Below are 54,073 nucleotides of genomic sequence, written 5' to 3' on the forward strand. Positions count from 1 at the left end.
TTGACGGAGTGTGCCGCGGCGGAGGTCCGCCAAACACTGTTGTTCCGGCAGCAGGGCCCAGCCGATGCCCAGCCGGACCGCGGCCGCAAACTCCCCGGAGGCCGGCATGTAGTGGCGGGGCGCGGTTAAGTCCTCCCCAGTCAAGGTCCGGTAGAAGCGCTCCTGCAGGTCGTCCTTGCGGTCGAAGTCCAGCACCGGCGCAGCAGCCAGCCACGCCAGGCCGCCATCCGGCGTTCCGTCGTGCCGCCAATGGCCCAGGTACTCGCTGCTCGCCACGGCCCGGTAGCGGAGCGAGCCGAGGGCTTCCACCGAGCAGCCCTGGACCGGCTCCGGCGTGGCGGTCACCGCTGCGGTCACGCGTCCGGAGCGCAGCAACGAGGTGGAATGCTGCTCGTCTTCCCGGTGCACCTCAAAGAACACGCCCCGGTCACGCGGCATCCGGGCCAGCGCCCCGAGAAACCAGGTGGCGAGCGAATCCGCGTTGACCACCAGCGGCAGGGCCGTCCCGGTCACGCTGCCGCCGAGTTCGCGCTGCGCATCGGCCTGCAGGACCCGCACCTGCCGCGCCAACCGCAGGACCACGTCCCCGGCCGCGGTCGGCTGGACCGGTGAAGTGCGCTGCAGCAACACCTGCCCGGCAGCCTGCTCCATGGCCTTGATCCGCTGCGAAACGGCGGAGGGAGTCACCTGCAGGGCGCGGGAGGCGGCATCAAAACTGCCCTCTTGAACGACGACGGCGAAGGTCGCCAGATGCTCGAACTGGAACGGCTGCATAAGAAAATCTTACGCATCCTAAATTTCTTTAGCTGTACTGGTGACGGTGGCTCGGATAGCGTCGTCTGCTGTGACTACCGCTATTGCCCCCACCGTCTTGCTGGGCCTAGGAACCGGACTCGCCCTCATCATCGCGATCGGCGCCCAGAACGCCTTCGTGCTGCGGCAGGGGATCCGGGGCGAGCACATCGGCGTCGTCGTGCTGATCTGTGCCGTCTCCGACGCGGTGCTGATCGCCGCCGGGATCGCCGGTATCGGTGCGGTGATCGAGGCGGCGCCGGCGGTGGTGGACGTGATCCGGCTGGGCGGCGCCGCCTTCCTGCTGGCGTATGCGGTCTTCGCCGCCAAGCGGGCCATCAAACCGGGCGCGCTCACCGCCGCGGAGAATCAGCGCGGCGGCGGGCTGGCCACCGTGGCCGCCACGGCCTTGGCACTGACCTGGCTGAACCCGCACGTCTATCTGGACACGGTCCTGCTGCTCGGTTCCATCGCCAACACCCAGGGCCCGGAGCTGCGCTGGTACTTCGGCGCCGGCGCGGTGCTCGGCAGTATCGCCTGGTTCAGCGCGCTCGGGTTCGGCGCCCGACTGCTGCGCCCCTTCTTCGCCCGCCCCGGTTCCTGGCGGATCCTGGACGGGCTGATCGCGGTAGTGATGCTGGCGCTGGGGCTGCGGATGGCCTTCGGCTTCTGAGCGCTGCCGAGCGTCCAGACTGTGCAAGGATGCCGGTATGGCCAGCAAGCTCCTGTTCCTAGCGGACACGCACGTACCGAAACGTGCGCGGCGGCTCCCGCACCAGGTTTGGGATGCGGTGGCCGCGGCCGATGTGGTGTTCCACGCCGGCGATTGGGTCACCGCGGACCTGCTGGACGAGCTGGAGCAGCGCAGCCGGCGGCTGATCGGCGTGTACGGCAACAACGACGGCGACGACCTGCGCTCGCGCCTGCCGGAGATCGCCGCCGCAACCGTTGAGGGCGTTCGCTTCGCCATGATCCACGAGACCGGAGCCGCCAAAGGCAGGGAACAGCGGTGTGAGGTGCGCTTTCCCGAGGTGGACGTGCTGGTGTTCGGGCACAGCCACATCCCGTGGGACACCACCTCGCCCGGCGGCCTGCGGCTGCTCAATCCGGGGTCGCCGACCGACCGCCGCCGCCAGCCGGCCTGTACCTACCTGACGGCGACGGCCGACCGCGGCAGGCTCGTTGACGTCAAGCTGGTGCCGGTGGACAAGGCGGGCTAGTTGCCGGAAACGGCTTTGCTGACTTCGGCCGGGTTCTCGTACTGCCGGTCGGGAAGATTCCTGAGAGCCGACAGCACGTCGTCGCCTGCCCCGGAGTTTTCGGCGTTCTTCACCAGGTCGGCGGCGGAGGCGGGGTAGTCAACGCCGCCCAGCGCCTTTTGGATTTCGATGGGACTGGGGTTCTCTGCCATGGAGGTGTCCTTCCGGTCGGCTAGGGACCCCACGCTACGCGCTGAGCCGTGCGCGGGGAAGAGGCCTGCCACCGTCCGGGCGCCGCTGCCGGGCGCCGCTGCAGCCGCCGACACGGGATACCACCGGCCGCGGGACGCTACCGGAGGTGTGGGGCATCGCCGTCGTTGGTTGGCTGGACCCGGTTCACGGACAGCGCCGGAGTGGCCGCCAGCGTTTGGTAGACCACGCAGTAGCGCTCGGTCAGCCGGAGCAGGGTGTCCAGCTCGGCGTCGCCGGCGCCGCTGACCAGTTCGAAGCGCACCCGGATGCGTTGGAACCCGACCGGCGCGTCCCTGTCTACCGCCAGCGTGCCGCGGAAGTCCAGGTCGCCCTCGGCATGGACGCGGCCGGCCACCTCCAGCCCCAGTGAGGCGGCGACGGCCTGCAGCGTCACTCCGGCGCATGCCGCCAGTGCCTGCAGGAGCATGTCCCCGGAGCAGACCAGGCTGCCGTCGCCGCCGGTGGCAGGGTGCAGTCCGGCCTCAACCAGGGCATGGCCGGTAGCGACGGAACAGCTGGTTCCTTCACCAAGTTCGCCCTCGGCGTAAAGCGTGATCATCGCGGCGTCGGGCTGCCGCCGATACTTGGCCTTCAGCGGAGCCTGCACGGCCCGCAAATTCTGCGTAGTCACGAACCCATCATGCTCCCGCCGGCCGCCGGTGTATACGGGTACCGAGGGCCATGAAAACCGCATGGATCCGCGGCCAATCGCCCGTTCGCCGCCTCCCCAAAGGGCGGACTCAGGCGCCCCGGCAGCAGGGCAGCTGGGGATGGGGGTGCGGCCCCCGCGGTTTGCCGATAGGGGAGGGAAGCATGCTTAGCCTTGACCCCCGCCGATCGGCTGCAGCGACACGCCCAGAGAAGATCACGGTTTTGCAACGCTGATTACTTTCCGGTAGCGTCCTCGGAGTGCGCAGGTCAGATGACCACGCCAGGGGGTGCCGAAACACTCGGCGCGATGACCCAAATGAATATGCCCGGACGCTGCCCACGCCTTTCGCCGTCAGAATGGCAGACGTCCACATGACCTCGATCTTTACGAGTGGCTGACGGCGGCGCAGGGATGTCCGGGGACGGACTGAGCGCAAGGCGGCCTCAGCGGAGCATTGTGAACTCACAGAAAAACAAGAACTTCAGCCGTGCCCTGCGTGGCGGTCTCGCCGCCCTGGCCCTGACCGGTGCCAGCGTAGCCATGATCGGACCGGCCGCAAACGCCGCCGATGGCGCCACCTGGGATGCGCTGGCCGAGTGCGAGTCGGGCGGTAGCTGGAGCACCAACACCGGCAACGGCTTCTCGGGTGGCCTGCAGTTCACTCCGAGCACGTGGGCAGCCCACGGCGGCAGCGGCTCGGCAGAGAACGCCAGCCGCGCGGAGCAGATCGCGGTGGCGGAGAAGGTCCTGGACAACCAGGGCTGGGGTGCATGGCCGGCATGCTCGTCCAAGCTGGGACTGTCCGGCGGCGGCGGAGGATCGCAGGTGAGCAGCCAGTCTGCCGAGATCCAGCAGGCTCCGGTCCAGCAGGCGCCCGTCGCTGAAGCGCCGGTTCAGCAGCAGGCCCCCGTCCAGCAGGCCCCGGTCCAGCAGGCTCCGGCCCCCGCTGCCGCACCCGCCCTCGAGGCCCCGGCTGTGAGCGGCGAAACCTACGCCGTCCAGTCCGGCGACACCATGGCCACCATCGCCGAGTCCATGGGACTCCAGGGCGGCTGGGAAGATCTGTTTGCGGCCAACACGGACACCGTGTCGGACCCCAACCTGATCTTCGTGGACCAGGTTCTGCAGGTTCCCGCGCACTAATTAGCACGCTAACTAGCATGTTGTGAAACGCCCCGTTCTCCACCCGGAGGGCGGGGCGTTTCCGTCTGCCAACGCGGCCGGGAGCCATAGACTGGCATCAAACCGAGTGAGAGGACCGGCCGCTGTATGCCCACCACTGAGAACCGCCCCTGGCTGCAGAACTACCAGTCCGGCGTGCCCGCCGAGATTGAGATGCCAACCGAGTCGCTCTCACACATGCTGGATAGCTCGGTCCGCAGGTTCGGCAAGAATCAGGCCCTGGACTTCTTCGGGGCGTCCACCAGCTACCGGGAGCTGGGCCGCCAGGTGGACCGGGCCGCCGAAGGCCTGCGCAGGCTGGGCGTGGGCCCGGGCAGCCGCGTGGCCCTGATCCTGCCCAACTGCCCGCAGCATGTGGTGGCCTTCTATGCGGTGCTGCGGCTGGGCGCCGTCGTCGTCGAACACAATCCGCTGTACACCGAGCGCGAGCTCCGGCACCAGTTTGAGGACCATGGCGCCACGGTGGCCGTGGTCTGGAGCAACGTGGTGGCTAAGGTCCAGGCGTTTCCCGCCGACCTTGCCGTCAAGACGATCGTCTCGGTGGATCTGACCCGCGCCATGCCGCGCGCCAAGCGGCTGGCGCTTAGGCTGCCGGTCCCGGCCGCCATCAAATCCCGCAAGGCGTTGACCGCCCCGGTGAAGAACACCGTTTCCTGGGAGAAGCTGCTGAAGTCCAAGCCGCTGAAGAAGGACTTCCCCCGCCCCGAAGTCAGCGATCTGGCGGCCATCCAGTACACCTCCGGCACCACCGGCCATCCCAAGGGCGCGATGCTGACCCACCGGAATCTGCGGGCCAATGCGGAACAGGGCCGCGCGTGGATGCACGGCGTGGCCGAGGGCAAGGAGGTCATGTACGCGGTGCTGCCGATGTTCCACGCCTTCGGCATGACCCTGTATCTGACCTTCGGCGTCCTTACCGGCTCGCGGGTTGTTCTCTTCCCCAAATTCGACGTGGACCTGGTGCTCTCCGCGGCCAAGAAGACCCCGCCCACCATCTACTGCGCGGTGCCGCCCATCTATGAGCGGACCGCCAACGAGGCGCGGAAGCGCGGGGTGTCCCTGGAGTCGGTGCGGTTCGCCATCTCCGGAGCCATGAACCTGCCGCAGGCCACCGTGGACCTGTGGGAGGACACCGCCGGAGGCCTGCTGGTGGAGGGCTACGGGATGACCGAAACATCCCCGGTGGCCATGGGCAACCCGTTCGCACCCACCCGCCGGAACGGGACCATCGGCGTGCCCTTCCCCAGCACCGAGATGCGGGTGGTTGACCCGGACAGCCCGGCCCAGGACGTGGAGCCCGGGCAGCCTGGCGAACTGCTGATCCGCGGGCCGCAGGTGTTCCAGGGCTACTGGGGCAAGCCGGAGGAAACCGCCGCCGCGCTGCTGGACGGCGGCTGGGTGCGCACCGGCGATATTGTCACCGTGGACGAGCAGCACAACGCCCGGATTGTGGACCGGGTGAAGGAACTGATCATCACCGGCGGCTTCAACGTCTCGCCGTCGGAGGTCGAGGACGCGCTGCGGTCCCATCCGGACGTGGTGGATGCGGCGGTGGTGGGCATCCCGCGGCCCGAGGGAGGCGAAGAGGTGACGGCCGCCGTCGTGCTCCGGGAGGGCGGCCTCACGCTGGGCGAGGGCGAGATGCGGGACTATTGCCGCGGCCGGCTGGCGGCGTACAAGGTGCCGCGGCGGATTGTTGCCGTGCCGGAACTGCCCAAGTCCATGCTCGGGAAGGTGCTGCGCAAGCAGGTCAAGGAGCAGCTCGCCGCCCGGTAGTGCCTCTTGTTCTGCTGCGCGGTGTCGGCGCCGGCGCCGAACGGCCGCTCGGCCATCAGCCGGCCAAGTGCGTGACGCGTCACATTTCGGCACCGCTGCAGGGATGGCTTGTGAGCCGTGACATAGTAGAGCGCTGTGGCCGCGTGCTGAACCGCGCTTCCGTTGGGGGAGACTGTGGGCGCTGCCACCCAGTTTTTCGATTTGAGGAAGTGACATGAAGCGAACATTCCTGACGCTGCTGGCCGGTGTCTCCGTGCTGGGCCTGGCGGCCTGCGGCTCCGGCTCACCCAGCGGCGGCGAGGCCGGAGGCAACGAGCCCGCAGCCTCGGGCGGACTCACCCCGGTGACCGTCGGCGTGATCCCGATCGTTGACACCGCACCGCTCTGGCTCGGCGACTCGAAGGGCTTCTTCGAGGAAGAGGGCCTGGATCTGGACATCCAGAACGTTGCCGGTGGCGCTGCCGCCATCCCGGCCGTGGTCAGCGGTGGCTTCGACTTCGCCTTCGGCAACCTGGTCTCGGTCATGGTCGCCAATGACAAGGGCCTGGACATCCAGCTGGTGGCCAACGGCAACTCCACCTCGGGCGATACCTCGCACGACTTCGGCGGCGTGGTGGTCAAGGGTGATTCGGACATTAAGTCGCCCAAGGACCTGGCCGGCAAGACCGTCTCGGTCAACACCCTGTCCAACATCGGTGACACCACCATCCGCAGCGTGATCGAAGCTGACGGCGGCGACCCGGATAGCGTGAAGTTCGTGGAGGTCGGCTTCCCGGACGCGCCGGCAGCACTGGCCAACGGCCAGGTTGACGCGGCCTGGATCCTGGATCCGTTCCTGTCCCAGGCCGTGGACGACGGCGGCCGCGTGGTCTCCTACAACTTCGCCGACTTCGACAAGAAGCTGGACATCTCCGGCTACTTCGCCACCGGCGACACCGTGGCCAACGATCCGGAACTGGTCAAGAAGTTCCAGGCTGCGATGAACCGCTCGCTGGAATACGCGCAGGAGAACCCGGACGAAGTCCGCGACATCGTGGGCACCTACACCAAGATCGACGAAGCCGCCCGCGCGGAGATGGCACTGCCGGCCTTCCGCAAGGACTTCAACATGGAGGCGGCGCAGAAGCTCGCCGACGCAGCCCTGAAGTACGGCACGCTGACCAAGGCTGCGGAGCTGGACAAGTTCTTCCCGTAAGCAGCACGCCTTAAAGCAGTACGACGGCGGGGTCCCCCGTCCGTCCGATGCGCCGGACAGCGTCTCTCCCGCAGGGGAGGGGCGCTGTCTGCGTTCTGTCCGCCGGTCGGCGTTGCGCGGTTGTCAGCGCCGGGCGGTCAGCAGCGCCGGGCGGTCAGATCCGGCTGCGCTCGCCGGGGTCCTGCCACTTGCGGGCCGGCGGGGTCCAGCCGTCAATGGCCTCCAGCAGTTCCGCGGCGGAGCCGGCCACGATGACGGCATCGCGGTAGGCCTGCTTCAGGAAGCCTGCGCCGACCAGGGAGTCGATCGCCGCCAGCAGGGGGTCCCAAAAACCGTTGATGTTCAGAAAGGCCACCGGCTTCTCGTGGATGCCCAGCTGCAGCCAGGTCCAGGCCTCGAAGATTTCCTCAAGTGTGCCCACCCCGCCCGGCAGGGCTACAAAGCCGTCGGCCAGGTCGGCCATCATCTGCTTGCGTTCGTGCATGGAGTCCACCACGTGCAGGGTGCTCAGGCCGGTGTGCCCCACCTCGGTCCGGTCCAGCGAGGACGGGATCACGCCCACCACCTCGCCGCCGGCGGCCACGGCGCTGTCCGCCACGGTGCCCATCAGGCCCACCTGCCCGCCGCCGTACACAATGCCGATGCCGCGGGACGCCAGTTCGGCGGCAAAGGCCGCCGTCTCCCGCGCGTAAAGGGCGTGTGTTCCGCTGGCCGAACCGGTGAAGACTGCAAGTCGCATGCTGCCATTATCCCAGCCGCTAGACTCTCGGATTATGACCGACGTCGACGAGCAAGGCCGCCCGGAACCGCCGCTGGCCGCCAACGAACTGGACACGCTGCTGGGATTCCTGGAGTTCCACCGCGCCACCTTGGAGTGGAAATGCGCGGGTCTGGGCGCGGACGGATTGGCCGCCAAGCTGCCGCCGTCGCGGATGACGCTCGGCGGCATGCTCAAGCATCTGGCGTTCGTGGAGGACTACTGGTTCTCCCACAGGCTGCACGGACAGGAGCCACAGCCGCCGTGGGACAGCGTGGACTGGATGGCGGAGCCGGACTGGGACTGGGACTCGGCGGCCGGAGACACCCCGGAACAGCTGCGGAAACTGTGGAGCGAGAGCGTGGCGCGTTCCCGCGTCCTGACCGCTGAAGCAGTGGCAGCCGGCGGCTTGGACGGTATGGCCGTCAAGGCAGGCCGGACGGGCAGCGTTCCGAACCTGCGCTGGATCCTGGTTCACATGATCGAGGAGTATTGCCGGCATAACGGGCACGCCGACCTGCTGCGCGAGGCAGTGGACGGGCTGGTCGGGGAGTAGCCGGCATCAACCGTTGGCTGACAATGACGCGCGGCCAACGACCGGTGGACTGCAGCCGCCACCAACAGCAGGCGTCAACAGCCAGCGGAGGCCAGGGCCGCCGCCGGAGTCGATCCTATTCGGGCTCTTCGCGGGGGTACTCTTCGTCCTCGTCTTCGCTGATCGACTCCAGTTGCTCCTGCAGGTCCGCCTCGTTCGCCTCCCAGCCGACCGGAGGCACCGTCGAAGGCGGCTGCTCCGAGGCATCCTCATCTACCGGGCGGTCCTGCCAGGCGCGGTCGGCCTCGTCCGCGTCCGGGATCTCTGCGTCGTGGTTGCCGGTGCTGGTCATTGCGGCCCTCCTGGTTTCTGCTGCGGTTGAACGTGGGGGATGCGGTGCATCCGCCGGTGGTGCGCCGGCCTAGCCTCCCGCGACCGACTGGATGATAAGCAGTTCCTGTCCCGGGGCAACCAGCGTGGCCGGCCCCTGCAGCGTGCGGATGTCTTCGCCGTCCAGATAGAAGTTGACGTAGCGGCGGATGGCCCCGGTTTCATTGCGCACGCGCCGGTTGAACACCGGGTAGTCGCCGGCCAGGGCGTCCAGAATCTCCGCCACGGATCGCGGAGCGGACGCGGGCACGCTGAGCTCGCGCTGCTCGCCGGTTACCTTGGCCAGCAGGCTGGGCACGACGACGGTGACCGCCTTCTCTGCAACACCCACCATTGCGAGTCCCTCCTCTTACAGACTGGCGGCCCGGACGCAGAGGACGTCCGGCAAGCCCGAGGCAACTTGCACGAAGACTTCGCCCTCGTCGGCGCTGGCGTACACCGAACCGCCGCGGGTGCCGAAGTAGACCCCAGCCGGGTCGCCGGTGTCCACCGCGGCCGCATCACGGAGCACCACGTTGTAGTCCAGGTCCGGCAGTCCGGTGCCGAACCGCGCCCAGGTGGCACCGCCGTCGTCGGTCCGATGCACCGCGAGGTGCCCGTCCGGCGGGATCCGCTCGCCGTCGGCCTTGATCGGGACCACCCAGGCGGTCCGCGTCCTCCGCGGATGCGTGAGCATGACGAAGCCGAAGTCGCTGGGCAGTCCGTCGGCGATGGATTCCCAGTTGTCGCCGGAATCATCCGACCGGTAGACGCCGTGGTGGTTCTGCGCAAAGAGCGTGGACGGTTCCACCGCGTCCCGGGCGATCTTGTGGACGCACTGGCCCACCTCGGGGTTCGGATCGGGCATGAAGTAGGCGCTGATGCCGTGGTTGCGGGCCTGCCAGCTGTCGCCGCCGTCGTTGCTGCGGTAGACCCCGCCGGTGCTCATGGCCACGTGCACGGTGTCCGGATCGTCCGGGCTCGGCAGGATCGAATGGGCGGCCGCCCCGCCGTAGCCGGCGCCCCACTGGTCCTTGTCCGGGTGGTTCCAGAGCGCGCGGTTGAGTTCGAAGTGTTCGCCGCCGTCGGTGGACTTCCAGACCGAGATCGGTTCGCAGCCCGCCCAGACCACGCCCGGACGGTCCGCCGCGTCCGGTTGGATTTGCCAGACCCGCTCCAGCGCGGCGCCGTCGCCGTCGTTAAAGCGGATGGCGCCGTTCTCCGGCTCGGTCCAGGTCTCGCCCAAATCGTCCGAGTGGAAGACGGTGGGTCCCCAGTGTTCCGAGCGCGCCCCCACCAGCAGCCGGGTGGACCCGTTGCGCTGGTCGATCCCGATGCTGGGGATTTCGTTCATCAAAAAGTGCGGCCCGGACAGGGACCAGTTGGTCCGGTCCCGGCTGGTGGCCAGCCACAGGCCCTTCTTCGTCCCGATTGCCAAAACCGTTTCCCCAGTCGCCATGCCACCCATTCGACCACCGCGCTACCGCCGGCGCAACGGTTTTTACGATGAATGGGGACAGACGAGGCAGAATGGGGAGGCCGACGCATGCCACAGAAAGAGGACATTGAGCACGCAGCCGCCAAACCAGCCGGGGTCCCGCTTATGGCTCTGGGTCCTCATGGCAGCCGCCGTGCTGACCCAGACGTCGCTGAACCTGGCCCGGCCGGTGGTGTCCTACAAGCTGCTGGCCCTTGGCGGCGACGCGGCGGTGATCGGTGTGGTGACCGCTATTTACGCGGTGCTGCCGGTGGTGGCCGCGTTGTGGCTGGGGCGGGTGAGCGACCGGGTCGCCTCGCTCAAGGGCATGGTGGTGCTCGGCTCGGTCATGCTGTCGCTGGCCGCCGTGGGGCTGGCGCTCGCGGAGGACTTCCTGCTGATCGGCCTCTCGATGGCACTGCTCGGCATGGGGCATTTGGTCTTCACCATCGCCGGCCAGTCAGCGATCGGACGCTACGCCGCACTGAACCAGATGGACAGCGGCTTTGGCTGGTTCACTGCCGCCTTTTCGCTGGGCCAGCTGCTCGGCCCGTTGCTGGCCGGCGTGCTGCTGGGCACCGGCACGGAGGGCGTGGGGCCGGACTGGCTGGGCGCCATCAACATGGCCCTGCTGCTGGCCGCCGGCATTGCCCTGGCCGGGGCGCCGATGATGCTGATCGGCGCACACCCGGGGGTGGCGCGGCGGCGGTTCCGCCGCAAGAACAACGACGGCGGTGCGGGCGCCGCTGCCGTCCGGCCGGCGGCGGTGAAGGAACCGGTGCTGCAGATTCTGCGGCGGCCCGGGGTGGCGTGGAACATGCTGGCCTCGCTGGCGCTGCTGTCCGTGATCGACATTCTGGTGGCGTTCCTGCCGCTGGTCGGTGAGGAACTGGGGGTGGCGCCGTTCTGGGTGGGCGTGCTGCTGGCCGTCCGCGCCTGCGCGTCGATCATCTCGCGGATACTGCTGCCCTGGCTGGTGCACCGCTGGAGCCGGATCCAGCTGCTGGTGGCCAGCCTGCTGGGATCCGGCCTCACCATCGCGGTCACGCCGTTTGTGCTGGAGCCGTTCTGGCCGGCCGCTGTGGCGCTGTTCGTGGGCGGCTTCCTGCTGGGCCTGGGCCAACCGCTGACCATGACGCTGATCAGCCACGCGGTCCGGCCGGAATCCCGCGGAGCCGCGCTGGCACTGAGGCTGCTGGGCAACCGGGTGGGGCAGGTGGTCCTGCCGCTCGCCGCCGGCCTGGTCGCCGCGCCGCTGGGACCGGGCGGTGCCATCTGGTTCTCCTGCGCCGTCCTCGGCGCAGCAGCAACAGCCCGCCTAACCGTCCGCAGCGACTCCGGTGGTCGACCAAGCGAGCCCTAGCGAGCGCGTGGCGACCCGCACCCCGGTGGTCGACCAAGCGAGCGCTAGCGAGCGTGTGGAGACCCAAGTGGAGACCCGTCGCCCGGAATCACACGCGACTTAGACACCTCGCTCGTTCCTCGCTCGGCGATGCGCCGCTTAGCGATTCCGGCCGCCGGCGACGGTGGTCGACCAGGCGAGCGCCAGCCCCCGGTGGTCGCCCAGCCTCCGCCGCCCAACGTTGGTCGACCAAGCGAGCGCTAGCGAGCGCGTGGAGACCCGCGGGCAGACCCGCCGGAGACCTGCGTGCGCCGGGGAACTCCCCGCGCTGCGCGCCTTAACGTCTGCGGCCGTGCTCAGATATCCAATACCAGGCGCCTGCCCTTGCAGCGCGAGACACAGATCATCATGGTGTCCCCTGCCTCGCGCTCCTCGTCCGAGAGCAGGCTGTCCCGGTGGTCGGGCTCGCCGGAGATGACCGGGGTCTCGCAGGTGCCGCAGATGCCCTCACGGCAGGAGTTCAGCACCGGAACGCCGATGTCCATCAAGGCCTGCAGGATGGTAGTACCGACCGGGACGCTGACCTCAGTGCCGTCAGCGGTCTCGACCACGAATTCGGTGTCTGCTTCCATCTCCGTTGGCGTGGCGGCTGGATCTGCAGCAAAGCGCTCGAAGTGGTACCTGCCCGGATCCGCCCAATCTGCGGTTAGTCTTTGGAGGGCGCCCAGCAGCGGACCGGGTCCGCACGCATAGACGTGAGCGGCGGCGTCGAGCCCGGCCAACAGCGGTCCAAGCGGGAAGATGCCAGACTCGTCGTCGGCGTGGAAGTGGACACGCTCGCCGTAAGCGGCCAGTTCGTCCTGAAAGGCCATCGAGGGGCGGCTGCGGCCGAGGTAGACCAGCTTCCAGTCCGTCCCGGCGGCCTCGGCCTGCCGGACCATGGCCAGGATCGGAGTGATACCGATGCCGCCGGCGATGAACAAATAGCTGCCGGCCGGATGCAGGGCAAAGTTGTTCCGCGGGCCGCGCACCTGCAGCTTGGTGCCGGGCCGCAGTTCGTCATGGATCCAGGCCGAGCCTCCTCGTCCCGCCGGTTCGCGTAGCACCCCAAGGCGCCAAGAGTCTTCGTCCGGCTGGGAGCAGAGCGAGTACTGCCGCAGCAGCCCGTTGGGCAGCAGCACATCCACGTGCGCTCCCGCCTGCCAGGCAGGCAATGCCTCGCCGCAGGGGTGCTGAAGCTGCAGTGACACCACCGAGTCGGAGGCGGGCTCGATCCGGGTGACCTCGACGTCGAAGAAGCCGTCGTGCGGTGCGGTTTCCATGTAGATTTCTCCTTAATAATGTGCCCCGAGGGTGCCGGTGGCAGGGGGTCAGGGCGCCCCAGGGGCCGGGGTTTGTCTGGTTAGGCCGGGGAGCGCGTCGACGGCGGCGAGCACTGCCGTCGAAGCCGCCCGGCCGGCGAGCGTGACGCGCACGCCGTCGCCGTCGAAGGCACGAACGGATACGGACCGCTGTAGGCAGGCCGCCTCGAGTTCGCGGGCGCGGGTGCCGGCGGGGATCCATACGAAGTTTCCGCCGCTGCTGGGGACGAGGATGCCGCGCCTGCGCAGCTGGGCGGTCAGATAATCCCGTTCGGCCACTATGCCAGCAACCGTCCTGGCGGTGCCCTCGGATTCCGACCAAGCGACGACGGCGGCTGCCTCGGCGACCCGGCTGAGCGGGAACGGCAGGGCGGCGCGCCGGAGCATTGTGGTGACCACCTCGGATGCTGCCAGATAGCCGGCACGAAGCCCGGCCAATCCGTAGGCCTTGGAGAAGGTGCGCAAGACGGCCAGATTGGGGAAGCCTGCCAGCAGCGTCACGGCATCGTGCTCCGGGAGGCAGAATTCACGATAGGCCTCGTCCAGGATGACCAGCACGTGCGGCGGCACCCGGTGCAGGAACTGCAGCATTTCGGCGTCGGTGACGGTGGTGCCAGTGGGGTTGTTAGGACTGCACACGATCACGGCCCGGGTTGCGGGACCAATCGCGGCGGCCATGGCGTCCAGGTCATGCCGGGCCGAGGCGTCGAGCGGGACCTCGACGACTGCCGCTCCGGCGACCCCGGCGAGGATGGGGTACGCCTCGTAGCTGCGCCAGGCGTAGATGACCTCGTCGCCTGGGCCAGTGTACGTGGAGAGCAGCAGCTGAAGCAGGGCCAGTGAGCCTGCCCCGGCCAGCACCTGCCCGGGGCCCAAGCCCAACCGGGCGGCGATCACGCTGACCAGTTCGTCCCCGGCCAGGCTCGGGTATCGGTTCGCTGCCGCTCCGGCGGCGGCGATGGCTGCCTGCACCGCCGGCGAGGGCGGTACTGCGGACTCGTTGGAGGAGGCGATCCAGCGCACGGTCGACTTGCCGGCGGAACGGGAGTAGCCCGGCAGCGCGGCGATTCCCGGCCGCGGAGCCGGGGCGGTAGAGGCCTCCTGCGCCAGGGCGTGGCGGGGGCTGCTCGTGGGTACGCTCATGATGTTCCTTCCTCGGGTCATGTCCGGGCGGGGATAGGCCCGGCCACCGGAACCTGGGACACGGCGGGTCTGGCTCCTTGGTCGAGCAACTGCGGGCCGCGCCGGCGCAGTTCGGCGGTACTGGCGACGCCTAGCAGCGCCATGGTGCGCCGGAACTGGCCCACCAGCAGCTCGGCCAGGCGGACGACGCCGGGTTCGCCAGCGGCGGCCAGCGCCCACAGGTAAGGCCGCCCGACCATGGCCAGGTCTGCGCCCAGCGCGATGGCGATGGCGATGTCGGCTCCGTGCCGGATTCCGGAGTCCACCACGACTGCGAAGTCTTCGCCGACGGCCTCCCGGACCGGGGCGATCAGCTCTGCCGGGGCCACGGTCCGGTCCAGCTGGCGGCCGCCGTGGTTGGACAAGTGCACCCCGTCCACGCCCAGCTCGCGTGCCCGGACGGCGTCGGCCGGTCCCACAGGCCCCTTCAGCAGCAGTTTCCCCGGCCACGCTGCGCGCAGCTGGGCAAGATCGGCCCAGGTGACCGCGGGGTCGAACTGGGCACCGATGTTCTCGATCGTGTACCCGGCACCGGCGGGGCCACCGGAGAGGTTGGCGAATTCCAAACCGGGGGCGCGCAGCATCTTCGTCCAATAACCGGGCTTGGCCCCGATGTCCAGCAGGCTGCCGGCGGTCAGCCGGGGCGGGATGGTGAACCCGTTGCGCACGTCGCGAAGCCGATTGCCGGGGACTGCGGTGTCCACGGCCACTTCCAGGACCCGGTACCCTGCATCGGCCGCGCGGCGGACCAATTCGAAGGTCTTGGCCCGGTCCTTCCACACGTAGAGCTGAAACCAGCGGTCGACCGCCGAATCCGTGACTAGATCCTCAAGAGCGGTGGTGGCCATGGTGGAGAGGACGTAGGGCAGCCCCGCTCCGGCCGCCGCGCGGGCGACAGCGCGCTCGCCGTCCGGGCGGATCATCCGCGTGTAACCGGTCGGTGCGAAGCCCAGCGGTGCCGCAGCTTGCCGGCCGAGGACCGTGGCCGCGGTGTCCGGGCTGCTAACGTCTGCCAGCACGACCGGGGTGAACCGGCGTCGGGCGAAGGCCTCGATGTTGCCAGCCAGACTGTGCTCGGCGTCGGCCCCGCCGTCGATGTAGTCGAGCACTGACCCTGGCAGCCGGCGGGCGGCGAGCCGCCGCAGGTCCTCGACGGTGTGGCAGCGGGCGAGGGCGCGCTCGCTGTTGGAGCCCTGCGGAACCTTGAACGAGACCAGGCCCAGGGCCTCGGTCAGCTTCATGCCAGCACCTTTCTCAGGTCGCTCATGCCAGCACCTTGGACAGGAACGCCCGGGTCCGGGCCTCACGCGGGTCTTCCAGAACCTGGCGCGGCTCGCCGCTCTCGACCAGGCATCCGTCCGCCATGAAGTGCACCACGTCCCCCACCTCCTTGGCGAACCCCATCTCATGAGTCACCACGATCATGGTCATCCCCGAGGCCGCCAACTGCACCATCACCTCCAGCACTTCGCCTACTAGCTCCGGATCCAGTGCCGACGTCGGTTCATCGAAGAGCATTACCGAGGGTTTCAGCGCCAGCGCGCGGGCGATGGCCACACGCTGCTGCTGGCCGCCGGAGAGCTGGCCCGGGTAGTGGTTGCGCTTCTCCGCCAGTCCCACTCGTTCCAGCAGGGCCATGCCCTCCTCGACGGCCTCTGCCCTTGGCCGGCGCTGGACGATAGTCGGGCCCTCGATCACGTTCTCCAGCGCGGTACGGTGCGGGAACAGGTTGAACTGCTGGAACACCATGCCCACGGACGCCCGCTGGCGCGAGGTCTCGTGTTCTTTCATTTCGCGCAGCCGGTTGCCGGTCCGGCGGTACCCGATCCGTTCGCCGTGCACCCACAGTTGCCCGCCGTCGATCTTTTCCAAATGGTTGATGCAGCGCAGGAACGTGCTCTTGCCCGACCCGGAAGGGCCGAGCAGGCACGCAACCTGGCCGGCCTGCACGTCCAAACTGATGCCCTTGAGCACCTCGACGTTGCCGAAGGACTTACGCACCCCTTGGGCGCTAACGATCGGATCATTCATTTCAGGGTCTCCAGTTCGACGGCGGGGGAGGCTGCGGCGCGGTGGAGGAAGCCGAGTTCCTCCGGCTGGCGGACGTCCCCGTGGACCGGCTCCGTGAACTGGCTTACCCGCCCAGAGTCCCCGTGCCGGAGGGAACGCCATGACCACACCGCACTATTATGCGAATCCGGCCGGACTGCCACCGCAGACCGACCTGCTCAGCGACCGGGCCATCGTGACCGAGGCCTACACGGTGATTCCGCGCGGCGTGCTCCGCGACATCGTCACCAGCGCGCTGCCCGGCTGGACCGGTACACGCAGCTGGGTCCTCAACCGGCCGGTCCCGGGCGGCGCCAGCACGTTTGCGCAGTACCTGATGGAGGTGGACCCCGGCGGGGGATCGCGGCGGCCGGAAGAGCAGCCGACGGTGCAGGGTTTCATCTTCGTGGTCAGCGGCGAGCTGTCCGTGACGATCGAGGGCGAGCGTCGCCAGTTGCTTCCGGGCGGATTTGCCTACGCTCCGGCGGGTGCCGCATGGGCGGTGAAGAACGACGGCGATGCGCCCGCGCAATTCAGCTGGATCCGCAAGGCCTACCAGCCATTGGAGGGCCACAGCGCCGAGCCGGTCTTCGGCAATGAGCAGGACATCGAGCCGGTGCCGATGCCGGATACAGACAACCGATGGCGCACCACCCGGATGCTGCCGGTGGATGACCTGGCCTACGACATGCACGTCAACGTGGTCACGTTCGAGCCGGGTGGCTCGATCCCCTTCGCCGAAACGCACGTGATGGAACACGGGCTCTACATGCTTGAGGGCAAGGGGGTGTACCGGCTGAACGGCGACTGGGTGGAGGTGCAGGAAGGCGACTACCTGTCGCTCCGCGCCTTCTGCCCACAGGCCTGCTACGCCGGCGGGCCGTCCAATTTCCGTTACCTGCTGTACAAGGACGTCAACCGGCAGATCATGCTCTAGTGCCGGAAACCGCCGCGATTCGAGACAGGAGCAAACCGCGTGGCCGACAACGAAGAACGAGCCTACGATTTTGTGATCCGTGGCGCGCGGGTGATGACGCCGGACGGAACCGGCCCGCTGGAGATCGGCGTGCGAGCCGGGACGATCGCGGCGATTGCACCGTTGGGAGCGGGGCTGAGGGCCGCCAGCACGTTTGAACTGGGAGCCGACGAGGTGCTGATCCCGGGCCTGGTGGACACGCACGTCCATGTCAATGAGCCGGGGCGCACCGAGTGGGAAGGGTTTGCCTCCGCAACCCGCGCTGCGGCGGCCGGCGGCGTGACCACCATCTTGGACATGCCGCTGAACAGCATCCCGCCCACCGTGAATGTGACCGCGCTGGAGGAGAAACGGGCCGCCGCCGTCGAGCAGGCCTTCGTGGACGTCGGTTTCTGGGGCGGCGCGGTGCCGGGCAACAGCACTGACCTGCGGCCGCTCCATGACGCCGGGGTCTTCGGCTTTAAGTGCTTCCTGATCCACTCCGGGGTGGACGAGTTCCCGCCGCTGGGCCCGGCGGAGCTGGAGAAGGATGTGGCCGAGCTGGCCGCCTTCGACTCGCTCATGCTGGTGCACGCCGAGGATGCGGCGACCATCGACCGGGCGCCGCATCCTGCCGGGACCAGCTATGCGTCCTTTCTGGCCTCCCGGCCGGGCAGCGCGGAAACCGCGGCGATAGCGGAGGTGGTCGACCGGGCCCGCAGCACCGGGGCACGCGTCCACATAGTGCATTTGTCCTCCGCGGACGCGCTGGCGGAGATCGCCGAGGCCAAGGCCGCGGGGATCCGGCTGACGGTCGAGACCTGCCCGCACTATCTGACGCTGACGGCCGAGGACATCCCGGACCGGGCCACCGCCTTCAAATGCTGTCCGCCCATCCGCGGGGGAGCCAACCGTGACCTGCTCTGGGCAGGGTTGGCCGACGGGACGATCGACTGCGTGGTCTCCGACCACTCACCCAGCCCGCTGGGTCTGAAGGACCCGGAGCACGGCGACTTCGGCACCGCCTGGGGTGGAGTCGCTTCGCTGCAGCTGGGCCTGCCGCTGGTCTGGACCGAGGCACGCCAGCGCGGCGTCGCGCTGGAACGGGTGGTGGACTGGATGTCCGCCCGGCCGGCCGCCATCGCGGGCCTGGGGCGCAAGGGCCGGATCGAGCTCGGCGCCGACGCCGATTTTGCCGTTTTTGCCGACGCGGAAACCTTCGTGGTGGACGCGGCGGCACTGAAGCATAAGAACCCGGTCAGCCCCTACGACGGCAAAACCCTCACGGGCGTCATCCGCAGCACCTTCCTGCACGGCGCTCCCGTCACGGACCACGTAGTACCCCGCGGGCAACTGCTGCGGCGCAGCCCGGCTTGAGTGCTGCGCAGCTTGGACTGAGAATCACCGGCGCCGGAACCCGGCAGCGCCCGCGGCTGCCACCCAATTCCGGCCGGCGGCGGCTTCCGGCATAGCATCGGACCCGTGAGTAGTGCGGAGCAACCCTGGGCAGGCCACCCGAAAGGCAGCCGGGGCTACCGCAACATGCTGCTGGCCCTGCTGTTCGGCGGTTTCGCCACCTTCGCCCAGCTGTACTCCGTGCAGGCCGTGCTGCCCGGCATCGCCCGCAGTTTCCACGTCAGCCCGGCCGATGCCGCACTCAGCGTCTCCGCCGCCACCATCGGCCTGGCGCTCGGGGTGATTCCCTGGTCGGCGGTGGCGGACCGTGCCGGCCGCAAGCGCACCATGACCTGGGCCATCAGCGCGGCCGTGGCGCTGGGCCTGCTGCTGCCGCTGGCGCCGAGCTTCCCAGCCCTGCTGGCGCTGCGCTTCCTGGAGGGCGCCGCGCTGGGCAGGATCCCCGCCGTCGCACTGGTCTATCTGAATGAGGAGGTGCAGCGGCTGCACGCGGCCGTGGCCGCCGGCACCTACGTCGCGGGCACCACCGTCGGCGGCCTGGCCGGGCGCCTGATCGCCGGCCCGGTGGGGGAGTGGGCCGACTGGCGCGCGGGCGTGCTGGCGGTCAGCCTCGCGGCCGCGCTCGCCGCGGTGCTGTTCGTCCGACTGGCCCCGGCCCCGCGCGGATTCCGTCCGCTGCAGCGCGGGCAGGGACCCGGGCTCGGGCAGCGGATCCTGGCCAACCTGCGCTCGGTGCCCCTGCTGGCGTTGTACGCGCAGGGGTTCCTGCTGATGGGCGGCTTCGTGGCCGTCTACAACTACCTGGGCTTCCGGCTGGAAGCGCCGCCGTTCTTCCTGCCCGCGTCGCTCGCGTCGCTGCTGTTCCTGGCCTACCTGGCCGGCACGGTGAGTTCCCGGGTGGCCGGCGGACTGACGGTACGGACCGGCCGACTGCCGGTGCTGCTGGGCGGGATCGCGGTCAGCATTGCCGGGCTGGCGGCGACGCTGGTTGATTCGCTGCCGCTGATCATGCTGGGGCTGCTGCTCTTCACCGCGGGCTTCTTCGCCGCGCATTCGATCGCGTCCGGCTGGACGCCCCGGCTCGCCACGGTGGGAGCCGCGCAGGCCTCCAGCCTCTACAACCTGTTCTACTATGCGGGCTCCAGTCTGTTCGGCTGGGCCGGCGGCCTGTTCTTCGGCCGGTTCGGTTGGACCGGCGTCGCGGCCTTCACCGCGGCGCTCGCCGTCATCGCGGGGACGACGGCGGTGCTCGCCCTGCGCCGGCGCGGCACCGAATGAGGGTGCCGGCAGCCGTAATCAAAACCCTCCGGGGCCTCGTCCGTACATGGTGACGGACTCGGGGCGGCTCGAGGCCTAAGCTGGAAGGCGTGAATCCGGAGAAGACGGCTGCGCGGCAGCAGGGACAGGGCCTGAACCGGAGCATCCTTGCGCTCGCCATCCCCGCGTTCGGGGCCTTGATCGCCGAGCCGCTGTTCCTCGCGGCCGATTCTGCCATCGTGGGACACCTTGGCGTGGCGGAACTGGCCGGCATGGGGCTGGCCGCCACCGTGGTGCAGACCGTCGTCGGACTGATGATCTTCCTGGCCTACTCCACCACGCCCGCGGTGGCCCGGTTGCTGGGCGCGGGCCGGCTGGCGGAGGCCTACGGCGTCGGCCGTGACGGCATCTGGCTGGCGTTGGCCGTCGGCGTGGTGATGGCGGTGGCCGGCTGGTTCTTCGCGCCCGACCTGACCGCCGCTATGGGTGCCACCGGACCGGTGCAGGACTTCGCCGTGGACTATCTGCGCTGGTCGATGCCGGGCCTGCCCGGCATGCTGATAGTGCTGGCCGCCACCGGCGTGCTGCGCGGGCTGCAGGACACCAAGACCCCGCTGCTGGTGGCCGGCGTCGGGTTCCTGGTCAACATCGGGCTGAACTTCCTGCTGGTCTACGGCATGGGGCTGTCCGTGGCCGGTTCGGCGATGGGCACCAGCCTGGTGCAGTGGGGTATGGCCGCGGTCTACCTGGCCATCGTTTACCGCGGGGCGGTCAAATACTCCGTGCCCTTGCGGCCCACCTGGGCCGGGCTGAAGGCCACCACGCACGTGGGGTCCTGGCTGATGCTGCGGACTTTGAGCATGCGGGTGGCGCTGCTCGCCACCGTTTTTGTGGCCACCTCGCAGGGCCCGGTCAGCCTGGCCGGGCACCAGCTGGTGATGACCATGTACAGCTTCCTGGCCTTCGCGCTGGACGCCATCGCGATCGCTGCCCAGGCCCTGATCGGGAAGGAGCTGGGCGCGTCGAACAAGGCGCTGGCCCACTCGCTGACCCGGCGGATGATCCTCTGGGGCATCGGCTTCGGCGCGGTGACCGGCCTGCTGCTGGCCGCGGTTGCTCCGGTGCTCGGTTGGGTCTTCACCTCCGATCCGGCCGTGCACCAGGCCTTCACCGCGGCGATCTGGGTGCTGGCCCTGAGCCAGCCGATTTGCGGGTTCGTGTTCGTGTTGGACGGCGTGCTGATCGGCGCCGGTGACGCGCGGTATTTGGCGATCGCCGGCGTCGTGAATCTGGCCGTTTACGCGCCGCTGCTGGTGTGGGTGGACCGGGCCGGACTGGCCGGCACCGAGGGTCTGCTCTGGCTGTGGGCGGCGTTCGCGCTCGGATACACGGCGGCGCGCGCCGCGACGCTGGGCTGGCGGGTGCGCAACGATGCGTGGATGATCACCGGGGCGCATTAGGCTGGAAGCCGTGACGATCCCGAGTACTACCCAGGCCGCCGCGTACTGGCAGCCGGTCCTGATCCGTGCCCTGGTGGCCGCCGCCTTCGGCGCCATCACCATCTTCTGGCAAGAGCCCGGCCGCACCGTGATGGCGGTGGCCGGCGGACTCTTCCTGCTGCTCAGCGGCGGAGCGGTCTGGCTGCTGGCCCGCCAGCCAGCCGCCGCGGCGCACCGCCAACTGCTGCTGCTGCAGGCCGCCGTGCTGGCCGTGACCGGTGTCTTTGCCTGCGTGTTCCAGACGGTGCCGATGTTCACCGTGCTGGCCACCGCCGCGCTGCTGGTCTCCGGCGGCGCAGAGCTGATGCTCGGCTGGAGCAACCGGCCGTCCGGCGCCGATGCGCAAGGCCGAGCCGCAGCAGGCACCGGCCCCGCCGCCGCGCCTGGATCCACAGCCGGGGCCGATGGCGCCGGATCGGTGCTGGCCCGCGACTGGCTGATCACCGGCGCGGTGTCCGTGGGCTTCGGCATCGCCCTGCCGTTCTTCTCCTACCTCGGCCCGCACGCGTTGCTGGGCGTGCTGGGCGGGGCGGCGATCATCACCGCCGTCGTGCTGCTGATCGCCGCGTTGAGCCTGCGCCACGACGCGCGGCAACCCACAGCCGGCTGAGCTGCCGGGGCCGAGCCAGTGTGGCGCCGCCCCGCCGGCTGAGCGGACGCTGCCCGGGCCGAGCCAGTGTGGCGCCGGCCACCGGCACCACCCGGAGAACTTCTACGGCCGGTAGACTGGATATGGCTTTACCCCGTCAGCAGGAGGAATCATCGTGGGCAAGAACGCGTCTGGACGCCCGGACGAAAAGCGGATGTCCGTTAAGGGCCCGCTGATCTTTTCGGCGGTGCTGGCCGTGATCGCCGGTTTCCTCACCATGGTCTTCGCCACCGGCGGGTCCGGCAACCTGCTGCGCTGGGACCTCGGCGTGACCGCCGCCGGCATTGCCTTCATCGCCTCCCTGCTGGTGGTGGCGGTGCTGACCATGTCCACCAAGGAAAACCCCAGCCACCTCAGCGAAGGCTCCGGGATCCACCGGGTCTCGTCGAAGATCCCCGGCGGCGCAGGCACCGTGCCGGCCCCGGGTACGCCGCAGAGCCGGGCGCAGGTGGAAGAGCAGCAGGCAGCGGAAGACGCCAAGAATCCCGGCCAGGCCGGGAACCGTCTGTCGCATAACGACGACGACGGCGACGGCGCCGCACGCTGATCCGCTGGCGCGGGCCCGCCCGTGCCTGACAAGCTGGGAGCATGACTTCCGGCGACCCTTCCGCACAGCATCCCTTCCCCGCCGACCCCGGCGACACCGCCGCCGTGAACCCCGATCAAGCCCCGGAAGCGAAGACCACCCTGGCGGCGGAACTCTGGTACCGCTCCGACCCCGGACTCTTCGGCGATGAACTACGGAACCGGCTGACGGCCGAGTTTCCCGGCGCCACCTTTTCCGACGGCGTGGCCCTGCTGCCGCACGCGGAGCATTCCTTCGACATCAACGGCACCGCCGGCGCGCAGACCGTCCACCTGAGCACCGGCGTGGCCGTTCCGCGCTCGCAACTGTCCTCCGCCGAGGCAATGGAAACCACACCCACGGACCAAAGCTGGTCCTGGCCGGAGGCGGAGCAGGAGGTGCCCGGCTGCAGCCACCGGATCCTGGTCACGGAAGTGGTGGCCAGCGGCTTCGAAGCCAAGCCGCGGGTGGAGTCCTTCCAGCGGGTGCTGCGGCTGCTGGCCGCGGAAACCGGCCCGGACGCCATCCGCTGGCTGCACAACGCCCACTGGCGCAGTCCGGACGATCTGGAGGCGGCGCACCCGCTGGCCGGCCCGGTCAACATGCGGTTCTTCCTGGTCAGCAACGACGAGGGCGCCATGGTGGTGGACAGCCTGGGCATGTATCAACTGGGCCTGCCGGACGTGCAGGTGCACTTCCGGGACGTCGACCCGAACGTGCTGGTGGAACTGGCCTTCAACGTGGCGGCCTATCTCTACGAACACGGGCCGGTGATCCAGTCCAAGGCCCAGCTGAACGGTCCGGAGGGGATGAAGTTCACCGCCACCTGGGAGGATTCGCTGCTGCCGCCGCTGCGCACGGTGATCGATCTGGACCCGGGCACGCCGTACTCGGCCGGCAACCGGTAGGCCCTTGGGGGAGCGGGCGCTCGGCCCGCCGCCCGCCGGGTGGTCCAGTCCGTAAGGCGTTCAGCTGGCCGCGGCCGACTTCCGCGCCCGGTAGGCGGCCACGTGCGTGCGGTTGGCGCAATTGCCGGTATCGCAGAAAAGCTTCGATCTGTTCTTCGACAGGTCCACCAGGACGGCCGAGCAATCGTCGGCGGCGCAGGTGCGCAACCGGTCCAGCTGCTTCTCGCGGATCACGTCCACCAGTGCCATCGCAACCTCCACGGCAATCCGCACGTCCAGCGGCGCATCGGGGCTGGTGGCGTGCAGGTGGTAGTCCCACTGGTCGTGCTTGATCAGCTGCGGGATGGCACCGGCGTCGGCCAGGATCTTGTTCACCATGACGACGGCGCGGTCCTCCGGCGCTGACCAGGCCTCCTTGAGCACCAGGCGCAGGGAGCGGACCGCCTGAAGTTCCTCGTCGGAGTGCGTGCGCGAGCCGGTCAGGCCGAACTCGGCCACCAACGTGTCCAGCTCCGCCACGCTGGCCAGGCCGTCCGGCTCGACCTCGGCAGTGTTGACCAGCCGCGCCGCGTCCACCAGCGAATGCTGCGTGTCATGAGCAAAAACCATCTTGACTCCTGAACGTTGGCGGAATTATTGTCAGGAGTATACCGCTTATGACTCCTGACAGGCGCACGCTGCGCCGGGAGCGAACCGCACATCCCTGAAGGACCACTCATGGCTTCCACCACCGCCGCCGAGCAGCGCACCCAGACCGCCCTGCATCGCCCCGGTTCCGCCGTGGCCGGCGTCGGCATTGCTCTGGCGTCCTCGGCGGTGTTCGGGCTCTCGGGATCTTTTGCCAAGGGCTTGCTGGAAGCTGGCTGGACTCCCGGTTCCGCGGTGGCGGTGCGCATGGTGGCGGCGGCCCTGGTGCTGTCCCTGCCCGCCGCGTTCATGCTGCGCGGCCGCTGGCACCAGTTGCGGCAGAACTGGAAGACCATTGTGCTCTTCGGGTTGATCGGTGTAGCCGGCTGCCAGCTGTTCTACTTCAACGCCGTGGCCACGCTGTCCGTGGGCGTCGCGCTGCTGCTGGAGTTCCTGGCCCCGGTGCTGATTGTGCTCTGGCTCTGGCTGACCAGCCGGCGGATGCCCCGCCCGGCAACCATCGCCGGCACCGTCCTGGCCGTGGCCGGGCTGATGCTGGTCCTGGATGTCTTCGGGCCGGTGAAGCTCGATCCGGCCGGTGTCCTCTGGGGACTCGGCGCGGCGGTGTGCCTGGTGGTCTACTTCTTCATCACCGCCAAGCAGAACGACTCGCTGCCCCCGCTGGTGCTGGCCGCCGGCGGCCTGCTGGTGGGCGGTGCAGCCATCGTGGTCATGGGTGCGGCGCAGATCCTGCCGATGGCCTTCAGTACCGCCGATGTGCAGCTGGCCGGCTGGAATACCCCGTGGTGGGTTCCGCTGGCCGGGCTGGTGCTGCTCTCCACGGTGCTGTCCTATGTCACCGGCATCATGGCCGCCCGGGCCCTTGGCTCCAAGGTGGCATCCTTCGTCTCGCTGACCGAGGTGCTGTTCGCCGTCATCTGGGCCTGGCTGCTGCTGGGCGAGCTTCCCGCCGTCATCCAACTGATCGGCGGCTTCCTGATCGTGGCCGGCGTGGTACTGGTCCGCTCCGACGAGCTGCGCGGCCCCAGGCTCGCCAGACGGCACCGCCGCAAGCAAGCAGCAGCGCCGGCCAACCCGGCCAGCTGAGTCTGCCCCAACGCCTCCGCCAGGCCCGGCGCAGGGTTCCGCCCAGAAGAAGCGCCGTGTGATAATTCCCTCATGCGCAATGCCGAGGCCTCTCCCGTCGAGTCCGTTGACCGCGCCCTCTTGCTGGTGCTGCTGATGCGCTCGGCGGGGCCGGTGTCCGTCAAGGCCGCGGCGGAGCATCTGAGCGTTGCTCCCTCCACCGCTCACCGGCTGCTCTCGGCGCTGGCATTCCGCGGATTCGCCGTCCAGGACCGGGAACGGCGGTACCGGGCGGGGCCGGTGCTGTCCGAGCGTTCGGCGGAGACTTTCTCGGTCCAGATGCTGCGCGAAAATGCCCGGCCCGCCCTGCTGGCGCTGCATCAGGCCGTGGGCGAGACCGTGCAACTGATGGTGCTGCGCGGCGGCAACATCGTGTTCGTGGACGGCGTCGAGTCCCAGGCCACGCTGCGGGTGGGCATGCGGGTGGGCGACCAGATGCCCGCCTTTGTCTCGGCCGGCGGAAAAGCGATGCTGGCGCAGCTGAGCAACGTGGAGCTGGAGGAGCTCTACCGGGGCGGGCTGCCGTCCTGGCCCACGGGCCGGATCGACTCGCTGGCCACGCTGAAACGGAACATGACCAAAATCCGCCGCGCGGAATTCGGCACCAACTTCGAGGAAACGGAGCAGGGCGTGATTGGCCTGGGCGTGAGCATCAATGACGCGGCGGGTAAGCCCATTGCCGCGCTGACCACGGCCACTCCCAGCATCCGCTTCAAGCGGGACGAAATGCCCGACTATGTCTCGGCGCTGCGCGCGGCCGCGGCCGCCGTTGAAGAGCGGCTGCAAAAAGCGCCGCAGTAAGCACGTCAGTCCGCCCCGGCCGGAAAGGACGGGACGGACTGAACGACGCCTGTGCGTACTAGTGCTGGTGTGCGGCACCGGACGCCGGCGGGGCGGACCGCCCGGAGATGCTGCCGGTGATCCAGGACATCATGCCGGCCGAGTTGTCGAAGGCCGGCTGGCGCTCCGCGTTGGACCAGACGGTTTCCGGCCGGCACTGGAGCAGGACCAGGTTCTTGCCCTCCGGCAGCTCTTCATCGATGGCGAACTCGATGTCCTGCGGTGCCCGATGGATCTTCTCCAGCTGCTTGCCGAACGCCGCCAGCGCCGTGACTTCCTCATCGGCCAGGCAGAGCACCGAACGGCGCTCCTCCGGTACGTCCTGAGGAGCGTCGCCGCGGCGGTACTCGATGTGTTTGTACCCGGGCGTGCGGTCGGCGATGTCCAGCCCGATTTTCTCCACCAGGAACCGGTCCGGCGTGACTTCGCCGCCCACTACCGACAGGCCCAGGCCCCAGCTCGCTTCCAGCACGATCTTGGAGCGGTCCCCGCTGGTCGGGCTCAGCGTGAACATCACGCCGGCGGCCCGGGCACGCACCACCTTCTGCACCACCACGGCCATTTCGATCGCATGCGGATCGATCTCCTTTTCCGCCAGATAGGACAGCACGCGGCCGGCAAACACGCTGACATAGCACTTGTGGATGTGGGCCAGCACGTCCTCGGCCCCGGTGATGTCCACCCAGGTCTCGAATTCCCCGGCGAAGCTGGCGCCCACCGAGTCCTCCGCCGTGGCGCTGGAGCGCACCGCCACGGCCACGTCATCGACGCCGCAGTCGGCGCAAAGCTTGGCGTACGCCTCGCGGACCGGCGCCGCCAGCTCTTCCGGCATCGGAATCCCGGCCAGCCGTGCCGTAATCACCCGCTCGGCCTCGTCGAAATCGGCCTGGCCGGAATCGGGCCGGAGCCCGTCCAGCACCGTAGTGGCGAACTCCTTGAGCCCGGCTTCGGCCAGGTACCTGCGGTAGGCGGCCGCCGTGACGGCAAAGCCCGGCGCAACGGGTAGCCCTTGGACGGTCATTTCGGCCAGGCTCGCGGCCTTGCCGCCAACCTGCCGGACGTCGCGGCACTCGGGGTGGGTGAATTCGAGGGTAAACATGGGCCTTGCTCCTTGCAGTGGGGGTATTCAGCCGGCCGCGGGAACGCCGAGGTCCTGGGCGCCCGCATCCGTGGTGGTGCCGGCACCGTCATCGTCGAGCACGACGACGGTGCCAGCCTTTCCATCGATGCGCACCCTTTGTCCGGTCGTCAGACGGGCGGTGGCGAAGCCGGTGCCGACCACGGCCGGGATGCCGTATTCGCGGCAGACGATGGCGGCGTGGCACATCATGCCGCCGATGTCCGTGATGACTCCGGTGGCCACGGCAAACGCGGCGGCCCAGGACGGTGCCGTGATCGGCGCGACGAGGATCTCGCCGGGCTGCAGGTCGGGCAGGTCCTTTTCCGAGCGCAGCACGCGCACCGGGCCTTCGACGATCCCCAGCGACCCCGGGATGCCGTTGAGCGTTTTGGACTCGCCGTCGGAGGCACCGAGCCAGTCGTTGACGCGTTCGGTGGTCACGCCGTAGTTCATCACCGCGAATGGGTCCGTGACTTCCTGCGGTGGGACGCCGTAGGCCGGCGGGGCAGAGGCCGTCTGCAGGGCCGCCACGATGGGCTTGCGCCGCTCGATCTCGGCCTGCCAGCGGTCCTTGCCGCGGGCCGGAACACCGATCGCCCACGACTGCACGACGTCGGAGAGGACCGTGTCCAGCTCGAAGCGGTTGAGGTAGAACATGTCGTCTGCTTCGGCGAGGAAGCCGGCGTCCACCAGCACGTCGGCCAGCTCATGGCACTTCTGCCAGAACACGTTGTGCGACCAGTGCTCCACGTAGATGTTGTGCTCTTCGATGTAGGGGAACACGGTGCGGGCCAGGCCGAGCAGCTCGTCGAACTGTTTCGCCTCGTCTGCGGTGAGCAGGGCGCGGTACTCGTCGACGATCTCGTCGCGTTCGGCCTGCAGCCGCTCGATGGGGCGGGAGATGTCCTCGCCGGCGGCGATCTTCCGGGCATAGCTGGCGATGTTGCCCAGCGGGATGGCGGGATTGGAGTTCCAGGTTTCCTGGTCGTGCGTGAAGCCGTACTCGGAGAAGTAGTTGAACCAGGGGTCGCGGGTTTCGTCGAAGGAGGCGAGCCAGGTCCGCCCGTTCTCGGTGGCCTCGAGCGCGGACCGCAGATCCGCCTTCGTCCCTTCCGCGGTGACCGTTTCGACCAGGTCCAGGTCGTTGGCGAGCTGGGCCAGGCGCCGGCACTCGTCGTCGGGACGGAAGGCCAGCACGTCCACGCCGGCGACCATGCGGGAGATGCTCTGGTCGGTGATCAGCGGGAAGGCCTGCTTGCAGAACTGGAAGAAGGTGATGTACCCGCCGTAGCCGAGGTTGAGGAACTCGAAGTGGTACTGCCAGATGGCAAAGAACTCGTCGATCAGCCGGTGGTAGTTCTCGGTCAGGGCCATCGCATCGGAGCGTCCGCGGGCCTCATCGACCACGTGATCCGGGTCGTATTCGGCCAGCTTCCCGAAGGAGATGGACTGCAGGGACGCGATGGCGCCCTCCATCTTGGTCTTCCACTTCGCATACAGCTCATCCCAGTTGGCGTAGTAGTAACCGGCGCGCTTCTGGAACACGGCGGCCCGCTCCTGGATCCGCTCGGGGTCGGTGACGCCCAGCGGGGAGATGTAGACGTAGCCGTTCTTCACGCGCACGTCCAGGCCCAGCGACACCGGCAGGGCGAAGATGCGGGTACTGAACGTGCCCACGCCCAGGTAGACCGCCTCGGCGCCGATGCTGTCGAAGGGGTGGCAGCCGCGGGACCAGTGCATGGTGTCGGCGAACCAGAACTGGGCGTCCTCGTGCGCCTGGGTCTCCTGGGAGGGGACCAGGTAGTACGGGTACATCGACTCCCAGCCTTCGGCGCCCTCGGGTGCTTTGGCCTCGTGGAAGAACGGGAAACGGTTGCTGTCAGTGCTCATGGTCGGGCTCCTTGCGTCAGTGAAAGGGAGGGAACAAGCAGTTGGTACAGTTCGGCGACGTCGGCGACGGCCAGATCCGGCCGTTCCTCGCCGGTCAGGGTGTCGAGTTTCTCGGCGGTGGTGGCTCCGGAGAGCACCAGGGCACTGTTGGCGCCCATCTGCCGGGCCAACTGGATTTCCACCGTGGCGTCGCCCACCACCGTGACCTCGGCCGCGGGTACGTCCAGCCGGCGCAGCAGGGTCTCGCCCAGCGCCACGGAGGGTTTGCCGAGCACCTGAGGGGTGGCCCCGGCGGCCCAGCCGATGGCGTTGGCGACAGCGGCCGAGATGCACACCGATTTGCCGATTCCGCCGTGGAACCACGGCACATCCACGGTGGTGTACAGCGGGGCACCGGCGTCCACGGCCAGGCTGGCGGCATTGATCTGCGCGGTGCTGTAACTGTCCATCGCGCCCACCACCACGACGTCGGCCGGTTCCGGATCGCCCGGCTCGGCCAGTTCCACCCCGAGGCGGCTCAGCGGATCCGTCAGGCCTGCCGCGCCGAGGGCCAGCACCCGAGCACCGGGGTGGTGGTGCGCGATGTACTCCGCAGCGGCGCTGCCGGCGGTGGCAAACTCGTCATCCCGAACGCCGATGCCCTGGGCCCGCAGGTGGGCCGCGTACTCGGCGGGCGTTTTCTCCGAGGCATTGGTGCAGACGACGACGGCGTGGCCCGCGGCGTGCAGCGCCGCCAGCAGGTCAGCGGCGTGCGGCATGGCCTCGCCGCCCGCTCCGCCGGCGCGCTTGGTGCGCATCAGGCAGCCGTCCACGTCCAGCACCCAGCCACGGGAATTCTGTATGGCGTCGTTCATCGCGTTGACAGTGCTCACCGGGCGGCCTCCTGGGCGGTGGGGCGTTCGAGGGAAAATTTGGTGGTGCCGTCGCTGACCGACACCGAATGCAGCGTCGGCCGGTCCTCTGCCAGCGAGAGCAGTTTCTTCAGGGAGGAGACCGGCGAGGCGGCCTTCGCGGCGTACATGCCATCGACCTGTTCGGCCGGCATCACCGCGCGCAGCAGCAGTTCTTCGTCGCTGATGGTGGTGCCGAAGCGCTGGCGCAGATCCTTGATGGTGACGTCGCCGCCGTCGTTCACTGGTTGTTGGCCGCGCTTGGTGGCCATGGCGCGGTCCATCAGCTCCGGGTCCACCGGGCCGGGAAGCGGGCCAAAGTCGCCGCGCAGCAGGTCGATCACCTCGTCCGAGATCTGCTTGTAGCGCTCGCCGGAGATCACGTTCAGGGTGGCCTGGGCCACGATGTACTGCGCGAACGGCGTCATCACGATCGGCCAGCCCAGGTCCTCGCGGACCTGCACCGACTCTTCGATCACCGCGTCGAACAGTTCCGGGCGGCGGATCTCAGTCAGCTGGCGCCGGGTGGTGGACTGCACGCCGCCGGGGATGGTGTGCCGGTAGTAGGCCTCGTCGTATTCGTTGGGCGTGCCGACCGGCAGCTTCTTGATTTTTGCCTGCCGCTGCAGGTAGGCCGAGGCACGTGCCATCGCCTCCAGGTCAACGTCAACGCTGTGGCCGCGGGCGCGGAGGTTGCGCACTAGCTGCTGGGCTTCGGGGTGCGACGCCCCGTTGGCCAGCGGCGGCAGCGCGCAGTGGATGGTGTGGATGCCCAGATCGGCCGCATCCAGCACGGTCAGCGGCGAAAGGCCGGTGGTGGAATGCGAGTGGATCTCGTCGAACTTCTTCTGCCGCAGGCTGGACTGCATCAGCGGCACCAGCGTCTTGACCCGGTCCGGGGTCAGCAGGCCGGCGGGGTCCTTCAGGTACAGGCCGTCGATGGCCGGGCAGTCTTCCAGCTCGGCGGCCTTGGCCACGAAGTAGTCGTCGGTATGCACGGGGCTGGTGGTGTAGCAGATGCCGCCGATGACTTCCTCGAAGCCCACCCGCTTGGCCATTTCGGCGGTGCGCTTGGCCCCTTCCATGTCATGCATCGGGTCGATGACCCAGAGCCTGCTGACGCCGTTGCGGGCCAACAGGCTGAACGCCAGTTCGAACACGGCGTCGGGCGTGCGGTGGAAGGTGATGAAGCGCTTGCCGGTGGTCAAAAACCCCAGCCGCGTGTTGGGCGTCCGGTCCCGGGCGGCGCGCAGCCGCTCCCACGGATCCTCGCGGTGGTAGCGCACGGCGGTGGCCATCAGGGTGCTGGACACCAGCTCCAGTGCGCGGTAGCCCACCTGGTCCAGATCCGGCGTGACGCCTTCGACCATGCGGGTGGTGACGCCGGTGGCGCCCCAGATGCTCTGGTTGCCGTCCCGCAGCGATACGTCCACCAGGTTGATGTCCGCCATCAGTGCACCTCCTGTGCCATGAGGTTGTCGAGGTAGCCGTTGAGCCAGTGTGTGGTGACCGAGTTGGTCTGGTAATCCGCGTGGGCCAGGATGCGCCGCAGCAGCGGCAGCGACGTGGTCACGCCGGCGATCTCGAAAGCCGCCAGCGCGCCTTCCATCCGCTTGATGGCTGCCGTGCGGTCCGGGGCCCAGGCGATCTGCTTGCCCATCAGCGCGTCGTAGAACGGCGGGAAGCGGTAGCCCTCATAGATGTGGGTATCCAGCCGCAGGCCGCCGGCCGCCGAGGGCCGCCAGCGGGTCACGGTTCCCGGCGAGGGGCGCAGATCCTGCTCCGGGTCCTGGGCGGTGATCCGGCATTCGATGGCGTGGCCGGTCAGGGAGATGTCCGCCTGCGTAAAGGACAGCGGCTCGCCGAGCGTGACCAGCAGTTGCTCACGCACCAGATCCACGCCGGTGACGGCTTCGGTGACGGGGTGCTCCACCTGCAGGCGGGGATTCACTTCCAGGAACGCCAACTCGTCCCGGTCGACGTCGTAGAGGAACTCCACCGTGCCCAGGCCCACGTAGTCCAGCGCCTCCGCGATCTTCAGGGCGCTGGCGTGCAGCAGCGCCCGGGTGGAGTCGGGCAACGCCGCGCAGGGCGCCTCCTCCACCACTTTTTGGTAGCGGTACTGCACCGAACATTCGCGCTCGCCCAGGTGCACCCGGTGCCCGTGGCGGTCGCCGATGATCTGGACCTCCACATGCTTGGCGTCGGTGACAAAGCGCTCCAGGAAGACGGTGCCGTCGCCGAAGGACGACTCCGCCTCCGCGGAGGCAACCTGCCAGGCCTCGGCCAGCTCGGCAGCGGACTTCACAAGCTTCATCCCGCGTCCGCCGCCGCCGTGCGCCGCCTTGATCAGCACCGGATAGCCGATGCTTTCGGCGAGTTCCTGGACCTGTTCCGCCGTTTGCGCGGTGCCGCCGGCCGAGACGGGAACACCTACGGATTCGGCCAGATGACGGGCGGTCAGTTTGTCGCCGAGAGCGCGCAGTGCCTCCGGCGACGGTCCCACAAAAACCAGCCCGTTTTCGGCGCACAGTTCGGCGAAGGCCGGCCGTTCGGACAGGAAGCCGTAGCCCGGATGGACCGCGGTGCAGCCGGTGGAAACCGCGGCCTGCACCACGGCGGCCATGTTCAGGTAGCTGTCGCCTGGACGCGGTCCGCCCAGTACCAGCACGCGTCCGGCCCGCTTGGTTGCCAGAGTGTCCTTGTCCGCGGTGGAAATGCCGAGCACGGTCTCAAAGCCGAGCCGGTCGCAGGCTTCGATGATGCGGACCGCGATTTCGCCTCGGTTGGCGACGAAGACGCGGTGGTTCATGACGCGGCTCGGATGGCGAACAGCGGCTGCTCGAACTCGACCAGCTCGCCGTCTTGGACGAACACCGCGGCGATTTCACCTTCGGCGCCGGCGGCTACCGAGTTCATCAGCTTCATGACCTCCACGATGCACAGCACCGAATCCGCCGCGACAGTGTCACCGACCCTGACGAAGGCGGGTTCGCCGGGCTTGGGGGCACCGTAGAACGTGCCGAGCATGGGTGCCGTGACCAGGGTGTGGCCAGCCGGCAGGTTGTCCGGGCTGATCCCGTGGCGCTGGCCGTTTGATCCGGCGGCCGAAGCCGGTGCGACCGGAGCCGGTGCGTGCGGAGCCGGGGCCGGAGCGGCAGCTGCCGCTGGCGCTCCGGCGGGGGCTGCAGGAGCCGGGCTGATGGCCGCCGCTGCCTGGCCGTTTATCTGGCCCGCGGGCTCCGGAAAGTATCCGCCGCGCCGCACATGGACGCGCAGGCTGCCCTGCTCGTAGAGGAACTCCGTGAATTCGGTTTTGTCGAGCTGCTCGATGATCGCAGCGAGTTCTTCCAGGTCAACGTCCATGAATCCCGTGTGTCCTTTGTCCTTGCTCGCGGGATTTGAGCGTCCCGTGATGTGTGGTGGATCACTTTCCAGCCTAGGCGCGATGCTGTTTGGCGCAATGGCTTGAAGAGGGATTCCGTCCTGCGCAACTTCGACGTGGACGGCTGCACCGAGGGCTGGGCGATCAAGGCTTCGCCGGCGGCCGAAGAAGCTAGGTTGCCGACCTGTCAGCCGATGTTTCCATCACGATGGTCCCCGCGGCGCCGTCCACGGAGAGGATGTCGCCGGTCTTGATGCGGGTGGTCGCGTCGGGGACTCCCACGACGGCGGGTATGCCGTATTCGCGGGCGACGACGGCTCCGTGGGATATGGGTCCGCCCATTTCCATCACCAGTGCCCCGGCGGTCATGAACAGGGGTGTCCATCCCGGGTCGGTCGACGGGGCAACGAGGATCTCGCCGGGTTCCAGCTGAGCGCTGGCCGGGTCAAGGACGACCCTGGCTTTGCCTGTCACGGTGCCGGCGGAGGCCGGCGCCCCTGCCAGGGTGCCGGGGCGCAGCTGCCCGTCCGCCGGCGATGCGGCGCGGGTTTGCGCAGCCATCGCGGCTTCGGCGTCGGTGCCGTCGGACAGCAGCAGCCGGGGGATGTGCCTGCGCCGCATTTCACGCTGATAGTTTCGGCGCCGTTCGGCGACCGGTCCGCGCAGGTCCGCGCCGCGCAGGCCCACGCGGGCTTCGGCGAAGTCGAGGAAGAAGATATCGTCGGGTGCCGTGATGCGGCCGGCGTCGGCTAGTTCCTCGCCCACCAGTCGAAGCTGCCGGCGGAGGGCGGCGAAGGTGGCGATGAGTCGGAACTTGGGGGACTCGCGCATGCCGGCGGTTGCTCGTGCGCGTCGCAGGCCGTGGGCCACGATTCTTCCGCGCAGCCTGGACTTGCCGCGGGCCCGTGCGGCCAGCTCGGCCGCCTTGGCTTCGGCCGTTTCCGCGGCCCGCTTGAAGACACGGTCCGGCGCGAGCTCCGGGTCCGTGAGTTTCAAATAGTTGGCCAGCACGTTGATGATGTGGGCCGGGTCCTCGGACCATCGGGGGACGCCGAGGTCGATCTCGGCCACGGAGCGGTGACCATAAGTGGCGAGGAACGCGCGCAGCTCTCGCTGGCAGACGGCGGGCAGCGCGCCCTCCAGGTAGCGGCGTGCCAATAACTGGGGGTCTTCCTCGGTGAGTGTGCGCACCGACTGAGGGTCGTCGCGGATCACTCTGGCGGTGCGCCAGAGGTCCAGATCCATCTCCGTGGTGACATTGTGCGGTAGGCCGCGCAGGACCGTCTGCAGGTCGCCGGGCTGCACCAGCCGGCCCAGCGCCAAACGGGCCAGACCCAGCCAGATGTATCCGGCCGCGGGCGAGGGCAATTCGCGGATCAGGACGGAGGTGATGTCCTTGGCCAGGACGCGCTCCACGAAGTCCAGGCGCCGGGCACTGGAGGCTGGCTCCGGCAGCTCCAGCATCCGTTCGAATTCGCGGCGCGACGCCCCGGCCCGTTCCATCGCTGCGGTGGGGTTGGCCATCGCACGCAGGACGTGCGGAAGCATGCGCAGTTGGGGAAAGGCGCGGAAGGTTGTTTTCAGCGACGCCAGCCGGGACTCCTTGATCAGTGAGAACCGGGGGTCGGCCGCCACGTGCCGCAACACGTCCACGGACCTGGCATCAGCCGCTTTCATCAGGCGCAATATGCCGCTGCGGCCGCCCTTGCTGCGCAAGAGCGGGGTGACGTCGAGATAAATGCGCATCCCGACTTGGGCAAACCGGTAGACAGCCTCGCCGTCGCTTGTCCACGCGGTCCTGTTGCCGCCGGCCATGAGATCGACGGATGCCATCCCCATTGGCGTCACTGGCCGGGTCAGGCCTTGCAGCAGGCTGGCGCACAGGTAGACGCGGGCACCGTCGTCGCGGCCGTAGGGCTCGGGCAGCGGATACAGCGTGGTGATCGGGCGGGATTGCACCACCCAGATCTCGCCGTCCGCTTCAATGGCCCACTCCAGATCCTGCGGCCCGCCATAGAGTTTCTCCGCGCGGGCGCCGAGCCTGGCCAGAGCGTGGACTTGCTCGTCGGTCAGGGATGCCTGCCGCAGACCGTCCGGCAGCTGCAGACGCCGGGTGCCGCCGCCGGGGGTGGCCCGGATTTCGATGCGTTTGTCCCCCAGCCTGCGCTCGAGGATGTCACCGGTAGCGGCATCGACCCTGTACTGGTCCGGGTTCACGGCCCCGCTGACCAGTGCCTCGCCGAGGCCGGGCGCAGCGTTGACCACGGTCTCTTGGCGCCGGCCGGTCAGCGGGTTGGCCGTGAACAACACCCCGGACACGGCGGCATCGACCATTTTCTGGACGACGACGGCGATGCCCACAGCGTGCTGGGCAATCCCGTGGTCCGTGCGGTAGGCCACGGCCCGTTCCGTCCACAAGGAAGCCCAGCACCGGCGCACGGCGGTCAGGAGCGCATCCGGGCCGATGACATTGAGATAGGTGTCCAGCTGGCCGGCGAAGCTGGCTTCGGGGAGGTCCTCTGCTGTGGAGGAGGACCGCACAGCAACCGGAGTGTCCTCGCCCAGCCGGGCGTAGGCGGCAAGAACGGCTTCGGCGATGCCGTCGGGCAGGGGAGTGGCTTCGAGGCTGGTGCGCATCCGCTCCGCGAGCCCGGCCAGGTCCGGTTCTTCCTCCGCGGCCGCGGCCGGTCCGGCGTCCGCGCCCGGCCCGGCCGAAGATGCCCGCAGGGCGTCGAGCACCGGGTCCAGCCCTGCGGCGGCCGCTGCCTGCCGGTAGGCCGCCGTGCTGACACAGAAGCCGTCCGGGACGGGGAATCCAGCCGCCAGGAGCACACCGAGGTTGGCAGCCTTGCCCCCGACATCCGGCAACATGCCCGCATCCGCGTGGGCCAGATCGACGACGACGCCCCCTGGAGGTGGTGCCGGCTGCTCAGCGCTATCCATCATTGCCCCCATCACCGGACGGGCGGAGATTGTTCCTGCGACTCTAAGGCCAGCCCCGGCAAGATTCAACAGACGGTGCAGGACCTTTGACTAGGGGCGACGTCGAGGCTGCTGGGAGTCTTTGCACGGCCGCCGGAAGCGGAAGTGCTCAGCTGTGCTCCAGCACCCGATGGACCCGCCGCACCGTGTCGTCGATGTCCTCCGGCCGCACCACCACGCCCAGATCAATGACGTCGCCCAGCACGGCGCCCTGGATGATTCGCTTCAGCGGGATCTCCAACCGCTTGCCGGTTGGATTGCGCGGAATGCTGGGCACGAACACGATGTAGTCCGGGACGTGCCGGGGCGAGAGCTCGGCCCGCAGCGTGTTGCGGATGGTCGCCTCCAGCTGGGCATGGTCGGCGTTCGCGGCCGCCTCCACCAGCAGCACCAGCTTGCCCATGCCGCTGCCGCCTTCGAAGTGCAGGACCATGCTGTCCGCCACGTTCGGCAGCCCGTCGAGCACGGCGTAGAACTCGGCCGTGCCCAGGCGTACTCCGCCGCGGTTCAGCGTGGCATCGGAGCGTCCGGTGATGATCCAGCTGTTGCGTTCGGTCTGGATCAGCCAGTCGCCGTGCCGCCAGACCCCTTCGTAGGCTCCGAAGTAGCTGTTGCGGTAGCGTTCAAAATTCTCGTCGCCCCAGAAGAACACGGGCATGGAGGGCATTGGCTGGGTGGCCACCAGTTCCCCGGCGGCGCCGCGGATCGGCCGGCCCTCGGGATCCCACGACTCCACTGACACCCCGAGCGGCCGGCAGGACATTTCACCTGCGTAGACGGCCGTGAGCGGGCTGGCGCCGATGAAGGCAGCGCAGATGTCGGTCCCCCCGGAGGTCGGAGCCAGCAGCAGGTCCGGATTGACCGACGTGTAAACCCAGCCCGCCACATCGGCGGCCAGCGGAGAGCCGGAGCACTGGATCTCCCTGAGCCTGCTGAGGTCCCATTTCTTGGCCGGATCAAGGCCGGCGTGCGCGCAGGCGGCCAGATAGGCAGCCCCGGTGCCCAGATATGTGGCCTCGGTGTGGGCGAGGATGGCCCACTGCGACCAATCGCCGTCTAGCCCGGGCCAGTTGGGGTCTCCGTCCTCCAGCACTAAGGCGGCTCCCATCAGGAGGGTGGAAACACTCAACGTCCAGACCATCCAGCCGGTCGTGGTGAACCAGAAGGCAGTGTCGGCCTCGCTCATGTCAAAGTGCAGCCCCATCGCCTTGTAATGCTCCAGGAGCAGGCCGCCGTGGGAATGAACAATGGCTTTGGGCTTGCCCGTGGTGCCGGAAGAGAACAGCACGGTGAGCGGGTGGTCGAACGGGACCGGCTCACAGTGGACCTCACCGGCGTCGCGCGTGAAGTCGGCGTAGAGTTCGGCGCCGGCAGGTGCCTCGGCGTCGTCATTCAGGTAGGGTAGCAGGACCGTTGCCGTGCCGGGCAAAAATTCGCGGATCCTGGCCAGGTCATCCGCGCGGGAGAGTTCCCGCTTGCCCCAGCGGTAGCCGTCGATGGCCAGGATTAGCGCGGGCTCCAGTTGGGTGATCCGGTCCAGTACGGACTTCGGACCCATTTCCGGCGGCACCGAGCACCAGATGGCGCCCAGCGCCGTCGTCGCCAAATAGGCGGCCAAGGTCTGCGGGATGTTGGGCAGGTAGCCGGCCACCCGGTCGCCGGGTTTGATCCCGTGGCGGAGGAGGCCCTGCTGGATCCTGCCGATTTCCTCCAGCAGCCGGCCCCCGGTCCAGTCGATGCTGCCGTTGGTCTGGCTTCGGGACTTGACCATGATGTGGTCCGCGCGCCGGCGGAGCGACCGGACGATGTGCTCGGTGTAGTTCAGGGTGGCTCCGGGGAACCAGCGGGCTCCCGGCATGGTGCGCTCGGCGAGGACGGCGGTGTAGGGGGAGTGGGAGATGACGTCGAAGTGGTCCCAGACCTCGCCCCAGAAATCTTCCAGATGGTCGACCGACCACTGCCAGGCTTCCTCGTAGTCGGCAAACGTGCGCCCGTACTTCTGCTCGATACCCAGCAGGAAGCGTCCCATCCGGGAGGACGGCCACTGCTCCTTCCCGGGGGCCGGCAGCAGCAGGGAGCCTTGTTCAACGGGGGGCATGGAATGTCCTTACGTGACTGGAACTAATGAGGGCACGGAAGCCCGTCCTGTGACTCTAATCACTCGGGGCAGCGGCTGGCCACGGCCTGGCCCGACATTCCGCCAAGAGGAATTGGGGTTCCGGGTGCCCCAGTGAACGGCAAATTGATGTGCTGCGCGCGGCCGTCCATTCCGCCTACAGGAATGTCCCGCCAAACCGTTTGTGGCGTGGCCGGCTCTGACTACAGTCGTTCCAGTCGTGTGAGACAGCTCACCATTGATGATCAAGAGGGTGTTGTGAAAAAACTGCTCGGAACAATGGCCGCATCCGGCCTGGCCGTGGCCCTGCTCGCGGGATGTGGAGGCGGCAGCGTCTCAGGAGCTTCTGAGACGACCGCCGGTGCCGATACCGATCTGCGGAAGGTTTCGGTCGGCGCCATTCCGATCGCGCCGTCGGCCGCCCTGCAGTTGGGCATTGACAAGGGGTTGTTTGCCAAGCACGGCATCGAGATTGAGATGCAGTCCGGTCAGGGCGGGGCATCCATGCTGCCGGCCGTCTCGACGGGAACCATGAACGTGGCCATCGGCAACCCTGTCTCCACGATGCTGGCCCAGTCGAAGGGGCTGGACCTGAAGATCATCTCCGGGTACTCCCATTCGTTGGCCACCGGGGACGACATCACCGGCGTCGTGGCGCTCAAGGATTCCGTCATCGAGACGGTCGCAGATCTCGAAGGCAAGAAGGTTTCGGTCAATACCGTTGCAGGCCAGGGCGACATCACCATTATGGAAGCGATGGCCAAGGCCGGTGCGGACCCCGCCTCGGTGGAGTTCACCGAGATCGCCTTCCCCGATGCGCCGGCGCAACTGGAGAAGGGGAACGCCGACGCCGTCTGGCTGGCCCAGCCGTTCCTGAGCCAGGCCCTTGAGGCGGGACACCACCTGGTCACCTACAACTACCAGGAGACCATCCCGGGCCAGCCCACCCTCGTCGCGTTCGCGAGCGGCAAGTGGGCCGAGGAGAACCCTGAACTGGTGACCGACTTCAAGGCAGCGCTCGCCGAGGTTGCCGACTACGCAGAATCCCATCAGGACGAAATCCGCGCCCTACTGCCGACCTTCCTCAAGATGGATCCGGAACTCGCCGACGGGCTGCTCCTCGAGTCGCATTCCGGCGAGATCGACCGCGACTCGCTGGAGAAGATCAGCGAACTCATGGTCAAGTACAAAGTCGTCGAGAAGCCGGTCGATCTGGACCAGGTCATCCTGGACTAAACCGCGCCGCAAATCCCCGACGGCGGGGCGCACCGAAGAGGTGTGCCCCGCCGTCGTCGTTGTTGCTACCGGGGGGAGCCGTCCGCTTCGGCACTCAGGCGTGACGGCGTCAGCGGACGATTTTGAAGTTGAACGCCGGCGTTCCGAGCGCACTGTAGAGGCGGAGCCAGACGGGCATGAGCATTTCGGTTCCGCGGGCGGTGGTGATGTCGCCGAGGTCGATGACGTCCTGGTGGCCGAAGTCCTTGAGGATCTCGGTGACGGTGGTCTTGGCAGCGGGGTCGTTGCCGGAAACGAAGACCGTGCCGGACTCGGGGAGCCGGGCCGGATAGGCCTGGAGCTCGGCGGTGAGCGTGTTGAGAGCCTTCACGACGCGCGCGGTGGGAAAGGCCCGCTGGATCTGCTCGCCGAGGGAATCGGTGTCCTTGACCAAGAGGGTCGGGGGCATCCCGTTGCTGAAGTCCAAGGGGTTGGCGATGTCCAGCAGGACCTTGCCGTCCAGGTTTTCGGCTCCGGCCTGGGCCAGGGCGTCCAGGGAGGCGCTGCCGTTGGTTGCGTTGACGATCAGTTCGGCGCCGGCCGCGGCGTCGGCGAATCTTGCCACCTCGATGCCCGGATTGTCGGCGGCCCAGGCGGCCAAGGGCGGGGTGCCCATGGCATCGGCCGCGGTCCGGGACAGCGTAGTTTCGGGATCGCGGGTTCCGATGGTGACCGTGTGGCCGAGTTCGGCAAGGCGCGCTGCGATGGTTTGGCCGACCCTGCCGGTTCCGAAGACTGCTGCTTTCATGATGTTCTCCTGTTGAGTTTCCGACTTCCCGATCGAAGCGCCCCCTTCACCAACTGTGCTCCTCCCACGGGAGACGGGCCAGCGCGGACTGGGAAGTCGCGGAGTTTTACCCGCACGGGCCGTGGGCGCACCCCGTCACCCCCGCCACGAGAGCTTGCTCACATATCTATGGCGTGTGGCACAGGCAAGGGCGGCGTAGGTCATATAGTTGATGGCTCAACGAACCTACCGGACGTTCAGTTACAAAGGTGGGCCGCTCGCAGCGGCCGCGCCGGCAACAAGTTAGGCCCCGCTATGGATATCAAAGCCCGCATCGAGGCGGCTCCCATGAAGCGCACGCAGGTTGGCGTCATCGCCATCTGCATGGCGCTCTACATGATCGACGGTTTCGACGTCCTGGTGATGGCGTTCAGCGCCAACGCTGTGATGGAGGACTGGGGCCTGAGCGCCAGCCAGCTGGGCGTGCTGCTGAGTTCCGCGCTGGTCGGCATGGCGATCGGATCCATCTTCGTGTCTAGTGTGGCGGACGTGATTGGCCGGCAGAAGACGCTGGTGATCGGCGCGTCCATCGTCGCGGTGGGCATGCTGGTCTCCGCCTTCGCGCCCGGCTACGGCGTGCTGGTGGTGCTGCGCTTCATCACCGGCCTGGCCGTTGGCACCCTGCAGGCGACCGCCAACGTCCTGGCGTCCGAGTTCTCCAACGCCAAGCGGCGCTCCACTGCACTGGCGCTGGTCAGCATCGGCCAGCCGATCGGCGGTGTGCTCGGCGGCATGGCCACCGGCGTCCTGATCACCGCGTTCGGCTGGCGCTCCGCCTTCCTCTTCGGTGCCGCCATCACCGTGGTCATGATCCCGTTCATCTGGAAGGCCGTCCCCGAGTCGGTCGACTTCCTGCTGGTGCGCCGCCCGGAGAATGCCCTGCAGCGCATCAACAAGGTGCTGCGCCGGATTGACCAGCCGGTGGTCGCTGATCTGCCCGCGCTGCCCGAGGCCCCGGCCAAGAAGAAGTCCCGCTTTGCGGACGTGCTGACCGGCGTCAACGCCCGCCGCACCATCCTGATCTCGCTGGCGTACTTCATCCTGATGGCCAGCTTCTACTTCGCCAACTCCTGGACTCCCAAGCTGGTCACCGCCAGCGGCTTCAGCCAGCAGGATGGCATCACCGCCGGCGTGCTCTTCAGCGTCGGCGCGATCATCGGCGCCGTTGTGCTGGGTGCCTTCGGTGCCCGCTTCCCGATGCGCAAGGTCCTCGCCGTGTTCTTTGTGATCGGCGGCCTGACCTTCGGCGCGTTCTCGCTCTCCACCGGATCGCTGGCCGGCGCACTGTTCGCCGCCGCGCTGGTCGGCTTCGGCTCCAACGCCCCGATCGCCGGCATGCTGGCCATCAGCCCCACCTACTACACCTCCGAGGTGCGCGGCACCGCGCTGGGCCTAGTTATCGGCATGGGCCGTGTCGGCGCGATCGCCTCGCCGATCATCGCCGGCGCGCTGATGGACGGTGGCTGGCAGCCCACCGACCTGTACTTCCTGTTCATCATCCCGATGCTGATCGGCGCCGTGGTGATCTCGATGCTGGGCAAGCCGGTGCTGGCATCGGTCGCTCCGAAGGCCGAGGCGGCCCGCGAGCAGGAGTCGGCCGGCAAGCTCTAGTCACCGCCAGTCCCCTCAAGCACCCCACAACGACGGCGGGGCTCGGCATAGTGCCGAGCCCCGCCGTCGTGGTTCCACACTCCTGCGGCCCGCTGCCACGCCCCGGGCCTCCTCCCGACGAGCCGAAGCATTCCGCTCGGAAGAAGCACCTCCGTGTATGTTCCCTCACCTGCATACGAGATGTTTGGTGCCGGCCAACCCTTGCCAACCCTGACCCGTTTCGGGATGATGCCTAGGCGCGGTGCTTTTGCGCCTAAGCCGAAAGGGACGCCGATGCTGCTGGCATTTGGCTGGGGCCTGCTAGCTGGCTCCTCATACTTTCTGGGCGGATTGCTTGCCCTGCGGTGGCGGATCAACAGTGTGCTGCTCGGTGTCCTGACGGGTCTCGGCGCCGGCGCCCTGTTATCGGCAGTCTCCTACAAACTGATCGACGAGGCCGGCCGGCTGGCCGGCGGGAGCGGTTTCGTCGGAGCTGGGCTGATCGGCGGGGCTGTGGCAACGTCCTGGGTTGTGACCGGGGCCCAACGGGGCGTGCCGCTGTCCGCACCCCCTCTGCACGAGCCCCGTTTTCTCGTGATCGGGCTGTCCGTGGTCGCCGAATCCATCGTCATTGCCGGTGGACTGGTCAGCGGTTACGGCCTCAGTGCCGCCGTGCTTGCCGCGGTCTTCCTCTGCGGCGTTCCCGAGGCCATGGCCGACACCGGACCGTTGCGCAAATACGGCCTGACCTCCCGCCATGTGATGTCCGCCTGGCTGGCGATGACGTTGCTGTGCGGAGTATCCGTGGCAGCGTTTACGTTGTTCCTCGGGCTTGTTCCTCCCGAAGCGGTTGCTTTCGTGCTCGCCTTCGCCGGCGGCGGTGTCCTCACGAACGTGACGGTCCGCATGGTGCCGGAGGGGATCCGGGACGCCGGCGCCGCGACGGGCATCGCCATCGCTGTAGGTTTCGGCCTCTCGTTCAGCCTCGTGGAGATTCTCGGCAAGCACTGAGACGGCGGCGGTGCGGAGGGGTGGTGCGACGCCGCGGCGGGGGAGCAGACTAGAACCAGCCAGCATCCACGACTTACACCGGAGGCCGCCATGTGCCGGAATATCCGCCAGCTCCACAATTTCGAACCCGCAGCGTCGAACGCCGAAATCGAGGCCGCCGCCCTGCAGTACGTCCGCAAGGTCAGCGGCAGCAACAAGCCGTCGAAGGCCAATGAGGAAGCGTTCAACCAGGCGGTGCACGAAATCGCGCACATCACCGCGCACCTGCTCGACGATCTCGTGACGGCGGCACCGCCGAAGAACCGCGAGGAAGAAGCGGCCAAGGCCCGTGCCCGCGCGGCCGTGCGCTACGGGACGGCCGTCTAGCCCGGACTTTAGAGTGTGTAAGGGGCCTTGGTGAAGACGTTGTCCCCGATGACCTGCCTGCGCTTGTCGAACTTGGCGGTGAGTTCACGGCTTTCAACGAATTCCTTGCTGACGTTGACCAAGAGGTGCCGGTCGCCCAGGTCCACCACGTAGTAGCCGGAGAGATCGCGCAGCGAGTCTGCCGCGTTGAGCGTGCCCGGCTGGACAACAAAGTCGACGATCGCTTCCCAGATGGTGAGTTTCCTGCGCCGGGTCAGCGGGCAGATGACGTCGGCGTTCGGGTATTTGGCGCGCACAGCGGCATCGAACTTGCCCCGTTCCTTGCCCGACTTCTTGTACTGGCCAATGTCGATCGGTTCGCGGATGATCTGCGCGGAGAACCCGGGGGCATCGCTCAGCAGGTAGTCAACGCTGACATCGAACAGGGTGGCGAGCGCCTTGAGATTCGCGATGTCAGGGATGCCCTTGTTGTTCTCCCATTTGGTGATCGCCTGGCGGGAGACACACACCTTCTGCGCGAGCTCATCCTGGGAGAGCCCGGCCTTCTTCCGGGCGGCCTTGAGTTTTTCTCCGAGCGTCATCGATGTCTCCGTTGCGGTTGGACCAGTGGTGTTTTCTCAACAGTAGCCAGCGGTCAGGCCGGACAGCCTCACCATCGGCTCCGCACAGCGCTACGCTTCGTGGCAAGTGACCCCGGGGGCGGTGCCAGGCTGCGTAGCGGGTGTATCCGCAGGTCAGCGGGGGTAAAGGCAGGGTGTCGGGGGTGGCAGGCGCCGCGGACCGGCTAGCGCCCGAAGCGGCGCAGCCGCAGCGAGTTGGCCACCACCAGTACGGAACTGGCGGCCATCGCGGCGCCGGCGATCATCGGGTTGAGCAGGCCCAAGGCCGCCACCGGGATGCCCAGCGTGTTGTAGGCGAAGGCCCAGAACAGGTTGGACTTGATGGTGGAGAGCGTCTTGCGGCTCAGCTCGATGGACTGCACCACCTGGACAAGGTCGCTGCCCATTACGGTCAGGTCAGCGGCCTCGATGGCTACATCGGTCCCGGCGCCCATGGCGATGCCGAGGTCGGCCTGGGCCAGTGCGGCGGCGTCGTTCACGCCGTCGCCCACCATGGCCACGGTCTTGCCTTGGTCCTGCAGCCGTTTGATCGCGGCCACCTTACCCTCGGGGAGCACGTCGGCGAAGACGTCCTGCGGCGCGATGCCGACCTCGGCCGCCACCTCGGCTGCGACCGCGGCGTTGTCGCCGGTGAGCAGGATGGGGTGCAGCCCCAGTTCCTTGAACCGGGCGATGGCGGCCGCGGAGTGCTCTTTGACGGTGTCCTGGAGGTTGACGATGCCGGCGACCGCCCCGCCGACGGCGACCCACACCGCGGTTGATCCGGCCTGCTGCTGTTCCAGCAGGATGCGGAGGTGCTCGTCCGAGAGGACGATGCCGTTTTCGTGCATCCAGTTGTTGCGGCCCACCACCACGGTGCTGATGCGGCCGTCGGGTTCGGTGATGCTGCCGCGGACGCCGCCGCCAGCTGTGCTGTGGAAGTCGGCGAGGGCAGGCAGCGCGGCGTCGGCCTTGCCGGCCGAGGGGAAGCCGCCGCCGTCGACCGGTGTTGCGGTGCGCGCCGCCACGTCTCGGGCAGCCGTCACTATGGCCAGGGCGATCGGGTGCTCGGAGCCAGCCTCGACGGCGCCGGCCAGCAGCAGCACGTCGTCTTCGCTGCGGTCCGCCAGTGCCACCACGCTCTCGACCGCCTGCTGCCCGGTGGTCACGGTGCCGGTCTTGTCCAGCACGATGGTGTCCACGTGCCGGGTGTCCTCGAGGATCTGCGGGCCCTTGATGAGGATGCCCAGCTGCGACGCCCGGCCGGTTCCGGTGAGCAGGGCGGTAGGCGTGGCTAGCCCCAGCGCACACGGGCAGGCAATGACCAGCACCGTCACGGCGGCGGTAAACGCAGCTTGGAGATCGCCGGTGAAGACCATCCACAAGATGAAAGTGATGATGGCGATGACCAGCACGATCGGGACGAAGACCGAGCTGATCCGGTCCGCCAGCCTGGCGATCGGGGCCTTGCCGGCCTGCGCCTGGCTGACCAGCCGGCCCATTTGCGCCAGCGTGGTGTCCGAACCGACCCGGGTAGCGCGGACCAGCAGCCGGCCCGACGTGTTGATGGTGGCGCCGGTGACGGTGTCGTCCACATCCACTTCCACCGGCACGGATTCACCGGTGAGCAGGGAGGTATCGACGGCGGAATGGCCGTCCACCACATAGCCGTCGGTGGGGATTTTCTCGCCCGGCCGGACCACCATCATGTCGCCCGGGACCAGATCGGCGGCCGCTACCTTCACCTCGGTGCCGTCCCGCAGCACGGTGGCGTCCTTTGCGCCCAGATTCAGCAAGGACTTCAGCGCGTCGCCGGCCCTCTGCTTGGCATTGGCTTCCAGATACCGCCCCAGCAGCAGGAAGGTGACTACGACGACGGCCACCTCGAAGTACAGTGCGTGCGCGGCCATATTGCCGTTTACGTGTTCGGTCAGCATCGGATCCATGAACAGCTGCCAGGCGGAGAAGAAGAAGGCGGCCAGCACGCCAAGCGACACCAAGGTGTCCATGGTGGAGGCCAAATGCCGGGCGTTCACCGCCGCCGCGCGGTGGAACGGCCAGGCCGCCCAGAACACCACCGGGATGCTCAGGGCAAAGGCCACCCAGCCCCAGTGCGGGAACTGCGCGCCGGGAATCATCGAGATGATGAAGACCGGGATGGTCAGGATGGCGGCGGTCCACAGGCGCGGCCGCAGCTCGTCGGCGGTGCCGCCGTGCGCCATATGGTCTTCGTGGTCCGCGTGGCCGCTGTGCTCCGCGGCGTCGTCGCGGCCATGGTGGTCAGCTTCCGCGTCCCCGGCGCGGCCCGGTTCTGCAGGTCCGTGGTCCGACGCGTGGCCGGCATGCGGCTGCTGCTTCACCCGAGCCTTGTAGCCGGTGGCGTTCACCGTATCCAGCAGTTGCTGGTCCGTGACACCGTGCGGGACGTTGACCACGGCGGATTCCAGCGGCAGGTTCACGCTCGCCACTACGCCTTCGATCCTGCCGAGTTTGCGCTCCACGCGGTTCACACAGGAGGCGCAGGTCATGCCTTCGATCGCCAGTTCTACCGTCCGGGCCGGAGCCTGCTGGCCGACTACGGGGTCCTGGGCAGCGGGATGGGAGGCCATCAGCTGGTCATCTCGATTCTGGGTTTGCCGCGGGTGGTTGCGGCGCATCAGGTGCTGGGCAAAATAAGGTGACGGGCGGCGGCGGGAGGCACCGCCGTCGTCCGGGTTAAGCGATGTTTGCGACGACGGTGTACCCGGCTTCGGCGACCGCTTCGCCGACCTGCTCCGGGTCCAGTTGGGCTTCGGAGCTGACCGTGGCGGTGGAAATGCCGCCCTTGTTCAGCCGGATGCTGACGTCACGGACTCCGTCGAGGGCCTTGAGCTCTTCGGTCACGGCGTCCACGCAGTGGCTGCAGGTCATGCCGTCGATGCTGATGGTGGTGGTGCTCATAAAAATCTCCTGGGGTAGATGGTCGGGGAGCCGGGGTCAGCGCAGGAGCCGGCCGATGGCGTCCGAGGCTTCCTTGACCTTGTCCTGGACGATCCGCGGATCGTCGTTGAGTTCGGATTCCTTGGCGGCGCCGACCACGCAATGTCCAATGTGGTCTTCGAGCAGGCCGACGCTCACCGCATGCAGGGCCTTGTTGACTGCGGCCACCTGGGTGAGGATGTCAATGCAGTACTTGTCCTCTTCCACCATGCGGGCGATGCCGCGGACCTGGCCTTCGACGCGCTTCAGGCGGCGCAGATAGGCGTCCTTGTCCGAGGTATAGGCGTGGCCGATGTGCTCGTCGACGGCGGCAGGGCCGGTGACGCTGGGGTGGGAGGTGTGGTTCATGGCTTCCTCATTCCGGGGACTACACGATCAAGATATACCCCCTAGGGGTATGACGCAAGGGTCTGTGACGGAAACCATCGGGCATGGCGACGGCGGTGCACGACGACGCCTGCGGGGCTGCTTCCTGGCCGGCACGCCGAACCGCCCGGCGGGTGTGCCGGGCGGCTGCGGGGTTAGTGCTGTTGCGGCGTGCGCAGCGTCCGGTAGGCCAGCCACGCGGACGCGACCATCAGGGCGCCGGCCAGTCCGGCGGTGACGGTGACGCCGCTGTCGAAGGCGTGGAACGCAGAGTCGAGCAGCGCGGCGCCGGAGCGTTCCGGCAGCTGATCCGCCACCGTGATGGCGCCGCCCAGGGTCTCGCCGGCGGCGTGCTGCTGTTCGGCGGTCAAGCCGGATGGCAGCACGATGTTCTGTCGGTAGGCGCCGACCAGGATGCTGCCGAGCACGGCGGTGCCGAAGACGGAGCCGACTTCGTAGGCAGTCTCGGACACGGCGGAGGCCGCTCCCGCCTTGGCCGCCGGGACGCTGGAGAGGATGAGGTCATTCGAGAGCGTTTCGGAAGCGCCGACGCCCGCACCGAGCAGCGCGAACGCGGCCATCAGGGTCAGGGCCGACGCGTCCGGGGTGGAGGCCGCCAGCCAGTACGCCGACGCGGACAACAGCAGGGCCCCGGCCACCACCAGATGCGGGGCAATCCGGCGCACCAGCGGCACCGCCAAGAGTCCGGCGGCGATCGTCACCAACAGGCCCGGCAGCAGCACCAGGCCGGCCCGCAGCGGGCTCAGTCCGAGGACCAGCTGGAGATGCTGGGAGACGAAGTACAGGAAGCCCACCAGCGAGAACACGGCCAGGAGGTTCACCAGCACGGCGCCGGTGAACGGGCGGTAACGGAACAGCCGCACGTCCAGCATGGGATTCGATCGGTGCAGTTGGCGGCGGACAAACAGCCAGCCGGCAAGGATCCCGACGGCGGCGGACGCAGCGATGGCAGTCAAGTCCCCGCCGGCGGCCACCTGTTTGATGGCGAAGACCACCGGGAGCAGCGCGGCGACCGACAGCAGGATGCTGGGCGCGTCCACGGGTCCCGGCTCGGGGTCGCGCGACTCCGGCACGAACGCCGGAGTCAGCACCAGCATCGGCAGCAGCATGGGAACCGCCAGCAGGAACACCGAGCCCCACCAGAAGTGCTCCAGCAGCACGCCGCCCAGCAGCGGGCCGAGTGCGGCGCCGGCGGAGAAGCCTGCGGCCCAAATGGCAACGGCCAGACGCCGCTGGGTCCGGTCGGTAAAGATGTTCCGAAGTAGGGACAGGGTGGCCGGCATCAGCATGGCACCGAAGATGCCGAGGCCGGCGCGGGCAGCCACCAGCAGCTCAGCGCTCGGCGAGAACGCGGCCAGTGCGGAGAGCGCTGCGAAGCCGGCGGCGCCGATCATCAGCATCCTGCGCCGGCCGAAGCGGTCGCCCAGGCTGCCCATCGCCACCAGCAGGCCGGCGAGCACCAGTGGGTAGATGTCGATGATCCACAGGAGCGTAGTGCCGCTGGTGCTGAAGGCCAGCGAGATGGCCGGCACGGCAAAGCTCAGCACGGTGTTGTCGACGGCGACCAGCAGGACCGGCAGCATCAATACGGCCAGGGCGGTCCATTCCTTGCGGCCGGCGCGCTGGGTGACGGTAAGCATGGTGCATCTTTCCAGGACAGGTGTTTAGGTGATCCTTCAACTGTACCGTCTGGACGGTATACTCGCAAGGCGGCAGCGGAATGCCCGCGCAGCAGAAGGACCGCGTCCTAGGATGGTTGGATGGCCAGTGCGAAAGACCGGATCCTCGACAACTTCGAGGACATCCTGATCAAAGAAGGCGAACGAGCCGCCACCATGGATGCCGTTGCGGCGGCAGCCGGAGTGTCCAAGGGCGGGCTGCTCTACCACTTTCCCTCCAAGGAGGCGATGGTCGAGGGGCTCTGCAACCGGCTAGCGGAACTGTCGGCCGAGGATGCGGAGCGGATCAGCAGTGCGCCGGAGGGGGCGGCCCGCTACTACGTGCGTACCTCCAACTACGTCGACTCACCCTTGGACCGCGCCATTGTTGCCCTGGCCCGGCTGGTCCAGCAGGGCCACCCCGCCGCGGCCAACACGTTCGCGCAGATCCAGGAACTCTGGTTGGAGACGTTGGAGCTTGCCCTGGGTAGCCGGCCGGTGGCACAGGCCGTGAAGCTGATCGGTGACGGCCTGTACTTCAGTGCCACGTTCTTTTCGCCGGATGCGCAGCAGAACCAGATGGCCGACGGCGAGATGGAAGCCCTGCTGCAACAGGTTGATGCGTTGGTGGGGCGGGGCTGATCGGCCCCGTTTGGGCTTAGCTGGTCCGGTGCGAAATGATGAATCGTATAATCACGCACCGCACCGCACGATGAGAGGAACCCATGTCTACCCCTAACGGTTCCGGGGAACACCCCGAATCCGGCACCTCCGGACTGCCGCAGGCACCGCAGAGCGCCTACCCGTCCTACCCACAGCAGGGCCCAGGCCAGCAGGCGTACCCGCAGCAGTCCGCCCCGTACGGCTACCCGGGCCAGCCCGTTCCAGGACAGCCGGTTCCCGGCAAGACCATGGGAATCGTCGGCTTTGTCCTCTCGCTGCTCGGTCCGCTGACGGTGGCCGGCCTGATCGTCAGCATCATCGGCATGGTGCAGTCCAAGCGCGCCAACGCCAAGAACGGCTTCGCGCTGGCCGGCATCATCATCGGCGCGGTGGGGACCGTGCTGCTGATCCTGTTCACCATCATCACCATTGCGGGCATCGCCTACATGGTGGAGGTCTGTGGCGAACTCGGCCCGGGCACCCACTTCGAAGACGGCGTCACCTACACCTGCAGCTGACCTTTCCAGCCGCTTAACCAGGAGCCGGTGCGACCCCTTCTCGGGGACGCACCGGCTCTTGGCTTCATGACGGGCAACGCCTCGGACTCCGCTCGCCCGGCCACCCTCCACAGAGCAGGACTTTACGAGTTGCCGTGCGCGCCGTCGGGCTTGGAGGTCTTCTCATTGCGGGCCGCAATGACGTGGTCGTACCCAGCTTCAAACGTGGGGTACTGCAAGGTCCCCAGTACGGTGAGGAGCCGCGTGCCGCTCAGGACGGTCCCGCTGGCCACGTCAGGCTGGATCCGCGGGGGCGGTTGGAGTCCCAGCCGGTGCGCGATGTACGTGACGACCTCGCCCAGGGCTGCGGGAGCCTGGTCGACGGCGTGCAGGAGGGATGGCGGATTCTCGGCTGACAGCAGTGCCTGCAGGGTGCGGACCAGGTCGGTCTCGTGGATCCGGTTGGTGCGCTTCGCATACTGGACCGGGGTTCCCTCGATGACTTTCCGCAGGAGTATTTCCCGCCCAGGCCCGTAGATCCCTGCGGGCCTAAGGATATGCGCGTCGAAGAGCTCGGACGCGAGCAGCTCGCCGTCACGGAGTGTCCTGCCCCGCTCGGTCGCCGGGGCTGGCGCATCCGTTTCCGTGAGCGCCCGGTGGTCTGTTCTCCCTTCGAAGACCCGGGTGGAGGAGACAAACACTGTTCGCCGCGGCCTGCTCGGCAGCGCCGCGGCGAGGTTTCTGAGCGCGGTGAGGTAACCGTCCGACCGGTCCGCGCTCGCTTGGATATCGGGGGTGAGGGTGACAACCATTGCATCCACTCTCGGCAGTTCAAGCTGAAGCGGTTTCCCGAGGTCGACGGGCAGGGCGGAGAATGCGGCGGGGAGGGCGGCCGTGTTGCGGCGGAGCGCGAATACCTCCGCTCCAGTGGTCAAGAGGTGCTCACCCAGTCGGGTGCCGAGCTTCCCGCAACCGACGAGAAGGATCCGCTCAGGCGGTTCGTGCATGGTTCTCCCTGGGCCGGGGAGGTTCGACAATCCGCGTTCCTCCGCTTGTGGTCTTCGAGTTGCTGCTCCCCACCACACTAAAGCCGGTTGTCCTCCATGGCCCGATCATGGAGAAGCGAAAAGGGTGCGATAAGTACTTTCCAAATGGAATGTAGTTGTTGTAGCGTTTCTGGCAGTCCACATGGACGGACGCGCACCAGTCAAAGGAGACCGGCATGTCAACGAATCACTCTCAGGAATCCCGTCCCGCTTTGGAAGAGCAGTTACGGGCAGCGCAGACCGGCGGAATCGGCGGCGCGCGGCTCGCACGTTCGGCGGAAGTGGCCGGTGGCCGCTATGCCGCGGTGATGGCCACCTTGATAGGCCTCTACCTCTTGGTTGTCGTCTACGTATACCCGCAGAACATTCTCTTGCTGGACATCGCCGCCACTGCGGCCTTCTTGGTTGGGATGGTCGGCACTTGTGTCAGCTACTCCCGCCTTCGAAAGGCATCGGGTTTGGGCTGGAGTAAGCGGTACTCGACCGGCTTCGTGCTAAGTGCCCTGCTCTTTGGCCTAGGGGTGGTACTGCTGGAGTTGACGGACGTCCGCGACGCATGGCTGTGGATCCCCTATGCCGGAGCGACAGGGCTGCCGCTCCTGGCGGGAGTCTCCGATCGCCTGCACTGGGGCCCCCGAGCTATGAGCGGGGGGAAAACACTGTGATCAGGAGTGTCGGGGGCCATCCGAGGCCCGACGCAGGGCATACAACTGACAGCGGCACGCCACCCCATCCGCGGCTCCGGCTGGACGAATACCTGAGCCTCCCGGTCCGGCTGAGCATCGTCGCCGCCCTCGCACGCGTGGATGATGCGGAGTTCGCGGCAGTGCGCGAGGCTATTGAATCCAGCGACGCGATGCTGAGCAAACAGGCCGCAATCCTCGAACAGGCCGGGTACCTCAGCGTCAGGAAAGGCTACGTCGGAAAACGGCCCCGCACCTGGCTCAGCCTGACCGATGCGGGACGCGAGGCACTGCGTACGCATCTGGAAGCACTGCACGCACTGATCGCGGACCTGTAAGCGGCAGGCGTGGGCTGACGCGGCGGCGACCCCGGCAATGACAGGCAGGATGGGGAGCTGCGGCAGAACCGGCGCCGCCTGCTGGCTACTTTCGGCCAGGCAACAGTGTCCCCGCCGGTGGGTTCTCAGTAGACTGGAACCCATGACCGAGCAGGAACCGGACGGGTCCGAAACTGCTGCGGTTGACGGCGGCGGGGCGGGTCTTCACGCGGACGCGGCTGTCGTTTCCGCACCGGGAGGGGATGGTCAGGGCTCGAGCCTGGCCGATCCGGAAGCAGTCGATACCACCTTGCGCAGCCCTGCGCAGCGATACCGTACGTTCATGGGGATCCTGGTCAATACGGCCCTGGCCAACATCACCACCAGCTACCTGTGGTTCGCCCTGACGTTCTGGGTATATCTGCAGACGCGCAACGTGATCGCCACCGGTGTGATCGGCGGGGCGTACATGCTGTTGATAGCGCTGTCCAGCATCAGCTTCGGCACCTTCGTGGACCGCTACCGCAAGCTGGCGGTGATGCGCTTCGCGGCCGGATTCACCCTGGCGATGTTCCTCTTGTCCGGGGCCATGTTCCTGACGTCGGAGGCCTCGCTGGTGGACCTGACCCAGCCGTGGTTCTGGATCTTCTCGCTGATCATCCTGACCGGCGCGGTGGTGGAGAACATGCGCAACATCGCCTTGTCCACCACGGTCACCATCCTGATCGAGCCGGACCGGCGCGCCAATGCCAACGGTTTGGTGGGGATGGTGCAGGGGCTGATGTTCATTGTCACCTCGGTGCTCTCCGGCCTCTCGGTGGGGCTGCTCGGCATGGGCGGGACCATCGTGGTGGCGGTGGTGCTCACGGCGCTGGCCTTCGCACACATACTCACGCTGCGCATGCCCGAGGAGGTGCGCGCGGCCGCCACGGACGCGCACGGCGGATTCGACCTGCGCGGCTCGATTGCCGCCGTGCTGGCCATCACCGGCCTGTTCGCGCTGATCCTGTTCTCCACCTTCAACAATTTCATCGGCGGTGTTTACATGGCGCTGATGGATCCCTATGGCCTGGAACTGTTCCCCGTGGAGCTGTGGGGGACCTTCTTCGCGCTCGGCGCCACCGGGTTCATTGTGGGCGGGTGGCTGATCAGCAAGTTCGGGCTGGGGCGCAACCCGCTGCGCACCATGCTCATCGCGGTCATCGTGATGGGCGTCCTCGGGGCGGTGTTCACTCTGCGCGAGTGGGCCTGGCTCTACATCGCCGGGATCTGGCTGTATCTGGTCCTGGTGCCGTTCGTGGAGGCCGCCGAGCAGACGATCATCCAGCAGGTGGTGCCGCTGCAGCGGCAGGGACGGGTGTTCGGTTTCGCCATGGCCTTTGAGTCTGCGGCAGCGCCGATCACCGCGTTCCTGATCGCGCCGATCGCGCAGATCTGGATCATCCCGTACGCCCGCTCGGATGAAGGCGCCGCCCAGTTGGCCCCGTTGCTAGGTGAGGGCACATCGCGCGGCATCGCCCTGGTGTTCCTTGCGGCGGGGATCATCATGATCGTGGCCGCACTGCTGGCCTTCCTGACGCCCGTCTACCGCCGCGTCTCGGCGTCGTATGCGCGTTCGACGACAGATATGCCGGAGAATGCATAGATCATGAGGCCGCCGGCTGTGTCGGGTTGGTGGTGTACGGGTAGCGGGTTTCCGAGCCAGCGCCGGGGACCCCACCGGTTCAGCCGTGCGTCTCGTCTTCCACGATGGCCGTGGCGATGCTGTCCGAATCTTCCAGCGCAGCCAGGTAGCGTTCAGCGTCCAGCGCGGCGGAGCACCCGGTTCCCGCGGCGGTGATGGCCTGCCG

The 54,073-nt window shown here is 68.0% G+C and carries 53 protein-coding genes (2 of these 53 only partly in view); 25 read left to right on the top strand and 28 right to left on the bottom strand.

What is annotated here, in order from left to right; all coding sequences use genetic code 11:
* Nucleotides 1-774 carry the 5' portion of a LysR family transcriptional regulator ArgP gene (locus AB0N75_RS10595; RefSeq protein WP_364649069.1) on the bottom strand. Its footprint begins 126 nt before the window's first position, so only the first 774 of its 900 coding nucleotides appear in the window; the start codon lies at nt 772-774; its stop codon lies off the left edge, out of view.
* Nucleotides 775-844: 70 nt separating this feature from the next.
* On the opposite strand from AB0N75_RS10595, the gene AB0N75_RS10600 reads away from it, so the two are divergent.
* Both AB0N75_RS10600 and AB0N75_RS10605 read left to right on the top strand, forming a co-directional pair.
* Nucleotides 845-1,465, top strand: coding sequence for a LysE family transporter (locus AB0N75_RS10600; RefSeq protein WP_364649072.1), 621 nt, complete (start codon nt 845-847; stop codon nt 1,463-1,465).
* Between the two features lie 37 nt (nt 1,466-1,502).
* Complete coding sequence (locus tag AB0N75_RS10605; RefSeq protein WP_364649075.1) at nt 1,503-2,012, top strand: metallophosphoesterase; 510 nt, start codon at nt 1,503-1,505, stop codon at nt 2,010-2,012.
* Here the strand turns inward: AB0N75_RS10605 and AB0N75_RS10610 are convergent.
* Both AB0N75_RS10610 and AB0N75_RS10615 read right to left on the bottom strand, forming a co-directional pair.
* Nucleotides 2,009-2,203 (bottom strand): DUF2795 domain-containing protein, encoded by a 195-nt coding sequence (locus tag AB0N75_RS10610; protein WP_364649078.1) that lies wholly within the window; start codon nt 2,201-2,203, stop codon nt 2,009-2,011. The genes AB0N75_RS10605 and AB0N75_RS10610 overlap by 4 nt on opposite strands.
* A gap of 137 nt (nt 2,204-2,340) precedes the next feature.
* Nucleotides 2,341-2,874 carry an OsmC family protein gene (locus tag AB0N75_RS10615; protein ID WP_364649081.1) on the bottom strand — a complete coding sequence of 178 codons (534 nt, stop codon included), beginning with the start codon at nt 2,872-2,874 and terminating at the stop codon, nt 2,341-2,343.
* Nucleotides 2,875-3,435: 561 nt separating this feature from the next.
* Here AB0N75_RS10615 and AB0N75_RS10620 point away from each other — a divergent pair.
* The 3 genes from AB0N75_RS10620 (at nt 3,436) to AB0N75_RS10630 (ending at nt 7,048) form a co-directional block, all read left to right on the top strand.
* Nucleotides 3,436-4,038, top strand: coding sequence for a transglycosylase family protein (locus AB0N75_RS10620; protein ID WP_364649550.1), 603 nt, complete (start codon nt 3,436-3,438; stop codon nt 4,036-4,038).
* A gap of 126 nt (nt 4,039-4,164) precedes the next feature.
* A complete protein-coding gene (locus tag AB0N75_RS10625) occupies nt 4,165-5,853 on the top strand; it encodes a long-chain-fatty-acid--CoA ligase (protein ID WP_364649084.1) in 1,689 nt (562 codons plus the stop codon).
* A 214-nt stretch (nt 5,854-6,067) separates the two neighbouring features.
* Nucleotides 6,068-7,048 carry an ABC transporter substrate-binding protein gene (locus AB0N75_RS10630; RefSeq protein WP_364649087.1) on the top strand — a complete coding sequence of 327 codons (981 nt, stop codon included), beginning with the start codon at nt 6,068-6,070 and terminating at the stop codon, nt 7,046-7,048.
* A gap of 154 nt (nt 7,049-7,202) precedes the next feature.
* On the opposite strand, the gene AB0N75_RS10635 is transcribed toward AB0N75_RS10630, so the two are convergent.
* Entirely contained in the window at nt 7,203-7,787 is a 585-nt protein-coding gene (locus tag AB0N75_RS10635) for a TIGR00730 family Rossman fold protein (protein WP_364649090.1), read from the bottom strand.
* Between the two features lie 34 nt (nt 7,788-7,821).
* Between AB0N75_RS10635 and AB0N75_RS10640 the strand changes: the two genes are divergently transcribed.
* Nucleotides 7,822-8,361: a DinB family protein gene (locus AB0N75_RS10640; RefSeq protein ID WP_364649092.1), complete on the top strand. Its 540-nt coding sequence runs from the start codon at nt 7,822-7,824 to the stop codon at nt 8,359-8,361.
* 115 nt (nt 8,362-8,476) lie between these two features.
* On the opposite strand, the gene AB0N75_RS10645 is transcribed toward AB0N75_RS10640, so the two are convergent.
* From AB0N75_RS10645 to AB0N75_RS10655, 3 genes are all read right to left on the bottom strand, one after another.
* Complete coding sequence (locus AB0N75_RS10645; RefSeq protein ID WP_364649095.1) at nt 8,477-8,692, bottom strand: hypothetical protein; 216 nt, start codon at nt 8,690-8,692, stop codon at nt 8,477-8,479.
* Between the two features lie 69 nt (nt 8,693-8,761).
* Nucleotides 8,762-9,064 (bottom strand): MoaD/ThiS family protein, encoded by a 303-nt coding sequence (locus AB0N75_RS10650; protein WP_364649097.1) that lies wholly within the window; start codon nt 9,062-9,064, stop codon nt 8,762-8,764.
* A gap of 15 nt (nt 9,065-9,079) precedes the next feature.
* Complete coding sequence (locus tag AB0N75_RS10655; RefSeq protein WP_364649100.1) at nt 9,080-10,177, bottom strand: exo-alpha-sialidase; 1,098 nt, start codon at nt 10,175-10,177, stop codon at nt 9,080-9,082.
* Between the two features lie 151 nt (nt 10,178-10,328).
* On the opposite strand from AB0N75_RS10655, the gene AB0N75_RS10660 reads away from it, so the two are divergent.
* Nucleotides 10,329-11,549, top strand: a complete 1,221-nt coding sequence (locus tag AB0N75_RS10660) for an MFS transporter (protein ID WP_364649102.1) — start codon at nt 10,329-10,331, stop codon at nt 11,547-11,549.
* Between the two features lie 335 nt (nt 11,550-11,884).
* Here AB0N75_RS10660 and AB0N75_RS10665 read toward each other — a convergent pair whose 3' ends face one another.
* The 4 genes from AB0N75_RS10665 to AB0N75_RS10680 are packed head-to-tail and all read right to left on the bottom strand — an operon-like array spanning nt 11,885 to nt 16,102.
* Nucleotides 11,885-12,850 (bottom strand): PDR/VanB family oxidoreductase, encoded by a 966-nt coding sequence (locus AB0N75_RS10665; protein ID WP_364649105.1) that lies wholly within the window; start codon nt 12,848-12,850, stop codon nt 11,885-11,887.
* Between the two features lie 48 nt (nt 12,851-12,898).
* The gene (locus AB0N75_RS10670; RefSeq protein WP_364649108.1) at nt 12,899-14,032 is read right to left on the bottom strand and encodes a histidinol-phosphate transaminase; all 1,134 of its coding nucleotides are present in this window, start codon (nt 14,030-14,032) and stop codon (nt 12,899-12,901) included.
* A gap of 17 nt (nt 14,033-14,049) precedes the next feature.
* Nucleotides 14,050-15,312 (bottom strand): alpha-hydroxy acid oxidase, encoded by a 1,263-nt coding sequence (locus AB0N75_RS10675; RefSeq protein ID WP_364649111.1) that lies wholly within the window; start codon nt 15,310-15,312, stop codon nt 14,050-14,052.
* 22 nt (nt 15,313-15,334) lie between these two features.
* Nucleotides 15,335-16,102, bottom strand: a complete 768-nt coding sequence (locus tag AB0N75_RS10680) for an amino acid ABC transporter ATP-binding protein (protein WP_364649114.1) — start codon at nt 16,100-16,102, stop codon at nt 15,335-15,337.
* 139 nt (nt 16,103-16,241) lie between these two features.
* Here AB0N75_RS10680 and AB0N75_RS10685 point away from each other — a divergent pair, with 139 nt between their 5' ends.
* The 7 genes from AB0N75_RS10685 to AB0N75_RS10715 all read left to right on the top strand — a co-directional run bounded on the left by AB0N75_RS10685 (nt 16,242) and on the right by AB0N75_RS10715 (nt 23,369).
* Nucleotides 16,242-17,057 (top strand): bifunctional allantoicase/(S)-ureidoglycine aminohydrolase, encoded by an 816-nt coding sequence (locus AB0N75_RS10685; RefSeq protein ID WP_364649117.1) that lies wholly within the window; start codon nt 16,242-16,244, stop codon nt 17,055-17,057.
* Nucleotides 17,058-17,096: 39 nt separating this feature from the next.
* Nucleotides 17,097-18,452, top strand: a complete 1,356-nt coding sequence (gene allB, locus AB0N75_RS10690; RefSeq protein WP_364649120.1) for an allantoinase AllB — start codon at nt 17,097-17,099, stop codon at nt 18,450-18,452.
* Between the two features lie 96 nt (nt 18,453-18,548).
* Nucleotides 18,549-19,769: an MFS transporter gene (locus AB0N75_RS10695; protein ID WP_364649553.1), complete on the top strand. Its 1,221-nt coding sequence runs from the start codon at nt 18,549-18,551 to the stop codon at nt 19,767-19,769.
* Nucleotides 19,770-19,858: 89 nt separating this feature from the next.
* A complete protein-coding gene (locus AB0N75_RS10700; protein WP_364649122.1) occupies nt 19,859-21,208 on the top strand; it encodes an MATE family efflux transporter in 1,350 nt (449 codons plus the stop codon).
* Nucleotides 21,209-21,218: 10 nt separating this feature from the next.
* A complete protein-coding gene (locus AB0N75_RS10705) occupies nt 21,219-21,857 on the top strand; it encodes a hypothetical protein (protein ID WP_364649125.1) in 639 nt (212 codons plus the stop codon).
* Between the two features lie 154 nt (nt 21,858-22,011).
* Nucleotides 22,012-22,443, top strand: a complete 432-nt coding sequence (locus tag AB0N75_RS10710) for a hypothetical protein (RefSeq protein WP_364649128.1) — start codon at nt 22,012-22,014, stop codon at nt 22,441-22,443.
* 41 nt (nt 22,444-22,484) lie between these two features.
* Nucleotides 22,485-23,369, top strand: coding sequence for a DUF4261 domain-containing protein (locus AB0N75_RS10715; protein ID WP_364649131.1), 885 nt, complete (start codon nt 22,485-22,487; stop codon nt 23,367-23,369).
* A gap of 60 nt (nt 23,370-23,429) precedes the next feature.
* On the opposite strand, the gene AB0N75_RS10720 is transcribed toward AB0N75_RS10715, so the two are convergent.
* Nucleotides 23,430-23,978: a CGNR zinc finger domain-containing protein gene (locus tag AB0N75_RS10720; RefSeq protein ID WP_364649134.1), complete on the bottom strand. Its 549-nt coding sequence runs from the start codon at nt 23,976-23,978 to the stop codon at nt 23,430-23,432.
* A gap of 108 nt (nt 23,979-24,086) precedes the next feature.
* Between AB0N75_RS10720 and AB0N75_RS10725 the strand changes: the two genes are divergently transcribed.
* Entirely contained in the window at nt 24,087-25,103 is a 1,017-nt protein-coding gene (locus AB0N75_RS10725; protein WP_364649137.1) for a DMT family transporter, read from the top strand.
* Nucleotides 25,104-25,175: 72 nt separating this feature from the next.
* A complete protein-coding gene (locus tag AB0N75_RS10730; protein ID WP_364649140.1) occupies nt 25,176-25,943 on the top strand; it encodes an IclR family transcriptional regulator in 768 nt (255 codons plus the stop codon).
* A 58-nt stretch (nt 25,944-26,001) separates the two neighbouring features.
* On the opposite strand, the gene AB0N75_RS10735 is transcribed toward AB0N75_RS10730, so the two are convergent.
* The 8 genes from AB0N75_RS10735 to AB0N75_RS10770 form a co-directional block, all read right to left on the bottom strand.
* On the bottom strand, nt 26,002-27,081 hold the full coding sequence (locus AB0N75_RS10735; RefSeq protein ID WP_364649142.1) for a PEP/pyruvate-binding domain-containing protein: 1,080 nt from the start codon (nt 27,079-27,081) through the stop codon (nt 26,002-26,004).
* 27 nt (nt 27,082-27,108) lie between these two features.
* The gene (locus AB0N75_RS10740) at nt 27,109-28,992 is read right to left on the bottom strand and encodes a PEP-utilizing enzyme (protein WP_364649144.1); all 1,884 of its coding nucleotides are present in this window, start codon (nt 28,990-28,992) and stop codon (nt 27,109-27,111) included.
* Nucleotides 28,989-29,864: an HAD hydrolase-like protein gene (locus AB0N75_RS10745; RefSeq protein WP_364649146.1), complete on the bottom strand. Its 876-nt coding sequence runs from the start codon at nt 29,862-29,864 to the stop codon at nt 28,989-28,991. The genes AB0N75_RS10740 and AB0N75_RS10745 overlap by 4 nt, the downstream gene beginning before the upstream one ends.
* The gene (locus tag AB0N75_RS10750) at nt 29,861-31,333 is read right to left on the bottom strand and encodes a pyruvate/oxaloacetate carboxyltransferase (protein ID WP_364649149.1); all 1,473 of its coding nucleotides are present in this window, start codon (nt 31,331-31,333) and stop codon (nt 29,861-29,863) included. The genes AB0N75_RS10745 and AB0N75_RS10750 overlap by 4 nt, the downstream gene beginning before the upstream one ends.
* On the bottom strand, nt 31,333-32,694 hold the full coding sequence (locus AB0N75_RS10755; protein ID WP_364649151.1) for a biotin carboxylase N-terminal domain-containing protein: 1,362 nt from the start codon (nt 32,692-32,694) through the stop codon (nt 31,333-31,335). Before AB0N75_RS10755 ends, AB0N75_RS10750 begins: the two co-directional genes overlap by 1 nt.
* On the bottom strand, nt 32,691-33,248 hold the full coding sequence (gene accB, locus AB0N75_RS10760) for an acetyl-CoA carboxylase biotin carboxyl carrier protein (protein WP_364649154.1): 558 nt from the start codon (nt 33,246-33,248) through the stop codon (nt 32,691-32,693). The genes AB0N75_RS10755 and accB overlap by 4 nt, the downstream gene beginning before the upstream one ends.
* A 190-nt stretch (nt 33,249-33,438) precedes the next feature.
* Nucleotides 33,439-36,210 carry a PEP/pyruvate-binding domain-containing protein gene (locus AB0N75_RS10765; RefSeq protein ID WP_364649157.1) on the bottom strand — a complete coding sequence of 924 codons (2,772 nt, stop codon included), beginning with the start codon at nt 36,208-36,210 and terminating at the stop codon, nt 33,439-33,441.
* 148 nt (nt 36,211-36,358) lie between these two features.
* The gene (locus tag AB0N75_RS10770; RefSeq protein ID WP_364649160.1) at nt 36,359-38,347 is read right to left on the bottom strand and encodes an acetoacetate--CoA ligase; all 1,989 of its coding nucleotides are present in this window, start codon (nt 38,345-38,347) and stop codon (nt 36,359-36,361) included.
* Between the two features lie 240 nt (nt 38,348-38,587).
* On the opposite strand from AB0N75_RS10770, the gene AB0N75_RS10775 reads away from it, so the two are divergent.
* Nucleotides 38,588-39,601, top strand: a complete 1,014-nt coding sequence (locus AB0N75_RS10775) for an ABC transporter substrate-binding protein (RefSeq protein ID WP_364649163.1) — start codon at nt 38,588-38,590, stop codon at nt 39,599-39,601.
* A gap of 109 nt (nt 39,602-39,710) precedes the next feature.
* Here AB0N75_RS10775 and AB0N75_RS10780 read toward each other — a convergent pair whose 3' ends face one another.
* Nucleotides 39,711-40,388, bottom strand: coding sequence for an NAD(P)-binding domain-containing protein (locus AB0N75_RS10780; protein ID WP_364649166.1), 678 nt, complete (start codon nt 40,386-40,388; stop codon nt 39,711-39,713).
* 294 nt (nt 40,389-40,682) lie between these two features.
* Here AB0N75_RS10780 and AB0N75_RS10785 point away from each other — a divergent pair, with 294 nt between their 5' ends.
* From AB0N75_RS10785 to AB0N75_RS10795, 3 genes are all read left to right on the top strand, one after another.
* Nucleotides 40,683-42,038 carry an MFS transporter gene (locus AB0N75_RS10785; protein ID WP_364649169.1) on the top strand — a complete coding sequence of 452 codons (1,356 nt, stop codon included), beginning with the start codon at nt 40,683-40,685 and terminating at the stop codon, nt 42,036-42,038.
* Nucleotides 42,039-42,311: 273 nt separating this feature from the next.
* On the top strand, nt 42,312-43,028 hold the full coding sequence (locus AB0N75_RS10790; protein ID WP_364649171.1) for a hypothetical protein: 717 nt from the start codon (nt 42,312-42,314) through the stop codon (nt 43,026-43,028).
* A gap of 90 nt (nt 43,029-43,118) precedes the next feature.
* Nucleotides 43,119-43,394 (top strand): DUF2277 domain-containing protein, encoded by a 276-nt coding sequence (locus tag AB0N75_RS10795; protein WP_364649174.1) that lies wholly within the window; start codon nt 43,119-43,121, stop codon nt 43,392-43,394.
* 8 nt (nt 43,395-43,402) lie between these two features.
* Here the strand turns inward: AB0N75_RS10795 and AB0N75_RS10800 are convergent, their stop codons facing one another.
* The 5 genes from AB0N75_RS10800 to AB0N75_RS10820 form a co-directional block, all read right to left on the bottom strand.
* The gene (locus AB0N75_RS10800; protein WP_364649177.1) at nt 43,403-43,975 is read right to left on the bottom strand and encodes a helix-turn-helix transcriptional regulator; all 573 of its coding nucleotides are present in this window, start codon (nt 43,973-43,975) and stop codon (nt 43,403-43,405) included.
* Between the two features lie 203 nt (nt 43,976-44,178).
* Nucleotides 44,179-46,602, bottom strand: a complete 2,424-nt coding sequence (locus AB0N75_RS10805) for a heavy metal translocating P-type ATPase (RefSeq protein ID WP_364649181.1) — start codon at nt 46,600-46,602, stop codon at nt 44,179-44,181.
* 106 nt (nt 46,603-46,708) lie between these two features.
* On the bottom strand, nt 46,709-46,933 hold the full coding sequence (locus tag AB0N75_RS10810; protein ID WP_364649184.1) for a heavy-metal-associated domain-containing protein: 225 nt from the start codon (nt 46,931-46,933) through the stop codon (nt 46,709-46,711).
* Between the two features lie 36 nt (nt 46,934-46,969).
* Nucleotides 46,970-47,320, bottom strand: a complete 351-nt coding sequence (locus AB0N75_RS10815) for a metal-sensitive transcriptional regulator (RefSeq protein WP_364649187.1) — start codon at nt 47,318-47,320, stop codon at nt 46,970-46,972.
* Nucleotides 47,321-47,493: 173 nt separating this feature from the next.
* Entirely contained in the window at nt 47,494-48,999 is a 1,506-nt protein-coding gene (locus AB0N75_RS10820; RefSeq protein ID WP_364649190.1) for an MFS transporter, read from the bottom strand.
* Between the two features lie 120 nt (nt 49,000-49,119).
* Here AB0N75_RS10820 and AB0N75_RS10825 point away from each other — a divergent pair, with 120 nt between their 5' ends.
* Both AB0N75_RS10825 and AB0N75_RS10830 read left to right on the top strand, forming a co-directional pair.
* The gene (locus AB0N75_RS10825; RefSeq protein WP_364649193.1) at nt 49,120-49,659 is read left to right on the top strand and encodes a TetR/AcrR family transcriptional regulator; all 540 of its coding nucleotides are present in this window, start codon (nt 49,120-49,122) and stop codon (nt 49,657-49,659) included.
* 83 nt (nt 49,660-49,742) lie between these two features.
* Entirely contained in the window at nt 49,743-50,198 is a 456-nt protein-coding gene (locus tag AB0N75_RS10830) for a hypothetical protein (protein ID WP_364649196.1), read from the top strand.
* A 122-nt stretch (nt 50,199-50,320) separates the two neighbouring features.
* Here the strand turns inward: AB0N75_RS10830 and AB0N75_RS10835 are convergent, their stop codons facing one another.
* Nucleotides 50,321-51,184 (bottom strand): sugar nucleotide-binding protein, encoded by an 864-nt coding sequence (locus AB0N75_RS10835; RefSeq protein ID WP_364649199.1) that lies wholly within the window; start codon nt 51,182-51,184, stop codon nt 50,321-50,323.
* A gap of 215 nt (nt 51,185-51,399) precedes the next feature.
* On the opposite strand from AB0N75_RS10835, the gene AB0N75_RS10840 reads away from it, so the two are divergent.
* The 3 genes from AB0N75_RS10840 (at nt 51,400) to AB0N75_RS10850 (ending at nt 53,868) form a co-directional block, all read left to right on the top strand.
* Nucleotides 51,400-51,888 carry a hypothetical protein gene (locus AB0N75_RS10840; RefSeq protein ID WP_364649202.1) on the top strand — a complete coding sequence of 163 codons (489 nt, stop codon included), beginning with the start codon at nt 51,400-51,402 and terminating at the stop codon, nt 51,886-51,888.
* An 80-nt stretch (nt 51,889-51,968) separates the two neighbouring features.
* Nucleotides 51,969-52,244, top strand: coding sequence for a transcriptional regulator (locus AB0N75_RS10845; protein ID WP_364649556.1), 276 nt, complete (start codon nt 51,969-51,971; stop codon nt 52,242-52,244).
* 322 nt (nt 52,245-52,566) lie between these two features.
* Nucleotides 52,567-53,868, top strand: a complete 1,302-nt coding sequence (locus AB0N75_RS10850; protein ID WP_364649559.1) for an MFS transporter — start codon at nt 52,567-52,569, stop codon at nt 53,866-53,868.
* Nucleotides 53,869-53,947: 79 nt separating this feature from the next.
* On the opposite strand, the gene trxB is transcribed toward AB0N75_RS10850, so the two are convergent.
* On the bottom strand, nt 53,948-54,073 hold the final stretch of the coding sequence (gene trxB, locus AB0N75_RS10855; RefSeq protein ID WP_364649204.1) for a thioredoxin-disulfide reductase. The gene runs 852 nt beyond the window's last position; 126 of the gene's 978 nt are visible here — the last part of the coding sequence; its start codon lies beyond the right edge, outside the window; the stop codon is at nt 53,948-53,950.

Source organism: Arthrobacter sp. NPDC089319 (assembly GCF_040684925.1).
In the GTDB taxonomy this organism is placed as follows: domain Bacteria; phylum Actinomycetota; class Actinomycetes; order Actinomycetales; family Micrococcaceae; genus Crystallibacter.

What these genes read in the sequence shown, in the direction of transcription:
- AB0N75_RS10630 (WP_364649087.1), top strand. Translation starts at nt 6,068, where the DNA reads ATGAAGCGAACATTCCTGACGCTGCTGGCCGGTGTCTCCGTGCTGGGC.
- AB0N75_RS10750 (WP_364649149.1), bottom strand. Translation starts at nt 31,333, where the DNA reads ATGGCGGACATCAACCTGGTGGACGTATCGCTGCGGGACGGCAACCAG.
- accB (WP_364649154.1), bottom strand. Translation starts at nt 33,248, where the DNA reads ATGGACGTTGACCTGGAAGAACTCGCTGCGATCATCGAGCAGCTCGAC.
- AB0N75_RS10790 (WP_364649171.1), top strand. Translation starts at nt 42,312, where the DNA reads ATGCTGCTGGCATTTGGCTGGGGCCTGCTAGCTGGCTCCTCATACTTT.
- AB0N75_RS10670 (WP_364649108.1), bottom strand. Translation starts at nt 14,032, where the DNA reads ATGAGCGTACCCACGAGCAGCCCCCGCCACGCCCTGGCGCAGGAGGCC.
- AB0N75_RS10660 (WP_364649102.1), top strand. Translation starts at nt 10,329, where the DNA reads ATGGCAGCCGCCGTGCTGACCCAGACGTCGCTGAACCTGGCCCGGCCG.
- AB0N75_RS10740 (WP_364649144.1), bottom strand. Translation starts at nt 28,992, where the DNA reads ATGAGCACTGACAGCAACCGTTTCCCGTTCTTCCACGAGGCCAAAGCA.
- AB0N75_RS10620 (WP_364649550.1), top strand. Translation starts at nt 3,436, where the DNA reads ATGATCGGACCGGCCGCAAACGCCGCCGATGGCGCCACCTGGGATGCG.
- AB0N75_RS10725 (WP_364649137.1), top strand. Translation starts at nt 24,087, where the DNA reads ATGGCTTCCACCACCGCCGCCGAGCAGCGCACCCAGACCGCCCTGCAT.
- AB0N75_RS10720 (WP_364649134.1), bottom strand. Translation starts at nt 23,978, where the DNA reads ATGGTTTTTGCTCATGACACGCAGCATTCGCTGGTGGACGCGGCGCGG.
- AB0N75_RS10685 (WP_364649117.1), top strand. Translation starts at nt 16,242, where the DNA reads ATGACCACACCGCACTATTATGCGAATCCGGCCGGACTGCCACCGCAG.
- AB0N75_RS10770 (WP_364649160.1), bottom strand. Translation starts at nt 38,347, where the DNA reads ATGCCCCCCGTTGAACAAGGCTCCCTGCTGCTGCCGGCCCCCGGGAAG.
- AB0N75_RS10835 (WP_364649199.1), bottom strand. Translation starts at nt 51,184, where the DNA reads ATGCACGAACCGCCTGAGCGGATCCTTCTCGTCGGTTGCGGGAAGCTC.
- AB0N75_RS10605 (WP_364649075.1), top strand. Translation starts at nt 1,503, where the DNA reads ATGGCCAGCAAGCTCCTGTTCCTAGCGGACACGCACGTACCGAAACGT.
- AB0N75_RS10645 (WP_364649095.1), bottom strand. Translation starts at nt 8,692, where the DNA reads ATGACCAGCACCGGCAACCACGACGCAGAGATCCCGGACGCGGACGAG.
- AB0N75_RS10765 (WP_364649157.1), bottom strand. Translation starts at nt 36,210, where the DNA reads ATGGATAGCGCTGAGCAGCCGGCACCACCTCCAGGGGGCGTCGTCGTC.
- AB0N75_RS10780 (WP_364649166.1), bottom strand. Translation starts at nt 40,388, where the DNA reads ATGAAAGCAGCAGTCTTCGGAACCGGCAGGGTCGGCCAAACCATCGCA.
- AB0N75_RS10850 (WP_364649559.1), top strand. Translation starts at nt 52,567, where the DNA reads ATGGGGATCCTGGTCAATACGGCCCTGGCCAACATCACCACCAGCTAC.
- AB0N75_RS10805 (WP_364649181.1), bottom strand. Translation starts at nt 46,602, where the DNA reads ATGGCCTCCCATCCCGCTGCCCAGGACCCCGTAGTCGGCCAGCAGGCT.
- AB0N75_RS10675 (WP_364649111.1), bottom strand. Translation starts at nt 15,312, where the DNA reads ATGAAGCTGACCGAGGCCCTGGGCCTGGTCTCGTTCAAGGTTCCGCAG.
- AB0N75_RS10785 (WP_364649169.1), top strand. Translation starts at nt 40,683, where the DNA reads ATGGATATCAAAGCCCGCATCGAGGCGGCTCCCATGAAGCGCACGCAG.
- AB0N75_RS10665 (WP_364649105.1), bottom strand. Translation starts at nt 12,850, where the DNA reads ATGGAAACCGCACCGCACGACGGCTTCTTCGACGTCGAGGTCACCCGG.
- AB0N75_RS10655 (WP_364649100.1), bottom strand. Translation starts at nt 10,177, where the DNA reads ATGGGTGGCATGGCGACTGGGGAAACGGTTTTGGCAATCGGGACGAAG.
- AB0N75_RS10825 (WP_364649193.1), top strand. Translation starts at nt 49,120, where the DNA reads ATGGCCAGTGCGAAAGACCGGATCCTCGACAACTTCGAGGACATCCTG.
- AB0N75_RS10715 (WP_364649131.1), top strand. Translation starts at nt 22,485, where the DNA reads ATGACTTCCGGCGACCCTTCCGCACAGCATCCCTTCCCCGCCGACCCC.
- AB0N75_RS10815 (WP_364649187.1), bottom strand. Translation starts at nt 47,320, where the DNA reads ATGAACCACACCTCCCACCCCAGCGTCACCGGCCCTGCCGCCGTCGAC.
- AB0N75_RS10610 (WP_364649078.1), bottom strand. Translation starts at nt 2,203, where the DNA reads ATGGCAGAGAACCCCAGTCCCATCGAAATCCAAAAGGCGCTGGGCGGC.
- AB0N75_RS10800 (WP_364649177.1), bottom strand. Translation starts at nt 43,975, where the DNA reads ATGACGCTCGGAGAAAAACTCAAGGCCGCCCGGAAGAAGGCCGGGCTC.
- AB0N75_RS10650 (WP_364649097.1), bottom strand. Translation starts at nt 9,064, where the DNA reads ATGGTGGGTGTTGCAGAGAAGGCGGTCACCGTCGTCGTGCCCAGCCTG.
- AB0N75_RS10840 (WP_364649202.1), top strand. Translation starts at nt 51,400, where the DNA reads ATGTCAACGAATCACTCTCAGGAATCCCGTCCCGCTTTGGAAGAGCAG.
- AB0N75_RS10795 (WP_364649174.1), top strand. Translation starts at nt 43,119, where the DNA reads ATGTGCCGGAATATCCGCCAGCTCCACAATTTCGAACCCGCAGCGTCG.
- AB0N75_RS10635 (WP_364649090.1), bottom strand. Translation starts at nt 7,787, where the DNA reads ATGCGACTTGCAGTCTTCACCGGTTCGGCCAGCGGAACACACGCCCTT.
- AB0N75_RS10830 (WP_364649196.1), top strand. Translation starts at nt 49,743, where the DNA reads ATGTCTACCCCTAACGGTTCCGGGGAACACCCCGAATCCGGCACCTCC.
- AB0N75_RS10680 (WP_364649114.1), bottom strand. Translation starts at nt 16,102, where the DNA reads ATGAATGATCCGATCGTTAGCGCCCAAGGGGTGCGTAAGTCCTTCGGC.
- AB0N75_RS10820 (WP_364649190.1), bottom strand. Translation starts at nt 48,999, where the DNA reads ATGCTTACCGTCACCCAGCGCGCCGGCCGCAAGGAATGGACCGCCCTG.
- AB0N75_RS10730 (WP_364649140.1), top strand. Translation starts at nt 25,176, where the DNA reads ATGCGCAATGCCGAGGCCTCTCCCGTCGAGTCCGTTGACCGCGCCCTC.
- AB0N75_RS10810 (WP_364649184.1), bottom strand. Translation starts at nt 46,933, where the DNA reads ATGAGCACCACCACCATCAGCATCGACGGCATGACCTGCAGCCACTGC.
- AB0N75_RS10625 (WP_364649084.1), top strand. Translation starts at nt 4,165, where the DNA reads ATGCCCACCACTGAGAACCGCCCCTGGCTGCAGAACTACCAGTCCGGC.
- AB0N75_RS10735 (WP_364649142.1), bottom strand. Translation starts at nt 27,081, where the DNA reads ATGTTTACCCTCGAATTCACCCACCCCGAGTGCCGCGACGTCCGGCAG.
- AB0N75_RS10755 (WP_364649151.1), bottom strand. Translation starts at nt 32,694, where the DNA reads ATGAACCACCGCGTCTTCGTCGCCAACCGAGGCGAAATCGCGGTCCGC.
- AB0N75_RS10640 (WP_364649092.1), top strand. Translation starts at nt 7,822, where the DNA reads ATGACCGACGTCGACGAGCAAGGCCGCCCGGAACCGCCGCTGGCCGCC.